Source organism: Mesorhizobium sp. DxT, assembly GCF_058448885.1.
The window spans coordinates 1-54,487 of sequence record NZ_JBZFLJ010000014.1; the positions used below are offsets into that span (position 1 = coordinate 1).

Consider the following 54,487-nt stretch of genomic DNA (forward strand, 5'->3'; position numbering starts at 1 on the left):
TCAACCGTAGACACAGAAACTGACACCTCCGCCAATCCCTGCCTTCATACAAGACGCCCAACCGAAACGTCAGGCGGCCCAGACTTCGCGCTTACGACCAACGCAATCAAATATGGCGCCCTCTCGGTTCCTGACGGGCGTGTCGCTGTGGAATGGCGGGTCGAACGCGACGAGACCGGGGATATTTTGATTTTTAGCTGGATAGAGAGGGATGGCCCCCCTGTCGTCGAGCCCTCGGGCCGTGGATTTGGGTCTCGGCTTATAAATATGGGTTTGATTGGAACCGGCGGTGTTGAGGCAAGTTACCGTCATTCAGGCCTGATGGTTCTCATGCAGGCAAAGCTGCAGCAGATGCAGCAGACATAGGCGGCATAGGTTTGTCCCAAATTTCAGGCGTCCGAACGATCGTCCTCGTTGTAGAGGACGAGCCGCTTCTTCGCATGGCCGCGGTGGACATGGTGGAAGACGCAGGCTTCGAGGCACTCGAGGCGTGCAACGCTGCCGAAGCAGTCGCGATTTTGGAAGGCCGCACCGACATACATATTGTTTTTACTGACATTGATATGCCGGGAGACATGGATGGCATGAGGCTGGCGGCGATTATCAGAGATCGTTGGCCGCCTATCCATCTTATCGTGACATCCGGACACGTAGCCTCTCGCGACCTTCGCCTGCCTCCCGACGCCGTCTTTTTCGGAAAGCCTTACGACGAACGGCAGGTGACGAAGGAGATGCTCAAAAGGTCCTTGAACAGCGGGGCCGGTCCCATCGGCGCCTGACAAGGGACAGCAAGCGTCGGGTTCCTGAGAGCTCGAATCCGATAGTCGGTCTTGGCCGGTTGCCTACGGGCGATTGCCGCTGCAACTCGATATGAAATCCCGTAATCCGGCAACTTTTAACTCACGTCCGGGTCGTCGCGGAGAGATGACCCACGCCAACTGAAAGGCAAGGCGCTCGTCTTCGTCAGAAGAACGCAGGCGGTCGGATCCAGTCAACACACGACTGTCCTGCGTCGAGCCAACTACGTTCGGTCAATCAACCCACCGCTCTCATCCTGAGGTGCGAGAGCAGCAAGCCTCGACGGACGCACCGCCCCGAAAATTCCTCAAAAACACGCCTTCGTGATGTAACATTTCATCTCGTTCGACCGAAACTATGTTCGTGTGCGCAACGTGACTGGTCATTGAAAAGCGGGCTCCGGCGCGCAGGCCGAAAGCAGGAGATCATGCCCATGGCTTCATATCGTTATCCGAAGGTGGTGGCGTCCGAGATAACGCCGCGGTCCGTCTGGCTCGACCGTCGCCGTTTCCTGGCTGGCGTCGGCACGGCGGCCGCATTGCCGCTCATCGGCGGCGGTGTTGCTCATGCGGCGGCATTGCAGACCACCCCTGGTCCCTTCACCATCGACGAGGAGCCGACCGCCAAGTCGGACGTGACCAGCTACAACAACTTCTACGAGTTCGGTACCGGCAAGGCCGACCCTTCGGCCAATTCCGGCGACTTCCGGCCGGAACCGTGGACGCTTGAGGTCGACGGCCTCGTCGGCAAGCCGCAAAAATTCGATCTCGACAGCCTGCACGCTTTTCCTCTGGAGGATCGCACCTATCGCATGCGCTGCGTAGAAGCCTGGTCGATGGTGATCCCGTGGGTCGGCTTTCCGCTTGCAGCGCTGCTTGACCGCGTCGAGCCGCTGGGCAGCGCGAAATACGTTGCATTTGAAACGGTCGTGCGGCCGGAGGAGATGCCCGGTCAGCGCGGGCTGTTCCAGCCGCTGGAATGGCCTTATGTGGAGGGCCTGCGCCTCGACGAGGCGCGCCATCCGCTCACCATTCTTTCCGTCGGCCTTTATGGCGAGACCCTGCCGAAACAGAACGGCGCGCCGGTCCGCCTCGTCGTGCCGTGGAAATACGGCTTCAAGGGCATCAAGTCGATCGTGCGCATGACGCTTGTGGAAGAGGAACCGGTGACGAGCTGGTCGCGTCTTGCGCCGCAGGAATACGGTTTCTACGCAAACGTAAACCCTGAGGTCGACCATCCCCGCTGGAGCCAGGCGAGCGAGACGCGCGTCGGCGAAGGCGGGTTCTTCAACGCCGCCCGCCGCCCGACGCTGCCCTTCAACGGCTATGCCGATGAGGTTGCCAGCCTCTACGCCGGCATGGATCTCAGGAAGAATTACTGACCATGGCGCAGGTAGAGGCCAGATCGGTGCAAGCCAAACCGGCCCAAGGCCGAACGGCGCAGGCGAAGCCCTGGAACTGGCGGCCCGCCAGCATATGGGCGCTCTACGCTGTGGGTTTCGTGCCTGCTGTCTGGTATTTCTACCTCGGCGCGACGGGGCAGATCGCGGGCAACGCGGTCAAGGAGTTCGAGCATCTGCTGGGCATCTGGGCGCTGCGCTTCCTCATTGCCGCGCTCACCGTCACGCCGCTGCGCGATCTCGCCGGCGTCAACCTGCTACGCTATAGGCGCGCGCTCGGCCTTCTCGCCTTCTGGTATGTGCTCATGCATTTCCTCACCTACATGGTGCTCGACCAGAACCTCAACCTTGGAACGATCCTGGCCGACATCGCCAAACGGCCGTTCATTACCATCGGCATGGCCTGCCTCGTGCTGCTCATACCGCTGGCGGCGACCTCGAATGCGTGGTCGATCCGCAGGCTCGGCCCCAACTGGCAGCGCCTGCACAAGCTCAGCTACCTGATAGTGCTGGGCGGCGCGACCCATTTCGCCATGTCGGTCAAGGTGGTCACGGCCGAGCCCTTCATCTACCTGCTGCTCGCTTTCGTACTAGTCGGCTACCGGGCGCTGCGGCCGCGCGTGATGCGCTGGAAGAAGGCCCAGCGACTCGCGGCGAGTACCCGTTAACCCATTCGGATAAGCGCAATTTAACCGAATTCCTTGGTCGTTGCTCAACATGCCGCTGCTATTGTGACGGTGGGACAAACGATCGGCGGGGGCCGAGATGGATACGGCGAGCTTCGGAGGAATCCGGGCAAGGGGTGGCCGCGACGCGCGGCATCGGGGCAGGGTGGTCAACCTCGTCATCGGCGTGGCGCTGGCTATCGCGTCCTTTGCCTTGCTGACGAGCGTGCCCTGGCGGCAGGCCGCCACCCATCTGGAGGCACGGGCATGGCCGTCGGCCGAGGCCGCCATCGTCTCCGTGACGCTCTTCGAGGATCGGCTGCCGCGCGGCGAAGGCTTCGTTACCGAGCTCGTCCTTTCGGCCGTCTATGAATTCGAAGCCGCTGGCGAACTGCGTGCCGGCCATGCGGCCAGCCTTTCCGATCGTGGCGAACCGGGCGATCGCCGCCTGCGCCGGCTTTATCACCGGCTTGTCTTCGCCAGCGTAACCGGGCGGACGGTGCCGGCCTATTACGATCCCGAAAATCCGGACCAGGCCTATCTGGAAACGTCGTTTGCCTGGCGGCCGACCCTGCTGAAGGGTCTCCTGGGACTGGTGGGCATGATTGCCGGGCTGCTTCTCATCGCTCCGCCCCTGCGATTGCTCGGCCGGCCTGCGCCTCTCTTGTGAATTGCGACCTCCGACCCGCGCAATGTGTTGCCGGGGATGATATGCCTGCCGCATTGCAACACGCGTCGAGGCATGAATGAAGGTCGGTATCGATCTGGGAACGGGCGCGGGCGGCGCGCCGGCATCCGTCGACCTCGAGGAACTGCTCGCCACGCGTCTGCTCGTCCAGGGCAATTCGGGTTCTGGCAAGTCGCACCTGCTGCGCCGGCTGCTGGAGCAGTCGGCTCCCTGGGTGCAGCAATGCGTGATCGACCCCGAGGGCGATTTCGTGACGCTGGCCGACAGGTTCGGCCATGTGGTGGTGGACGCCGCGCGCACCGAGACGGAACTCACGCGCATCGCTGGGCGCATCCGGCAACATCGCGTTTCCGTGGTGCTCAACCTTGAGGGGCTCGACGTCGAGCAGCAGATGCGCGCCGCAGCCGCCTTTCTAGGTGGCATGTTCGACGCGGAGCGCGACCACTGGTATCCGGTGCTTGTTGTGGTGGACGAGGCCCAGCTCTTCGCGCCCGCCGCAGCCGGGGAAGTCTCCGACGAGGCCCGCAAACTGTCTCTGGGCGCGATGACCAACCTGATGTGCCGCGGCCGCAAGCGCGGCCTCGCCGGCGTCATCGCTACCCAGCGCCTCGCCAAGCTTGCCAAGAATGTCGCTGCGGAAGCTTCCAACTTCCTCATGGGGCGTACCTTTCTCGACATCGACATGGCGCGCGCCGCCGACCTGCTCGGCATGGATCGCCGTCAGGCGGAGCAGTTCCGCGACCTCGATCGCGGTCGGTTCGTGGCGCTCGGCCCGGCGATCGCGCGCCGGCCTCTGCCGGTGGCGATCGGTGCGGTCGAGACGTCCGCGCGCTCCGTCAGCCCCAAGCTGATGCCGCTGCCGGAAACGGCGCCGGAGGATGCCGCCGAGCTGATCTTCAAGATGGACCCGATCGAGCTGCGCCAACCGGTTCGTCGACCACCACCACCGCCTCCGCCCACACCCACGGCGGAAATCCTGGCCCAGCTCGCCCGGTCCAAGCCGCAGCCGGCGGCAGCCGATGCGGGGTCGCTTTTCCCCGAGATCGACGAGGCCGAACGAGACGCCGCGCTCGATGCCGTGCTGCGCGAGATCGTGGCCGATGCCGACGCCGCGTTCCGCACGGTCGCTGTGCTCTACCAGGATTTTCTCGTGCGCTGCCGCATCCACAGGGTGCCGGGCCAGCCGCTCGACCTAGCCGCCTTCAAGCGCAGGCTGGCGATTGCACGGGCCGGCGTCGACGAGGCAATGGCCGCCGACGATGCCTGGCAGGAGGCGCTGCGCATGTCGGAAAGCCTGACAGACGACATTCAGGGCGTCTTCCTGATCGTCGCGCAGGCGGCCCTGGCCGGCGCGCCGTGCCCGTCCGACGCGACTCTGGCGCGGGCTTACGGTACGCATTCGCTGTCGCGCGCGCGTCGGCTGCTCACCTATTTCGAGGAGCGGGGCCTGTTGGTGGTTCGCACGGATTTCCATGGTCAGCGCATCGTCGTCTTTCCTGACCTCGGCGCCGAGAGCGCACCGGGCGATCCCAACGCACCGGACGATCTTGCGGAAAGCCGCGACGCGGCCGAGTAATCAGGGGGCGTGGCGGACCGCCTGTGCGGCCCGGCGTCGCCGGCCTTGATGAAGCTGCCATAGCGAATGGGCGAGCAGGGCGGTAATCAGGATTGTCCCGCCGATAAGCGTCTGCGGCGTTGGCGTCTCCAGGAAAATCAACCACACCCAGATCGGCGCCAGAACGGTTTCCAGCAGGTAGAACATCGCGACCTCCGGCCCGGAGATGTATTTCGGCCCGGTGGCGAGCAGGAAAAAGGCGATCGGCATCACCACCGCACCGTTAAGGACGATCCACCACGGCGCCTCGATCCTGTAGCCGACCTGCGCGACCATGACGATGGCGACCAGCAGCGGCAGACTGACCGCGACCAGCGAGGTGAATCCCATGTCTCGCCCGGTTGCCCTCGTGATCGTGATGGCCGAGGCGATGCACAGCGACGAGCACAGCGCCAGCACATTGCCGAAAAGGCTACCAGCGGAGATGCCGTCGCTGACGATGATGGCGACACCCACCAGCATGGCAGCCATGGCCGCCAGCGTCGCGGGACGCGGCCGCTCCTTGAGGAAGAGCCATGAAAGCACCGCCGCGAAGACCGTGTTGAAGGCCAGCAGGAATACGAGATTGGCCGTCGGGATATGGTAGACGGCGCTCAGAAAGCAGATCGAGCCGATGCCGTAGCATGCGGCAACCGCCAGGCCGGCCTTGCCGGGCAAAAGCGCGGGCGCGCGCGGCGAAAGCGCCCGCCAGACCGCCCACACTATGGCGGTGACCACCAGCGTGGTGGCGCAGCGCACCATCAGCACCGACCAGACGTCGCCGTTGGCGAGCTTGATGAGCGGAATGTCGATGGTCAGCGTCAGCCCGCCGATGGCGGTCAGCAGCAGACCCTTGGAATGGTCGGAAATGGGTGCGGACATGGAAACTGGCTCCGGCGGAACGCCGAGGAAGGCAACGGGCGAAAGGCGGAAGAACCGGATACCGTCAGACGGCTTCGTGGTCGTAGCGTTCCCAGCCCTTGGGACCGAGATGCTCCTGCGGTCCGAAGCGTACCTTATAAGCCATCTTGCGGGACCCGTTGACCCAGTAACCGAGATAGACGTGGGGCAGCCCCGCCGCGCGGGCGCGCGCGATGTGATCGAGGATCATGAAGGTGCCGAGCGAGCGATCATCGAACTCGGGATTGAAGAAGGAATAGACCATCGACAGCCCGTCGCCCATGCGATCGGTCAAAGCGACCGCGATGAGCTCGCCTTCGCCCCGGCCGGTGATGAAGGAGTCCGGGCCGCGCCTGCGATATTCGATGATCTTGGTATCGACATGTGTATCCTCGACCATCATCGCATAGTCGAGCACGGTCATGTCTGACATCCCGCCGCGGCGGTGACGCGCATCGAGATAGGTGCGGAAGAGGGAATACTGTTCGGTCGACGGCTCCGCGTCATGCTCCACGCCGATCAAGTCGGCATTGGTGGCCGCAACGCGCTTCATGCTGCGCGACGGCTTGAATTCGTCGACCAGGATGCGAACCGAAACACAGGCCCGGCAGGTTTCGCAGGCGGGGCGATAAGCGATGTTCTGCGAGCGGCGGAAGCCGCCCTGCGTCAGGAGGTCGTTGAGTTCGGCCGCGCGCTCGCCGACGAGATGCGTAAAAACCTTCCGCTCGAACTGTCCTTCGACATAAGGACAGGGCGAAGGCGCTGTCAGGAAGAACTGCGGCGATTGGGTCGGTTGGTGCTTCATGAGCCGTTGCTGCGATTCAGGTTTCTAGGCTTGTCACGCCCGCAGCAAACGTCAACTGTAAAATATTGAATATGACGTAACGCAAACCTTGGAGCACAAGGCGTTCAGCGGTCGTCGCGGGTCACCACCGTGCCGAGCAACAGATCGTGAACCGTGCGCTTGCGGTCCAGGAAGAGTGTCGCGAGCAGGATAAGGGGGGTCAGGATGACGTTGCCGGCCCAGAACAGCACGGTATGGACCACGGCGATCAGGCCGTCGACGGGACGACCGTCGAGACGGTCTAGGCGGATGCCCATCATCTTCATGCCGACGGTTGCCTGGTTGGCGCCGCCCAGCGTGTTCCAAACGTAAAGCAGGGCCACTGCGGGACCGAGTATGGAAAAGAGCATCCATCCCAGCCCCAGCGTGAGGACACCCAGGATCGCGACGAGGATGGCAAACGGGATCAGCAGCAGCGCGATGATGCAATAGTCGATGATGAAAGCGAATATGCGCCGTGTCCTCACACCCTCATAGACACGCGTGTCTTCGAGGCGTGACGAGATGATCTCACCGTCGATAACCCGTGTGTTCATGATGCGCGCTGCTCCTTGTGCTTCGCGGATGATCGTCCGTTGCAGATGGGAATTGTGCTACCGAATTCAAGATGGCAGTGCCCTTCCAGTCGGGTATCCGATGCTGTATATACGGATAGATACAAATGGCTAGACAGAGTGTGCGATGGCCTTTCATATAAGGAATGCTGAGACTGAGGCTTTGGCGCGGCGGCTCGCTGCCCTGAGGAAGGCGGGTTTGACAGAGGTGGTGCACGACGCGCTCCGCCACGAGCTCGATCGCGAACTGGGCAAGCCGTCCCTGGTCGAAAAGGGGCTTGCGTTTACCCGCGCTCTTCGCGCGAAGGGGCGACCCGAGCGCGGCCTTCCGGCCGACAAGGCGTTTATCGACAGCCTCTACGAGAACGACTGATGTTCATCGACGCTTCCGCATTGACCGCGCTCCTCACCGACGAGGACGATGCGCGCGAACTGCTGGCCCGCATGCAGGGGGCGACGACGCGCATCACTTCGCCGATGGCGGTGTGGGAGGCAGCCATCGCTGTCGCTCGCGTGCTCGACTTGAGTGTGAAGGAAGTCGCTTCTGCGCTGGAGGCGTATTTCGAAGAGATGGGAATCGAGGTCGTCGCCGTTCCGCCTTCGACCGCCAGGATTGCGATCGACGCCTATGACCGCTACGGCAAAGGTCGGCATCCAGCACGACTGAACTTCGGCGACTGCTTTGCCTATGCCTGTGCGAGGCATTTCGGCACGCCTTTGATGTTCAAGGGGGCGGATTTTCCGCTGACCGACATCGAGGCGGCCTAGGTACTAGCCCTTCAGCATCTCCGCCACGCGCGGCGCGAAATAGGTCAGGATGCCGTCGCAACCGGCCCGTTTGAAGGCCAGCAGGCTCTCCAGCATCGCCTTTTCGCCGTCGAGCCAACCATTGGCGCTTGCCGCCTCGATCATCGCGTATTCGCCGGACACCTGATAGGCGAAGGTCGGCACCCGGAACTCGTCCTTCAGCCGCCGCACGATGTCGAGATAGGGCAGGCCGGGCTTGACCATGATCATATCGGCGCCCTCGGCGATGTCCTGCTCGGTCTCGCGTACTGCTTCGTCGGAATTGGCGTGGTCCAGATAATAGGTCTTCTTGTCCCCCTTCAGCAGGCCCTGTGTGCCGATAGCCTCGCGATAGGGGCCGTAGAAGGCGGAGGCGAACTTCGTCGCATAGGACATGATCGCCACGTCCTGAAAGCCCGCCGCATCCAGCGCATCGCGGATCGCGCCGACGCGTCCGTCCATCATGTCCGAAGGCGCGATGATGTCCGAGCCGGCAGCCGCCTGAAGCATGGCGGCGGCAGCGACCTGGTCGACGGTCTCGTCGTTGACGATGATGCCGTTATCAAGAATGCCGTCATGGCCATGGCTGGTGAAGGGGTCGAGCGCGGCGTCGGTAATGATGCCGATTTCCGGCACTGCGGCCTTGATCGCCCGTGTGGCGCGGTTGATGAGATTGTCAGGGTTCAGAATCTCGGAGCCGGTGCGGTCGCGCAGCGCGAGATCCACATTGGGAAAGGTGGCGAGCGCCGGAATGCCAAGCTTCGCCGCCCGTTCGGCTTCCTTCACTGCCAGATCGACCGATAGGCGGAACACACCCGGCATGGCTGCGACTTCCTCGCGGCGGTTTTCGCCATCGACCAGGAAGATCGGCCATATCAGGTCGTTCACCGTCAGGTGGTTTTCCTGAACCAGCCTGCGCGACCAATCTGCCTTGCGCATGCGGCGCAGCCTGCGTGATCCGGTGATCTCGTCGACGCTGCGCGATGGCGTCAGGCGGGCAGGGGGCATCTTGTTCATCGCGTCCACTCCAAGTTCGGCCGCCTTCTAGCACGCTGCCTGGAGGCCACCAAGGCGGCAAGGTGCAGCAGGCCGGTTTGAGCGCAAGATCAGGCGCGCCCTCGTATCGCCCGCGCCAGTTCATCGGCGAGGATTTCGTAGACCAGGCGGATCCGACGGCTGGTGCGCAGCTCGCGGTGGGTGACGAGCCAGACCGGAAACCGCGGTGGCTCCATCTGGGGAAACAGATCGACCACGCCTTCGGTGCGCTCGCCAATATCGCGGCTCATGATGCAGATGCCCAATCCCCGCTTGACCATCTCCCAGACAACAACCGAGTTTTCCGACACCATGCGGAAATCGCCCGCCGATGCGCGCACGCCGACACCGCGCATGAATTCGGCGAAGCGTTCGATTTCCTCGTATGCAATCAGGTCCTGAGGCGCGATTTCAGCGATGGATGCCGGGCGTCCATTGCGCGCCAGCCAGGATCGCGAGGCATAGAAATGCGCCGTACTTTCGCAGACGAGCTTGCCGATCAGCCCATCCTCATCGGGCCTTACATGGCGGATCGCGATATCCGCCTCGCGCCGGCGCAGGTCGCTCAACGAATTTTGCGAGACGATCACAATGGTGATCTGGGGCGCTTCGCCGCGAATGCGCTCGACGATGTCGGGTAGGAGATATGCGGCGTAGGCATCGGTCGCCGAGATGTTGACGCGCCCTTCGGTTTCCTGTGCGCTGCCGGAGGCGGCGACGGTCATCGCGGCCGCGGCTTCGCCCATGGTGCGAACGTGACCAAGCAGGCTTTCGCCGGTTGGCGTCAGCACCAGCTTCTTGCCGACACGTTCGAAAAGCGTGACGCCGAGCTCTTCTTCCAGGGCGGCGACCTGGCGCGAAAGCGTCGGTTGCGTCAGCCCGAGCTCGCGGGCGGCGGCGGACAACGAGCCGCTGCCGGCTGTGGCGAGAAAGGCGCGGGCGCGGTTCCAGTCGATCCTGTTCATGCGAAAAAATGTATATCGCTTCTGCAATTCGCAGCAATTTGATAATTCGGCGCATATGCTAGACCGCCCGCACACGGGAGACAGGTCATGTTCAGCATCGTCAACGACGCGCGTTTCTGGGATCGCGCCGCGCGCAAATACGCAGCCGATCCGATCAGCGATATGGCAGGCTACGAACGGACGCTCGAGCGCACCTGCGCCTACCTCAAGAACGACGACGCGGTGCTTGAGGTCGGTTGCGGCACGGGGACGACGGCGCTCAGGCTCGCGTCATCGGTGGCGCGCATCGTCGGCACCGACATTTCGGGCGAGATGATCGCGATCGCGCGCGACAAGGCAGAGAAGGAAGGCATAACCAATGCGTCTTTCGAGGTCGGCACCCCCGACGCTGCGCCCTGGCCGGATGCGAGCTTCGATGTCGTTCTCGGCTTCAATCTACTGCATCTGGTTTCCGCTCGCGCCGCGGCAATCGCAGGTATCCATCGCCTCTTGAGGCCGGGCGGCCATTTCATAACCAAGACGCCGTGTCTCAAGGAGATGAATCCGGTTTTCCGGATCGTCCTGCCGGTCATGCAGATGATCGGCAAGGCGCCCTACGTTTCGTTTCTCTCGGGCGAGGACCTCGATCGCGAGATGCGCGAAGCGGGCTTCGAGATCGTCGAGCGAGGCCGCCATGCCTCGCGGGGCAAAGATGCGCGGCCGTTCCTGGTGGCAAGGCGCCGCTGAGCCGCGCGGCCTTTATGCCCCGATCACCATCGCGGATGTCTTTGCCCAACCGCGCGGCAAAAACTATGCTTAACGAATCGCAACGATCCGGAGCAGTCATCCGCAATGCAGCAGGTTTTTGAACGCGCGCCCCTGCACGCGACCACGCTGGAACTGATCTGGCAGTGGTTCCACAGGATCGTCGCCGTCTACTGCCTGCTGTTCGGGGTTCTCTACTGGGTGCGGCTGGTGGGCATATATGAAGGCGCCAACTGGCGCTTCGATCTGATGCCGGTTCACTGGCAGGTGGTTTCGGTGACGCTTGCGGTCCTGTTTCCGTTTGCCGCGAGCGGCCTCTGGATGCTCGCTTCCTGGGGTTTCGTCATCTGGTTCATCTGCGCGGTGATCGAGACGACGATGTATGCGGGCTTTCCCGATCTTTACGGCTGGCGCATCGAGGTGATCGTGTCCCATGCGCTCGTGGCCCTCATCTATGCCGCCTTCAGATTGGTCTTCTATATCCGCTCGCGCAAACAGGAGGATTAACCATTTTTTAGGCCTCTTTGCAGCTCGGCCCCTGGTAAGCCCTTGTTAAGCCTGCGGTTTAAGTCGAATTTTATAGGCATTCGATAAGGTCGGGCCAAGGTGAGAACAAAAAACAAAATCACCGGGCGTCAAAACGAGAGGCTAGACCATGATGACTTCGCGCCAGGCGGCGAAGCCCGCTGAAAACAACGATCGCTACGACTCGATCCGGTCACTTTATCTTGAATCGCTTCAGCTCGTCGAGCGGCTGCACCGCCGGTTGCTTGATGTGATCAAGGATGAGTTTGACCGTGCCGGTCGCAGCGACATCAATTCCATCCAGGCACTGCTGCTCTTCAATATCGGTTCGGCTGAGCTGACCGCCGGCGAGCTGCGTTCGCGGGGCTACTATCTCGGCTCGAACGTGTCCTACAACCTCAAGAAGCTGGTCGATCTGGGCTTTATCAACCACCAGCGTTCGCGTGTCGACCGCCGCTCGGTGCGGGTGAGCCTGACGCCGAAGGGGCAGGAGGTCGCCGAGGTCGTCGCACGCCTCTATGACCGTCACGTCGGTTCGATCGAGCAGGTCGGTGGCATCAATTCGGAAGAATTCCAGCAGATGAACCGCGCTCTGCAGCGCCTGGACCGCTTCTGGAACGACACAATCGCCTACCGCATGTAGGACCCACTCTCCGTATCGGGCCACCGGGGTCCGACTCTATCCGAACCGCAAGCGGCCAGCCGCTTGCGGTTCGCGGTTTTCGGGGTTCCGCGGCGCTGCGCCGCACCTTGGTCACGATCCTGCCATAAAGGAATGAAACCGAAACGGATAACTTCCGTTAAGGAGTGTGGCAGCCGGGCGGGTTTGGCGATTCTTAACGTTAACCGCTCACTATGCTGGATGAAGTCGCGACTTTTCGCGGCAGACGAGAACAGTGTCGGGAAAATCCATGAAGACATCTCGCCGTATCTTCCTTGCTGGTGCGGGTGCGACAGCAGCCAGCGCATTGTCTGGAAGCGCGTTCGCGCAAAGCGCCATCGATGACATCCTCGCGTCAACCCAGCGCGGCAACTGGGACGACCAGTTCGACGCGCGCGCCACGACGCAGCCGGGCACCGTGGTCTCGACGACGCCGGTGTTCAGCCCGTTCACCGTTGCCTATATCGAGCAGACGCTAGGCCAGTATCGCGACATCGTCTCGCGCGGCGGCTGGCCGATGGTGCCGGACACCAAGGCCCTCAAGGTCGGCGTTGTCGACCCCGACGTGCAGGTGCTGCGCCGCCGCCTTATGATCTCGGGCGACCTGTCCGAGCAGGCGGGCATCTCGTCTTCATTCGACACCTACGTTGACGCCGCGCTCAAGCGCTTCCAGATCCGCCACGGCATTCCCGCCGACGGCGCCACCGGCCGCTTCACTTATGGCGCGATGAACGTTTCCGCGCAGGTGCGGCTCGGCCAGCTCGAGACCAATCTCGTGCGTCTGCGCTCGATGTCCGGTTTCCTCGGCGATCGTTACGTGATGGTGAACATTCCCGCCATTCAGATCGAGGCAGTCGAAGGGGACCGCGTTGTCTCGCGTCATGCCGCCGTGGTCGGCAAGATCGACCGCCAGACGCCGATCCTGAATTCCAAGATCCACGAGATCATCATCAATCCGTACTGGAACGCGCCTGAGTCGATCGTGCGCCGCGACATCATTCCGCTGATGCGCAAGAATCCGCAGTATCTGACCGAAAACAACATCCGCATCCTCGGGCCAAACGGCGAGGTCGATCCGATGAGCATCGACTGGTCGACGGAAGAGGCTGCAAAGCTGCGCTTCCGACAGGATCCGGGCAAGATCAACGCCATGGCTTCGGTGAAGATCAACTTCCCCAACCCGCACGCCGTCTACATGCACGACACGCCGCAGCAGAGCCTGTTCAACCAGCTCGAACGGTTCCACTCGTCGGGCTGCGTGCGCGTCCAGAACGTGCGCGACCTCGTCACCTGGCTGCTTCGTGACACGCCCGGCTGGGACAGGCGCCATATCGAGCAGACGATCCAGAACGATTCGGACGTCCCGGTTGCTCTGACGAATCCGGTGCCAGTGTATTTCACCTATATTTCGGCCTGGGCAAGCGACGGCGGTGTGGCGCATTTCCGCGACGACATATACGGCCGCGACGGGGTGGAGGAGCTTCAGCTCTCCACGCTTTGATTGCCAGAAGCACTGCAAAATTGAAGGCCGCCTCCAGGGCGGCCTTTTCTTTTTTCGGAACGGCGCAAAGCGGCGATCAAAATTCGCGCGCCGAACATGGAAGGCCTGCGGGAAGTGTGTTAATGCGCCGCCATCTCCCGACGAGTAAAGGACTGAGCCATGGCCCTCGACCCCGCAGCAGCGACGGATGCGTCCGCATTCTTTACCGGGACGCTCGAATCGCGCGACCCGGAAATCTTTGGGGCCATCCGCAAGGAGCTCGGTCGCCAGCGTGACGAAATCGAGCTGATCGCCTCGGAGAACATCGTCTCCCGCGCCGTTCTCGAGGCGCAGGGCTCGATCATGACCAACAAATATGCGGAAGGGTATCCGGGCAAGCGCTATTATGGCGGCTGCCAGTTCGTGGACATTGCCGAGGAACTGGCCATTGAGCGCGCCAAGAAGCTGTTTTCCTGCAACTTCGCCAATGTGCAGCCGAATTCGGGTTCGCAGATGAACCAGGCGGTGTTCCTGGCGCTGCTGCAGCCGGGCGACACCTTCATGGGGCTGGACCTCAACTCGGGCGGCCACCTGACGCACGGATCGCCGGTCAACATGTCCGGCAAGTGGTTCAACGTCGTCTCTTACGGCGTGCGCGAGGACGACCACCTGCTCGATATGGACGCCATCGAAAAGCAGGCGCACGAGACGAAGCCGAAGCTGATCCTCGCCGGCGGCACCGCCTATTCGCGCATTTGGGACTGGAAACGCTTCCGCGAGATCGCAGACAGCGTCGGCGCCTGGCTGATGGTCGACATGGCCCATATTGCCGGCCTCGTTGCCGGCGGCGTGCACCCGTCGCCGATCCCGCACGCGCATGTCGTGACCACCACCACGCACAAGTCGCTGCGCGGCCCGCGCGGCGGCATGATCCTCACCAATGACGAGGATATCGCCAAGAAGATCAACTCGGCCGTCTTCCCCGGCCTCCAGGGAGGGCCGCTGATGCACGTCATCGCCGCCAAGGCGGTCGCCTTCCGCGAGGCTCTGCAGCCGGAATTCCGCGCCTATGCGCAGAATGTCGTGACCAACGCCAAGGCGCTTGCCGCAAGCCTGCAGGAAACCGGGCTCGACATCGTTTCGGGCGGCACCGACAACCATTTGATGCTGGTCGACCTGAGGCCGAAGAACGCGACCGGCAAACGCGCCGAGGCAGCACTCGGCCGTGCCCACGTCACCTGCAACAAGAACGGCATCCCGTTCGACCCCGAAAAGCCGTTCGTCACCTCGGGCGTGCGCCTCGGCACCCCGGCCGGCACCACACGCGGTTTCGGCGCGGCCGAGTTCCGCGAGATCGGCAAGCTGATCGCCGAGGTGCTGGATGGGCTCAAGGTCGCAAACTCGGACGAGGGCAACGCCTCGGTCGAGGCCGCGGTGCGCAAGAAGGTGGAAGCACTGTGCGAACGCTTCCCGCTCTACCCCTATCTGGGGTAAGCAGTCCGGCGAGACAGATTCGCCGGATCGATAAGCTATGCGCTGCCCCTACTGCCAGTCCGAAGATACGCAGGTGAAGGATTCCCGCCCCGCCGAAGACGGGGCGGCGATCCGCCGCCGCCGCGTCTGCCCGGATTGCGGCGGACGCTTCACCACCTTCGAGCGGGTGCAGTTGCGCGATCTCGTGGTGCTGAAGAAATCGGGCCGCAAGGTTCCGTTCGATCGCGACAAGCTGCTACGCTCCGTCGAGATCGCCGTGCGCAAGCGCAATGTCGACCCGGAGCGCATCGATCGGGCCGTTAGCGGCATCGTCCGCCAGCTCGAAAGTTCCGGCGAGAGCGAGATTGTGTCCGGCGAGATCGGCCGCCTTGTCATGGAGGCCTTAAAGTCGATAGACGACGTTGCCTATGTGCGCTTCGCATCGGTCTACCGCAATTTCCGCGAGGCCAAGGATTTTCACGACGTGCTCGGCGAATTGCGGGGCGACGAAGACGAGGAGTAGGCGGCGATGGCGGCACAGGACGCTGCCCGGCAGGCGGAGGCTGACCGCCGCTTCATGGCCGCCGCCATCCGGCTTTCGCGCAGGCATCTTGGCCTGACGGCCACAAATCCTTCCGTGGCAACTCTGATCGTGCGCGACGGCGTGATCGTCGGGCGCGGTGTGACGGCCATCGGCGGCCGGCCGCATGCCGAGACGCAGGCGCTGGCCGAAGCGGGCGAGCGTGCGCGGGGCGCCACCGCCTACGTCACCCTCGAACCCTGCGCCCATCATGGCCGCACGCCGCCTTGCGCCGACGCGCTGGTTACCGCCGGCGTGGCGCGGGTGGTGGGTGCGGCAAGTGACCCGGACGAACGCGTGTCGGGAAAGGGATATGCGATCCTGCGTGCCGGCGGAATCGAGGTTACGGAAGGCGTGCTTGCCGAAGCCGCCATCGATATGCTGGCCGGCTACCTGACTCGATCCCTGAAAAAACGGCCGGAAGTGATTCTCAAGCTTGCGGTTTCGGCCGACGGCATGATCGGTCGGCGCGGCGAAGGCCAGGTCGCAATTACCAGCGCGCAGGCGAGGCTTCAGGTGCATGTGATGCGCGCGGAATGCGACGCGATCCTGATCGGGGTCGGCACTGCCGTTGACGACGACCCAGAGCTGACATGCCGGCTTCCGGGGTTGGAAACGCGCTCCCCGACGCGCATCGTGCTCGACCGGAGCCTGCGGCTGTCGCCTTCTTCAAAGCTTGCCCAAAGCGCACGCGACGTGCCGGTGCTTCTGGCCGCAGGCGGCGACGCGGATGCGGGCCGCCGTGCCGCGCTGGCTGCGCAGGGTGTCGGCTTCCTCGCAGTCGAGATCGACGAGACCGGACGGATCGCGCTGCCCGAACTGCTTGAAGACCTTGCCGCGCAGGGCACGATGACGGTGATGGTCGAAGGCGGCGCGGAAACGGCCGCTCATTTCCTCGACGAGGGTCTCGTCGACCGCATAGCACTCTATGTCGGGCCGGGCACGGTGGGAGAGGGCGGCGTCGCGTCGCCGCTCGATCCGTCCGACCCGCCGGAAGGTTTCCGTCTCGTGCGGGAAGCCACCTTCGGAAACGACCTCTATCGCGAATATGTAAGGACACGCTGATGTTTACCGGGATTGTCACCGGTGTGGGCCGCGTCGCATCCGTCTCGCCGCTGCCGGAAGGGATTCGGCTGCGGATCGAGACGGCCTACGACCCCGAAACGATCGCGATCGGGGCCTCGATCGCCTGTGCCGGCGTCTGCCTGACGGTCGTCGCGCTTCCCGAGCAGGGCTCGAACCAGCGCTGGTTCGAGGTCGAGGCCTGGGAGGAGGCGCTGCGCCTGACGACGGCGGCGAGCTGGGGCGAGGGCACCGCGATCAACCTCGAACGCGCGCTTAAGATCGGCGACGAACTGGGTGGCCACATCGTGTCCGGCCATGTCGACGGCACGGCCGAGATCGTCGAGCGCAAGGAGGAGGGCGACGCAGTGCGCTTCACCATCGAGGCGCCGAAGGGACTGGCCCGCTTCATCGCGCCTAAGGGATCGGTGGCGCTGGACGGCACTTCGCTGACGGTCAATCGCGTCGAAGGCAGGCGTTTCGACGTGCTCCTGATCCACCACTCGCTTTCCGTGACGACATGGGGCGAACGCCAGCCCGGCGACCGCGTCAACCTCGAAGTCGACACCATGGCCCGTTATGCCGCGCGACTGAGCGAGGCTGCTGCGGAGGGGTTGTAGCTCCATTTTGCCAGCCTTGCGTCCCGCGCAGGGCCGCTACCCGCAACGAACCGCTTGCTAAGGTGTCGGCTTCGGCCTAAGTCACCGGCGACTTCGGAGACGACCATGGCAAGCAAAAAACAACTCAAACTTCTCATCGTCGAGGCGCGTTTCTACGACGACCTTTCCGATGCGCTGCTTGCTGGCGCCAAGGCCGCGCTGGATGCCGCCGGCGCGCGTTACGACGTGGTGACCGTGCCTGGCGCGCTTGAAGTGCCGGCCGCGATCTCGTTTGCGCTCGACGGCGGCGAGGCCGACGGGGCGGAGTATGACGGCTTCGTCGCGCTCGGCTGCGTGATCCGTGGCGAGACCTATCATTTCGACATCGTGGCCAACGAGTCCTGCCGTGCGCTGATGGACCTCGCCGTCGATGAATCGGCTGCGATCGGCAACGGCATCCTGACCGTGGAGAACGAGGCGCAGGCCTGGGCGCGCGCCAAGATCGACGAGGGCGACAAGGGCGGTTTCGCCGCGCGCGCCGCGCTCACCATGATCGAACTGCGCGACCGTCTGGGAGCGTGATCGTGTCGGAGAAATCCCCAGCGGGCAAAGCGGCAGGACCGCGCCAGGCCAACAAGCGTGGCGCTGCGCGCCTTGCCGCCGTGCAGGCACTCTACCAGATGGATGTCGCCGGCAGCGGCATTCTGGAGATCACCGCGGAATATGAGCAGTTCCGCCTCGGCAAGGAGGTGGACGGCGCGCAATATCGCGAGGCTGACGCGCAGTGGTTCCGCGCAATCCTTTCGGGCGTGGTTGAGAACCAGAAGAACGTCGACCCGATCATTCGTCAGGCACTGACGGACGACTGGCCTCTCTCGCGGCTCGATTCGACGCTACGCGCGATCCTGCGCGCCGGCGTCTACGAGCTGATGCAGCGCAGCGACGTGCCTGTCGCCGTGATCGTTTCCGAATATGTCGACATCGCCAAGGCGTTCTACGAGGACGACGAGCCCAAGTTGGTGAACGCCGTGCTCGATCGCGTATCGCGGCGTGTGCGCGGCGAAGGCAAGGGCAGGGATCCCGCATGAGCATGCCCGGCGAATCGCAGGCGCGGCGCACGGCGATCGTCCTCGCTGCCTCGCAGGCGATCGTCGGTTCCGCAGCGCCCATCTCCTTCTCCGTCGGCGGGCTCGCCGGCTACTATCTGCTCGATGCCGACAAGTCGCTGGCGACCATTCCCGTCACCGCGTTCACGGTTGGCGTGGCCGTGGGCGCGATTCCTGCAGCAGGCATCATCAAGAAGGTTGGCCAGCGCGCCGGCTTCATGACCGGCACCGGCATCACCGCCGCGGGCGGGGCCGTGGCGACGCTCGGGCTTTTTCAGGCCTCGTTCCTGCTGTTCAGCTTCGGCTTGCTTGTGCTCGGCTTCGGCGGCGCCTTCGTGCAGCAGTTCCGCTTTGCCGCTGCCGACAACGCACCGCCGGCCTTCAAGGCGAGGGCGATCTCGTTCGTGCTCGCAGGGGGCATCATCACGGCCATACTGGGACCGCAGGTGGTGATCTTCACGCGCGAAATGCTCGCTCCAGTGATGTTTGCAGGCTCGTTTGCCGCCATCATTGGCTTGGCGGCAGTCGGCGCGATGATCCTCGCTTTCCTGCCGGCGCGCCAGGCCGGCTCGTCGCACGTATCCGGCGCGGAAGAAACCGCCCGGCCGCTCGGCGAGATTCTCCGCCAGCCGCTCTTCGCCATCGGCCTGCTCTGTGCCGTCGGCTCCTACGCGCTCATGAGCTTCGTGATGACCGGCGCGCCGCTCGCCATGGTCGGCTGCGGTTTCTCGCCCGACGAAGCCGCGCTCGGCATCTCGTGGCACGTGATGGCGATGTTCGGACCGAGCTTCATCACCGGCAGGCTGATCTCACGCTTCGGCCGCGAGACCATGGTGGGCGTCGGCCTTCTGCTTCTGGTCGGCTGCGCGCTGGTCGGCTTGTCCGGCATCGATTTGTGGCAGTTCTGGACGGCGCTGATCCTGCTCGGCCTCGGCTGGAACTTCGCTTTTATCGGCGCGACCGCGATGGTGGCAGATGCCTATCGTCCCTCGGAGAAGGGTAAGGTACAGGGCTTCCACGATTTCGTGCTGTTCGGCTCGGTCGCGCTCGCCTCGTTCCTCTCCGGTGTGGTCTACAACGAATGGGGCTGGGACATGCTCAACTGGGTGATCTTCCCGGTTGTGGTGCTGTGCCTTGCAGGCCTGGGAGCGCTGGTCGTGCTTCGTCGCAACACGGCCGTCGTATCCTCCTGATCATCTGCGCCCGAAGGCGGGATGGTCGATCGTGAGCTCCAGCCGAAGCGTTTCGCCGTCGATCTTCCAGCGGCGCTGCGCCACGGCGAACTCGTGGACGCATCCTCCGGTCTTTAGCGACAGGATGTCGCCAACCGCCGCCATTGGTCCCGGATTGGCTGCTTCTAATACCTCCGTCAGCGCATGGTGCCTGGCATAACGTTCAGCCGACGCTGTCAGCCGGATACCCACATGCATGTCGCCGCCCGCGATACCGCTTCGCGGATTTGTGGGAGTATGTTTGCGGGAATCAGATGGAGGTTTCGTCATGACCATGCGCCTTTCCAAGATCGTCATGTGCCTGTGCCTTGCGGCGTTCTGCTTTCTCGTCGCTTTCGGCAACATAACCGACTACGGCTCGAACTACGCGTTCGTACAGCACGTATTGAGCATGGACACGACCTTTCCCGGCAATGCACTGATGTATCGGGCGATCACCAATCGTGCGCTCTGGACGGCCGGCTACTGGCTGATCATCGCCGGGGAGGCGATTACCTGCATCCTGTTTCTGGTGGCTGCATGGCGTCTGTGGAGCGCGCGCAGCGGTACCGCCGCGCAATTCAACGGCGCCAAGGGTGGCGTGGCCCTGGCCGCCACGATGGGGTTCCTGGTCTGGTTCCTGGGTTTCATGGTCATAGGCGGCGAATGGTTCGCCATGTGGCAGTCGAGCACCTGGAACGGGCAGGACGCGGCCTTCAAGTTCTACGTCACCATCCTCGCCGTGCTGATCTACGTCAACCAGCCCGACGGTGAGCTGGCTTAGGCCGCAAGGGCCGGAACCGCTGAAAGGCGGGACAAAACATCAACTGAACCTTGACGTTCGCCGGACCGTTTCGCAAGCTGCTGCGGAAGGGTGAAGGCCGCTCGGCTTCCACCCTGTTTCTAACTGGTCCGGGGAGGGGTCTTTCGGACCGCAATCGAGGAAATCCGTGAAATGACCATACTTTATGTCGTCATTCTCTGCGGCGTCCTGTCTGTCGTCTATGCATTCTGGGCGACACAGTCGGTCCTTGCGGCCGATCAGGGCAATGCACGCATGCAGGAAATTGCAGGCGCGATCCGGGAGGGAGCGCAGGCCTATCTGAACCGCCAGTACACAACCATCGCCATTGTCGGCGTCGTCGTCTTCGTGCTCGCCTGGCTTTTGCTTTCGGGTGCGGCGGCCGTCGGCTTCCTGATCGGCGCCGTGCTCTCGGGCGCCGCCGGGTATATCGGCATGCACGTGTCCGTACGCGCCAATGTGCGCACCGCGCAGGCAGCGTCGAACAGCCTCGCAGCCGGCCTCGACGTCGCCTTCAAGGCAGGCGCCATCACCGGCATGCTGGTGGCCGGCCTCGCGCTGCTGGGCGTCGCGGTCTACTACTGGGTCCTGATCGGTCCCATGGGCTATTCGCCGGCGGACCGTGCGGTGATCGATGCGCTGGTCGCGCTCGGCTTCGGTGCGTCGCTGATCTCGATCTTCGCGCGTCTCGGCGGCGGCATCTTCACCAAGGGTGCTGATGTCGGCGGCGATCTCGTCGGCAAGGTGGAGGCAGGCATTCCCGAGGATGACCCGCGCAACCCGGCTACGATCGCCGACAACGTGGGCGACAATGTCGGCGACTGCGCCGGCATGGCGGCCGACCTTTTCGAGACCTATGCGGTGACCGTCGTCGCCACCATGGTTCTCGGCGCGATCTTCTTCGCCGGCACGGACGTGCTCGGCTCGGTCATGATCTATCCGCTCGCCATCTGTGCGGCCTGCATCATTACGTCGATCATCGGCACTTTCTTCGTCAAGCTCGGCGCCAATGGCTCGATCATGGGCGCGCTGTACAAGGGCCTCATCGTCACCGGCCTGCTGACCATCGTCGGCGTGGGCGCCGCGACTTCGCTGACCATCGGCTGGGGTTCGATCGGCACGGTCGCCGGGATGGACATCACCGGTTCGGCACTGTTCGCCTGCGGCGTAATCGGCTTGGTGGTCACCGGCCTGATCGTCGTGATTACCGAATACTACACCGGCACAGACAAGCGTCCCGTCAATTCAATCGCTCAGGCATCCGTGACAGGTCACGGCACCAACGTGATCCAGGGTCTTGCCGTTTCGCTGGAATCGACGGCGCTGCCGGCGATCGTCATCGTCGGCGGTATTCTCGCGACCTTCCAGCTTGCCGGCCTGTTCGGCACGGCGATCGCCGTGACGACCATGCTCGGCCTCGCCGGCATGATCGTGGCGCTGGACGCATTCGGCCCGGTCACCGACAACGCAGGCGGCATTGCCGAAATGTCGGGTCTGCCGCCGGAAGTGCGCCAGTCCACCGACGCGCTCGACGCCGTCGGCAACACGACCAAGGCCGTCACCAAGGGCTACGCGATCGGTTCGGCCGGTCTCGGCGCGCTGGTGCTGTTTGCGGCCTATTCCTACGACCTGGAGTTCTTTATCGCCAACAGCGAGACATACCCCTACTTCCAGGGCATGGAGAACGTCTCGTTCTCGCTCTCCAACCCGTACGTTGTGGCGGGCCTGATCTTCGGCGGCCTCATTCCCTACCTGTTCGGCGGCATCGCCATGACGGCGGTGGGTCGTGCGGCGGGCTCGATCGTGGAGGAGGTGCGCCGTCAGTTCCGCGAGGACCCCGGCATCATGGCTGGCACTTCCAAGCCGAACTACGCCCGTGCGGTCGACCTGCTGACGCGGGCGGCGATCAGGGAGATGATCCTGCCCTCGCTGCTGCCGGTTCTGGCGCCGCTCGTCGTCTATTTCGGCGTGCTGCTGATCTCGGGCTCAAAAGCGTCCGCGTTTGCAGCGCTGGGTGCAATGCTCCTCGGCGTGATCGTCAACGGCCTGTTCGTCGCCATCTCGATGACTTCGGGCGGCGGCGCATGGGACAACGCCAAGAAGTCGTTCGAGGACGGCTTCACGGACAAGGACGGCGTCAAGCACCTAAAGGGTTCGGAGGCGCACAAGGCTTCCGTGACCGGTGATACGGTCGGCGATCCCTACAAGGACACTGCCGGTCCGGCGGTAAACCCCGCCATCAAGATCACCAACATCATGGCGCTTCTGCTTCTGGCCGTTCTCGCGCACTGACGCGCCAGCCAGGGATCAAAAAGAAGGCCGCGGGAGTGATCCCGCGGCCTTCTTCGTTTCCGGAATTCGAAAGCGGCGACTACCTGACAGGGAAGGAGCTAGGACGTCCCGCTACGCCGGTCAGCATCTGGGCGATGAAGCTCTGGTCGCGACCGCCGGTCGGCGTCGTGCGCGTGATGAAGTCGAAGACCTTGCCGTCCTGCAGGCCATAATTGGCGAGATTGCTGACACGGCCGTCCTCGCCGAGATAGACGGCAAGCACGCGCTGGTCGGTCACACGCGGGTTCATGAAGGCAACGGGGCGCACGCGCGTCTGTGATATGTAGTAAAGCACTTCGTTGTCGAAGGTGGCGGTGGTGGAAGGCGTGCCGAGCGCCAGCAGCACCTGCTCGCGGCTGGAGCCCACCGGCACCATTTCCAGCGTTTCCTGGTCCACCACGTAGCCATGCGTCAGCGTTTCACTGGCCGACAACGCCCCTTCGGTGCTGCAGCCCGCCAGCAGCACCGATGTGCCAAGAACAACGAGCGCGGCATATGCAGGCCGGGTTGCGACCGCCGTCGAGAGCCGCGTTTTCGTCTTCATTTGCATGATAATCCTGTCCCCTGTGCGGCTTGCGCCGAGCGGCAAAAGCGGTAAACCAGCTTGCGCGTCGATGCAACCGCATCGCCACCGAAACCGGTTTCGAAAGCCCTTGCCATGTTCAAGTCCATCCTGAGCCTCGGTCGGCGTCCCAATCAGGTGATTACCGATGCCCTCTACGGCCAAATCGTGGCATCCGCACGGCAGCCGACTTTCTATTCCGAATGGGGCGTGTCGGATACGCCACTCGGGCGATTCGAGATGCTTTGCGTACACATGTTTCTGTTTCTCGACAGGGCAAAGGGCAGCGCCACGGCGCTCGGCGATGTCGCGCAGGACATGACGGACGAGTTCTTCAAGGATGTCGAGCATTCGCTGCGCGAACTGGGGATAGGCGATCTCAGCGTACCCAAGCGCATGAAGAAGCTCGCCAAGATGTTCTATGGCCGCGCGGAAGCCTATCGCGAGGCGCTGGCTGCGGGCGACACGGTTGCCCTGACGGCAGCACTCGCCCGCAATATCGGGCCTGAGCGCGAGGCCTGGCCGGAAGCCGCGCATATCGCGACCTATGTCGAGCGGTCCTCCGCGCTGCTTGCGACGCAGCCGGACGACGAACTGCTCGCAGGCCGGGTCGTCTTTCCAGATGCGGGGGAGGGAGCAGGTAAGGCATGAACGGCCAGACGAAAAGCCCGGTTTCATTCCCCGTCAACGTTGCGCGCCTGCCCAAGAAGGGCATGGAGGTCGTGATCGAGGCCGACGCGGAGCAGCGCGCCGCGCTCTCGGCTGCACATGACCTTAGCGCCGTCGAGCGGTTCACGGCCAGGCTGGAGGTCAATAGCTGGAAAAGGGGTGGCGTGAAGGTTGCAGGCCATGTTCGCGCCGACATCGTGCAGGCGTGCATCGTCACGCTCGACCCGGTCGCCGAAACCGTGGACGAGGAGGTCTCGGCACTGTTCCTGCCGGAGAACTCGAAGCTGATGGTGCCCAGGCGCTCGGCGGAGGGCGAGATTCTGCTCGATGCAGAGGGTGACGATGCGCCCGAGCCGTTTACGGGCGACACGGTCGATGTCGGCCAGCTTGCCGAGGAATTTTTCGCGCTGGGCATCAATCCCTATCCGCGCAAGGCGGGGGTGGCTGTGGAGCCTGCCGCCGACGGGTCCGAAGATGAAAAGCGCGGACCGCTTTATGAAAAGCTGCAGGCTCTGAAAAAGAAGCCTTGAGGCTCGTCAGCCGGCCTCTGCGGCCAGCGGGCTGCCGGTCAGCAGCTCGATGATGCGCCGGTTGACGGCATCTTCCGTGAATTCGCCCTGTCGGAAATGCGCATAGGCGGCTGAGCCGTGGCTGCGCAAAAGCGCCGGATCATCGAGATAATGCCGGATCGCTGCTTCCAGCCGGTCGGCCATGCCCGCCGGCGGTGACACCGGAATGATGGTACCGCTGACGCCGTCCTCGACGATATGGGTGCAGCCGGGCACGTCGCTCGCTATACTCGGCAGGCCGCTTGCCGCTGCCTCGATGAGAATGCGGGGAATACCCTCGCCATAGCGCGTAGGCAGGCAGACAAGATCGACGTCGCGCAAGAGCGAGGGCATGTCGCCGCTTTCGCCCAGAAAGCTGATAGACGGCTCTGCGGCAAGCTGCGCGGGCGAATAGCCGTCGGGGTCGTGCGGTTCGACCATGCCCGCGACAAGGAACTCCACTTTTCCCGTGCCCGAAAGGCGCCGTGCCACGTCCACAAAGGCGTCGAGGCCCTTCGCGCGCAGCAGGCGTGAGGCGAACAGCACGCGGACGGCGTCGCGCTTCTGCCGCGCTTCGCCCGGATGGAAGCGGGAGGGATCGACGCCAGCGCCGGCGATGGCCATCGATGTTTCGGGCCTGATGTAGCCGAGAGACAGCCAATGATCGCGGTCGGTCGGCGTCTCGAAAGTGAAAAAGACGTTTCTGCGCCGAGACAAGAAACGGATCACCGCACCGACAACCTTGCGTGTTGCACCCGCACCCGCGCCGTTGTGCTCGCTTCCTGGCGACATCAGCCGCCCGAGTCCGGGGATTGTGACGACGATGCGTTCAGGCCCGAGCCCGATGAGCCGTGCCGCGACCGACGCGAGGCCGGAAAATACCGCCGGCTTCAAGGTGATGAGCTGAACATAGCGGGGCCGGTTGACGGCGATCTCACGCAGGCTGGCAAAGAACAGCCGGAGATCGGAGACCGGGTGGAAGGTGAAGCGGTCGACCGGTACGTTGACGTGCCGCCATTGGCCCAGACGCTCTGAGGAAAGCGGCGGCCCGCCGACGAGCACCGTTACGTCGTGGCCGGCAGCAGCAAGCACATCGGCTACCTGCCGCCGATGGCGGAGAAAATACTCTCCATCGTTGCAGATGAAGGTCGTGCGAATGGGTTTCACCTTGATGCCGAAGTTCAGGAGGGAGGGCCTATCGTTTCGTCGCTGCATCCCTTATGTCACGCGGCGGGGCTGCGACAAGGGCTTGCGGCCAGCGGAGCGAAGATGGCCGGCACGCCGCCTCTACCGATCTCGATCATAATTCCGGCCTATGGAAGGCAGGATGCGCTTTTGCGTGCGCTGAGAAGTGTCGTGACCCAGGACGCGCCGCCAGCCGAGATCATCGTCGTGGACGATGGGTCGGAACCGCCAATCGACGTAAGCGGATGCGACACCGGGGCGGTCCCGTTGACCGTGCTGCGCCACGAAACGAATCGCGGTGCGGCAGCCGCGCGCAATACGGGCATGCGGGCGGCGAAGTCGGAGTGGATTTCGTTCCTGGACAGTGACGACCATCTGATGCCGTCGTCGCTCGCAAAGCGATGGGAGCTCATATCCGCGCAGACAGGCGAGGGGTTGACCGTGTTCGCGTGCGGATGGGTCGTTCAGGACAAGTCGGGCAGGGCACTCGGCACTCGGCTGCCGCGCGCGGCGAGCCGGCCGGACGAGTTCGCCTCCGGATGCTGGTTCTCGCCGGGCTCCTGTATCGTCATGAACAGGAAGGCGGTGCTCGACACCGGCATATGGCAGGACGAGGAACTGAACCGTTTCGAGGACCTGGACTGGTTTCTATCGCTTTCGCTGCGGGGCGCCACACTGCGGACCCTGCCTTTGATCGCGGTGGCGATCGAGCGGCACCGCAGCCAGTCACCTGAAAAAGTGGAGCGGACCGCTAGGGCCATCATGGACAAGTGGCGCCGGACCAGCTCCGACAGGCGATTGCTAAGACGGCTGCGCGCCTATCTCGACATTGAGTGCGCCGCAGCCAATCACTTTGCCGGACGCCGCTTTCGTGGGATGCTCTTCTGGGCCCGTTCGCTGCTCGCCGTACCGCGCCTGTCTCTGCACCTGTCGCCGGCGTGGGAGACTGACACTGAAACCCCGCAACGCTTCGTATCGGGGCCCAAAACGTCGTAGGCTGGCGCGCCGAGGCGCTGTAATCAATTGTGAACGCGCCCGCTTCACGCCATCTCGCTAAGAACATCTTTCAATGCGATGATCTACATATCGTCAGCCATTGATAAGGGCGCTGACGACAGTCAGCGAATATCGTGCTTTCGCCCGACCTCCCCGAGAGGAAGCATACATATGGGCAGTCGCATGAAGTGTGGCGGTATCTTTACGCCCGAACAAATTGATGAGCTGCGTGAGGAATTGAAGCGCGGCAATCGTCCCGATGAGTCCATGGACGAGCGGGAAGAGCGCGCCATCGAAATTCTCAATCGCCGGAATGTAGAGCGCGTCAACAATGAGGTGCGAATCCGGACGATGAGAGTTCGGCATCAACCAAAGAACGGTGTTCTGAAAGGCACGCCGCTCGCAAGCGATAGCCATCGCTTTCAGTAAGTCTGGGCTTCGAAGCGCCGGACTTTTCGGTGCTCTTTGTCACTTCTCCGCTTCGGGCGTGAAATAAGGCTTGCACGCCCACCGTCCAGTCTATAGGGCTTTGCGCGGTTCGGAGCGTAGCGCAGCCCGGTAGCGCACTTGACTGGGGGTCAAGGGGTCGTAGGTTCGAATCCTATCGCTCCGACCATTATTCTCTCCGAGGTGAATGCCGCTGCTACCCGGTCGCCCTCGCAAGCAAAGCCATCAACATCTCAATCGGCTCTAGCGCAGGCCAGCGCCGCGTAGTTCCACCAGTTCCTCCAGTGTCGCCTGCAGTGCCGCCGCGCGTGCGTCGGGCAGGAAGTGCCGCTTGCGAATATCCATCTGGCGGCGCGCTTCCGCCACGATGTCGGGATCGTGGATCACTTCGCGGATGCGCTGGCAGCACTCTTCCTCGCTCTCGTAGTAGAGCGGGTAGTAGTCGCCAAGCTGCTCGGTGCGCGTCAGCGTCTTGTAGGCGATCACCGGGACGCCGCACGCCATCGAGTCGAGCACCTTGCCAGAGCCGAGGAAGGCCGCGTCGTTGCCTTCGTCGGTTGCCGTCGCCACGCAGGCTTTAACCATCGCGGGCATCTTTTCGTAGGCGATGCGGGTGGTCTTGACGATGGTCGGGTCCAGCGGAATGCGCACCGTGCCGCCGACCACGAATTTTACCTGCGGCAGTTCCTTGATGATCCGCTTGTAGGCGCGCACGAACATGTAGGGGAAGGTGTTCGAATCGATGCGGCCGAAGAAGCCGATGGCCTTGGCGCCGGTGGTCTTCGCACGGGCCTCGATGAGCCGGGCGCGCGACGGCTCCTCCAGAAAGTACGGATCGATGGTCTGCTTGATATTGATGACGCGCTTGGGCGCGACGACATCGTCGCCATACCAGTCGCGCATCGGGCGGGTGAACATGTTCTCGTCGGAATAGGGGGTGAGCCCGCGCTCCCAGGCTTCGGTCGTAACCACCACGGCGTCGGCGGCGCGGAAGACATCTTCCACGTAAGGATAGGCCATCACGATCTTGGGGCTCGGCAGCTGCACGAACAGCTCCGGATTGTTGCGTACATAATAGAGGTCGTAACCGCCTTGCGGTACGACGATTTCCCTGTCCTCCAGCCCGTAGCCGGGAACGCCGGGCTGGAAGAGCTGGCCGTTGTAGTAGACGTCGGCGAAGCGGGAGAGGGCGGTCAGGAAGCGCGCTTCGTTGATCATATCGCCACCGGTTGCCGGCAACGTCCTGCGCGTCGTGTGGAGCGCGAATATCTTCAGTCTCTTGCGCACGCGTCTTCTCTTTCGCTTGTTCCGTTCTTCGGCGTCGGCACTAGAAAGCCTTATCTGGACGCAACCTGCCGTATGAAGTCCTGGAATTTCGGGAACACCGCCTCAATGTCGAATCGCGCCATGGCGTATGCCGCGGCCTCGCGGGACGCCTTCGCGAACGTCTCGGGCTCGGCCGATGCCTTCACGATCGCAACGGCCTCGTCGACGGTATCGAAACACGGGATCCCGGGATAGCCGGATTCAGGTGCGCCGTACTGCTTCACCATGGGCCACCGCCGCAGCACGGGCACGCAGCCCGTCGCCATGCCTTCCAGGACGGCCTCGTGTGTTCCCTCGCGCCAACTGCACGAGACGATGAAGCCGACATCCTGGAGCGCCGTGGCGACATCCGTCGTGTAGGGCATCACCTCGATAGCGGTTTCGAGCTTTGCCTCCCGAACGAAGGCCCAGAAGCGGTCGTAATAGGCACGCTCGGTTTCGTTGAGCGTTTCCGGCGACCATGGGTGCCCGTAGAGCCGAAGCTTCCACTGCGGATCGTCCTTGCGCAGACCCGCCAATATCTCGGCCGCCATCAGCGGGTGCTTGTTCAGATTGGCATAGCCGACCATGGCGAGCGTACGCGCCGCCTGCGACCCCTTGGGTCGGGCGAAATTCTCGAGCGGAATGAAATTAGGCAGGACGGTAGTCGCCAGATCGTGGCCGCCGAGGCGATATTGAAGATCGGTGAAGCGGCGAATGTGGTCGGCCACGAAGATCATGCCGTCGATGCCGCCAAAGTCGATGAAGAACGGCCACTGCGAGAACGCCTCGAAGCTGTGCAGGCGCACCACCAGCCTCTTGTCCGCCGGCAGGAACCGCGACAGCCAGATCGCGTGAGTGCCCGCCCATTCGCAAAGGACCACGTCGCACCAGTCGACAAGTTCTCCTAGCGTGGTGTCGTCGGCGATCGCCCGCTTCCAGACCTTTTCCTGTTTCAGGCCCATGCTTATGGGCGCGAAGAGCTCGTGGAGATGCTCCTTGGACCAATGCTGTTCCAGAAAGGCAAAGTCGAAGGTTCGAACCTCAAAGCCGGTGTCGTGGGTATCGACACGGTCTAGCAGGTTAACGAGAAACTGCCAGTTGTCGGAGGTCAGCACCAGCATACGTAGAGGTCTGTCGGCCGGTATTGTCGATGCGGCTGGCTTGCGGGTCGCTCTGCGTGCTTGCGCATCCTCTTCAAGCTTCTGCGCAAACGGCATAGCGTGCCAACGCGCCGCGAAGCGTTCCGGATCGCTGTTGTATGCGTTCGCGACCTCCGGAAGCAGAAGGGGTTGAGGATGGCTGGTCGGGATGCCGGCGCGCTGGCATTCCTGAGCGTAGCCCCTGAGGACGACTGCGATCGTGCGTCGCAGGGAAGGGGTGACGGCGGTCAGCCCCTGAACTTCTCGCCACAGCATTTCGATCGCGCGGTCCGGTTGGCCATCGGCGGCGCAGAGAAGCGCGTCCTGGAGGCGCACCGCAAGCGAATCCGGCATCGATTGGCGGCCTTCCGCAACGATCTTGCGGGCGAGCTCGAACTTCCCTGCAACGCGCAGATGTGCCATCGCCTCGTAGGCGTAACGTTCGACTGCAGGCTCCAGACGATGCATGGCAAGCCGCAGCATCGCCGAAGCCTCCCGCTCTCCCGCCTTTTCCAGCCTGAGTGAATTGGTAGCCAAGTTGGAGACGAGTGGCCTCAGCCAAGCCGACGCGGTCAAGAACTCCGCGGACGAGCGATCTGCATGTTCAATGGTTTCCGCCGCGCGCACCCAGTCGCCGCCAAGAATCATGTCAGTCAGTTCCGGCATCGCCTTCCTTGCTGCCGGGAAAGCGGCATTGCGGCCCAACGCCAGCCACATATTTCGCGGGCCCTTGTCCACCGAGCCGGCGATGGGAGCCGCCGCAAGTAGTCGAAATGGCGTCAATGCCAGACCGTGCTGGAGATCGTTGAATCCCGGCCGGTCCGAGCCGAAGCGCTCGATGAAACGTTTCTCCCAAGCCTCGTTCTGTCCCGTCACCGTCAGAGGCATCGCGATGAGGAGCCTGCCGTCTTCGATCAGCAGGTCGTTCAGAGCTCCACTATTGAGGAGTGGCCAATCCCATTCGTCCTGATCCGGAGCTGCCGTGATCAAGGCGTAGTCGCCGATTGTGGGCAGGGCGGACGACGAGAGATTTTCGACCCGATCGATCCGACTGCTTCTTTTCCACAGTCGGCCCGCAGGCGGGAAAAGTTCGGCCAGCGTTGCAGCCTGGCTTTCGCTCCTTGGTGCACCGATCATCAGCGCTTTTGTCCCGTCCGGTGGTGGAACAGGAAACAGTTGCTCTACAGCCCAGCGAAAAGTTGATTCGTCGGGCAGGCTAGCCGGCTCGACGCCAAAGCGCGTCAGCGAGTACTGCGCGACCGTACCCGTCTTCCATAGTACAAGCTCGACTTCGACCGAATCGACCGGACCGTCGACCTTGATCTCGCGCTTGAAGGCACCACGCTGGATAAATTTGAGAGGATAGAAATACGGACCGGCTCTTTCGGACCAGTTGAGCCCCTCGGCTTCGCCCTTGAAGTCTTCACCGGAGGCGAGCTTCAGGCGGACTTTAAGGACGAGGTCGTTCGGCTCGCCCTCGCCCTGGATGTCGATATGACCCGTGATCGCGAGACGGCCATTGTCTGGAATACATCTGCACGCGTAAGTCCAGCTTGACGCGCGTGAAATTCCAACCGGGGGATCCAGGACAAAGGTGACCGCGCCTGCTTGTGTCGATGCTTTCATGCTTTCGGCCAACTCCTCGGGCACAAGGCTTTCCCCTTAGGCGATCATCTTGCCCGAGGCAACGTGCGACACCGCTACAGTTGACACCATGTCGGCCCATGCGCGAAGTCGCCACCCGTCAGTGGAGTTTCAGATGACCCCGGAAGAAGAAGAGCAATATCTGCGGACCCATCCGGCATTTGCGCCGGTCGAGGATGATGCCACTCTGCCGCGGGTGCTTCTGGTCGGTGATTCGATCTCTGTCGGATACACGATACCTGTACGCGCGTTGCTTGCGGGACGGGCAAACCTCCACAGGGTTCCTGCCAATGCCGAAGGTACGGCCAAGAGCATCGGTTTGCTGGAAGGTTGGCTCGGCACGGCCAAATGGGACCTCATCGTCTTCAATTTCGGCCTCCACGACGTGCTGATATTGCGCGGCGAACCACGTATCTCGATGGGGCTTTATCTAGCCAGGCTTGGCGCCATGATCGACATGATGCAGGCGCAGGCACGTCGGCTGATCTGGGTAAGTTCGACGCCCGTCACGTCTGAATGCGAAAAGCACACGGCAACGCGATGGCAGACCGATCGCACACAGCCCTATCGTCGCAACAAGGACATCGTTCGCTACAACGCGGCTGCGCAACGCCTCATGGACCAACGGGGGATTCCTGTCGTCGACCTTTATACCTTTTCGCTTGCACGGCTCCACGAAATCCAGCTTCCACGCAACGTGCATTTCACCAACGACGGCTATGACGTACTCGCGCGCCCGGTTGCCGAGGCGATTTCGGATACGCTGTCCGAGCTTAAGGAAGAAGGCTAACGACAGCCGGAATAGCGGTCAGCCTCAGCGTACCTTGCGCAGCGCTTCAATAAAGCGATCGTGGGCAATCGCGAAGTTGCCACTCACGCGCTGGCCCGGCGGCACGTCATGCGTAACGACGGATCCAAGCGAGACGTGGCAGCGATCCCCGAGTGTCAGACCATTCGTGATCGTTACCTGCGGCCCGATCACCACGTGGTTGCCGATGCGCACTCGCCCGCCTATCCATCCCTGGCCGCCGATCCGCGTGTTTTCGCCAACCTCCGTGTCGTGCGAGACGACTACGTTGTGATCGATCACCGTCGCTTCGCCTATCGAGGTGAAGCCACCGAACGCCGTACGGGAAATCGAAACGCCCGGCAGAAGTTCGACGCCGTCGCCAAGCGTGACGCCGCCTGCCTGCGGCCGCAGAACCTGCCGCCCGCCGATCCTGACGATCTCGTAGGCGGCGGAGCCGACCACACAGCGCTCGCGAACTCCGACATTGTCCCCGATGATCGAGCGAGGATGAATTACTACGCCATGTGCGATGACGCAGCCGGCACCGATGCGCACGTCGCGAGGCGGGATAATGGCCGTCTCGGCAATGCTGCAGCCCGGTCCGATCTCTGTTTCGAAGCTTTCCCACAACAGGCCGGGTATTGCGCAGATGCGGGCGTGGAGCGCGGCATGCGCCTCGCCGGGCGTGTCCGACAGGGCAAGGCCGAGATTCGGCGGCACCAGATCGGCGAAAGCCTTGCTCGTGATGACTGCGGCAAACCGGCCTGATCGCCCCAACTCCTCGACGAAGGCCGCATCCGTCAGCGGCACTACCATCGAGTCGAGGCGCGTGGCGATCTTCGCGACATGGCGAAAGGATGCGTCACGAACAATTTCGTACCCGATCTCCGAGGCGAAATCGCTCAGGCGAACCGTTTTGGCCGCACTCATGTCAGCGCCTGCGTCGGATCGCGACGTCGTTATACATCATCGTCTGGAAGGCGAGGTAGACGAGTTCCCAATCGTTATCGATGCAGAATTCGTTGACCGCCCGCGCGACGCCGCAATGGCTCATGGAACTCGGCGACCAGGTTGCGTAGTCGTTGAAGACCAGGAAGCCGCCGTCCCGAACCTTCGGAGCAGCAGCCAGAATGTCGCGTTTGACACCTTCGTAGAGGTGATCGCCGTCGATATAGATCCAATCGAAATAGCCGTCCGGCATACCGCCGATCAATGCGGAGGAATCGCCCTCGTGAACCGTCACGATCCCACTAGACATACCTTGTTCCAGGTTCTCGGGCTTGATGCGGGAGACGTCTATCTCGAATATGTGCATCTCTTTGGGCGTGCAGGTATCGAGAAGGTAGCGGGCAAAGTTGCCTTCATCGGTGCCGATTTCCGCCACGACGGCGTTGGCCGGGAGCAACTTCACCATTTCCAGGCGATTCTGGATCAGACGGCAGGAGTCGATCAGCTTCTGGGGCAGTTCGCGGGTGCGGTCGAGATACTGGATCTTTCCCTGCTTTAGCGAACGCACGCTTTCCCCAAAGGCACGACGCTTTTCTTCAGCGTCCCTGAGCATCTTTTGCCGCGTCGGGCCAACGACCTTCAAGCGTGTCTCTCCTGCAGTTGTCGCTGCCTGCCTTGCCGCGGCAAGGTCAGCAGAAGCGCTCTGTCGCAAACAATGTCGGCGAAATCAAGCATAGCAGCAACCAGCGCCAGGCTCTGCGGTTTACTGACCGTTAATCTTGTTGGGTTCTATTATTGCGGCTTCCGTTACGGAAGCCACTGCGATGAGACGGACCCCGGCGGCGCAGAGCCCCCCAACGCGCCCCGGGCGCCGGCTCCCAGGTGACGATGCCTAGCGCACTTGGTCCAGAAGCCTCTTACATTCCAGCAGGTCGAAAAGCGCCTCCTGAAGCAGCGCCCGGTTGTCGCGTGATAGACGCCCTTCCTCGCCTGACGCTGAACCCTCGTCTTCGCCCTTGCCGAGGCCGAAGAAGCGCCGGCCGGGTTTCGCTTTCGGCTGCCCGACGAGCATCTCGTCATCGTTGCGCGGCCGCGCCGCGGATTGTTGCTCTTCCGCTTCCAGGGCTGCCTGCTTGCGCTGGGCGATGACCTCGACGGCGGCAAGGTCACCATTGCCGATCGCAACGAGAAACTGGTTGCCATTGTCTCGCAGCAATTTCTGCACGCCCTTGATCGTGTAGCCCTGGTCGTAGAGCATGTGGCGGATGCCCTTGATCAGGTCGACGTCCTGGGGGCGGTAGTAGCGTCGTCCACCGCCGCGCTTCATCGGCTTGATCTGCGTGAAGCGCGTCTCCCAGAAGCGCAGGACGTGCTGCGGCAGGTCCAGCAGTTCTGCGACCTCGCTGATGGTGCGGAAGGCGTCGGGGCTCTTGTCCATGGCAGTACGGGCTCCCATGCTGCGATTCGAGCGCCATTGCAGCGGTTTGGCCACTGGTTTTCAAGCGGCGTGCATTCTCTATGCGCAAGTTTTGTCGTGCACGGATCCGGACAATGTGACCGGGCTACTTTTCCCGCTTTGCCTTGGCGGTCTGGTGCGAGCGCAGGATACGCTGCTTGAGCACGTTCGAAGCCTTGAAGGTCATCACGCGGCGCGGAAGAATGGGCACTTCCTCGCCGGTCTTCGGGTTGCGGCCGACACGTTCGTTCTTGCCGCGGACGTGGAAGGTGGCAAACGAGGAAAGCTTCACGGTTTCGCCGCGCACAATCGCTTCGCAGATTTCGTCCAGCACCATTTCGACAAGTTGAGCGGATTCCGTGCGCGACAGCCCCACCTTGCGGTAAACGGCCTCCGCCAGGTCAGCGCGCGTAAGTGTCTTTCCCCCCATTGGGCTGTCCAACCGTGTCGAAATAACTGAAAATCCGCAATATTTCGAGACGTTAAGGAATTGGTCCAGCGAGGTCAAGGACTCTACCCGCAAACCCCATCGACTTGCCGGTTTGGTTGACGCGCGGTTTACCAGCGCAGCAAAACCGCACCCCAGGTGAAGCCGCCGCCCATGGCTTCGAGCAAGACGAGATCGCCCTGCTTGATGCGGCCGTCAGCCACGGCTGCACCCAGCGCCAGCGGAACCGAGGCCGCCGACGTGTTGCCGTGCAGGTGAACGGTGATGACGACCTTGTCCTCTGCGATGCCGAGCTTTTTTGCGGAGGCGTCGATGATGCGCTTGTTGGCCTGGTGCGGCACGAACCAGTCGAGATCGTCGGCGCTGACGCCGCCACGGGAGAGCGCGTCTTCCACCACATCGGTAATCATGCCGACGGCATGCTTGAAGACTTCCCGCCCTTCCATGCGCAGGTGCCCGACCGTCTGCGTGGTGGACGGCCCGCCATCGACGTAGAGCTTTTCGCGGTGGCTGCCGTCCGAGCGCAGGCTCGATGCGATGATGCCTCGATCCGTGAGGGCGCCTGCGCTCTCGACCGTCTCCAGCACCATTGCACCGGCGCCATCGCCGAACAGGACGCAGGTCGTGCGATCGGTCCAGTCAAGGAGGCGGGAGAACGTCTCAGACCCGATCACAAGAACGCGCCGCGCCATGCCGGCGCGGATATGCGCATCCGCGGCAGTCACCGCATAGACAAAACCGCTACAGACCGCCTGCATGTCGAACGCGAAGCCGTGGCTCATGCCCAGCCGTTCCTGGATTTCGACGGAAGTGGCCGGAAACGTGTTGTTGGGCGTCGACGTCGCCAGAATGATCAGGTCGATGTCATCGGGCGTCAGGCCGGCATTGGCCAGCGCGGCGCGCGCGGCTGCTTCGCCCAGCGATGCAGTCGTTTCATCTTCGGCCGCGATATGGCGCTGGGTGATGCCGGTGCGCTGGACAATCCACTCGTCGGAGGTGTCGACGAGGGTTTCGAATTCCGCATTCTTCATGATGCGGCGCGGCAGGGCGGTCCCCACGCCGCGCACTACGGATCTGATCATTCCTGCTTGCCCTATTCTTCGCTGGCGGAATCGTCCTGCGCCGCGCCCCGTTTTTCCGGCATCCGGCCGTGGAAAGATTCCAACTCGCGGCGAATCCCGTCGATGAGGCGACTGCGCCCCATGTCATAGCCGAGTTCCACCGCCGCCGCGAAGCCTTCGTCGTCGGTCCCGCCGTGGCTTTTCACCACAATGCCGTTGAGGCCCAGGAAGACGCCGCCATTGATCTTGCGAACATCCATCTTCTCACGCAGTCGGTTGAACGCGTCGCGCGCGAACACGTAGCCGATCTTCGACATAAGCGTCCGACTCATCGCCGCGCGCAGATATTCGCCGATCTGTTTTGCCGTGCCTTCGGCTGTCTTCAGCGCAATATTGCCGGCGAACCCCTCGGTAACGACGACGTCGACCGAGCCGAGGCCGATATCGTCGCCTTCGACAAAGCCGTGGTAGTCCATGGTCTTGAGGTTGGATTCGCGCAGCAGGCGTCCGGCTTCCTTGACTTCTTCCTGTCCCTTGATCTCTTCGACGCCGACATTGAGCAGACCGACGGACGGTCGCTCGATGGCGAATATGGCGCGCGCCATGGCAGAGCCGAGGATCGCAAAGTCGATGAGCTGATGGGCATCGGCGCCGATCGTCGCGCCGACATCGAGCACCACGCTTTCACCGCGCACGGTTGGCCAGATCGCCGCAATGGCAGGGCGTTCGATCGACACCATGGTGCGCAGGCAGAATTTGGACATTGCCATCAACGCGCCTGTATTGCCCGCGGAAACGCAGACATCGGCATCGTCGTTCTTGACCGCCTCGATTGCCTTCCACATGGACGACTTCCAGCGGCCCTGGCGTAGGGCCTGGCTTGGCTTGTCGTCCATGCGCACGGCGATCTCGCAATGCGTGAACTCGCTGACACCGGCAACGCGGGGGAATTTTGCGAGCAATGGCCGGACGAGGTCGTCGCGCCCGAAGATCAGGAAGCGCACGTCGGGGCGGCGTTCGGCCACCTTGTCCAGGCCGGGGATGACGACCTCTGGCCCGTGGTCTCCACCCATTGCGTCAATGGCGATGCGTATCAATCGGCAATCGTTTCTTCTGGTCCCGGAAAGGGAGGCTGGAAAGTTTCGGCGAAAATAGCGTTTTTGCGCAGCCGCACAACCGGATTCAAGCGGGCAGGCCTGTGGACAGGCCACATGCGGACCATGTCAGGCGCTTGGGAAAGGCTGCTCTCCGGCCTGCAAGGCTCGCTGATAGCGGGTTTCGAGTGCCATTGCGCCCCATATCAGTCCGATGAGCAGGTAAAAGTGCCGCCAGTGGTCCATGTCGATCACCGTCCCGAGCGCGATGTGACCGAGAAACGTCACATAGGCGCATAGCAGATAGGGTTGCCATGGCCTGTCGCGGAAGAGAATGCGGAAGCCGCCTGCCACGGTCGCTAGAACCAATGTGAAGAAGGAGGCAAACCCCAGCCAGCCATAGTTCATCAGCGAGGACAGCCACACATTGTGCGTGTCTTCTCCAAGGGTGCGGCCGAAGTTCAGCGGGCCGATGCCAAGCGGGTTCTCCGTCGCCATGCCGAACCCGATGGGGAAACGCGCGAAGCGGCCGAGCTGGCCACCATCGTAGTCCTGTACCAGCTTGGCTCTGGTAGAAAAAAGGTCCGACACGCCGGGCAACTGCATGGCGACGAGGATGGCGCCTGCGAGAATGATGACGGCAAGCCCCGCCATCAGCGCCACACGCAGCCTGAACAGTCCGCTGTTGCTTTGCAGGAAGAGGGCTGCCGTCAGCATCATCGATGCGGCCGCGAACAGGCCCCACGCGCCGCGCGAGAACGACAGGAATATCGCGGTGACGATTATGACGAAACTGATGGCATAGAGCGGTAGCCGCAGCGGATTTCCCGTCAGCAGCCGGTAGAGCACATAGATGCCCGGCAGAACCAGGAACGGACCGAAGACGTTGGGATCCTGGAACGCTCCGGTCGCGCGGTTGAACTTCGTGAAGACCTCCGCTCCGGGAAACAGGCCGAAATAGCCTGCGATGCCGAGCATTCCGGTTGCCAGCGCCGCGGCCACCCACGCGATGAAGATCAGCTTGTAGCGCCGGTGGTCCGCTTCAAGAATCGCCGTGAAGAATACAGCCGTGAAGGCGAGAAACAGCGAAACGGCCAGAAAGAGTGGCGTCGTGTAGAGATCGCCCATGGTCGTCATCGACAGAAGGCCGCCGATGTTGAAAGCGGCTAGCAGTGCAAGCAGCGCGACTGCATGGCGGGACAGCCGCAGTCCGAACAGGAACCACACGCCGATGAGGCCCGCCATGAAGAGCTCGTAGGGTGCGGGCTCGCGGATGACGAAGCCGAGCAGGAAAACCGCAAGCGCGACCGCCGACGATGCGACAAGCGAGAGCGCCTTGGCATGAACGAGCGTGCGCGGCAGGCCGTTGGCGGTGACCGTGCTCAATAGGCGTTCTCGGTGTTAAGCAGGCGAATCGGGGTCAACAGCAGTATCTTGAGGTCGAACCAGAGAGACCAGTTCTCGATGTAGTAGAGATCGTACTCGGTACGCATCTTGATCTTGTCGTCGTGATCGATCTCCCCGCGCCAGCCGTTGATCTGCGCCCAGCCGGTGACGCCGGGCTTGACCCGATGGCGCGCGAAATAGCCGTCGACCACCTCATGATAGAGGCGATTGTGCGACTGTGCGGATACGGCGTGCGGGCGCGGACCGACCAGGGAAAGGTTGCCGATCAGCGAATTGAAGAACTGAGGCAGTTCGTCGATGGAGGTCTTGCGGATGATGCGGCCGACGCGGGTCACGCGCGGATCGTTCTTGGTGACGGCGTTGCGTGCGGTCGGGTCGCATTGATCGACATACATCGAGCGGAACTTGTAGACGTCGATGACCTCGTTGTTGAAGCCGTGCCGCTTCTGCTTGAAGAACACCGGCCCCTTGCTCTCCAGCTTGATGGCGATGGCCGTCGCGATCATGATCGGTGAGAAAACGATGATACCGATGAGACTGAAGACGATGTCGAAAGCCCGCTTGGCTACCGAATCCCAGTCGTTGATCGGCCTGTCGAGCACATCGAGCATCGGCACGGAGCCGATGAACGAATAGGAGCGCGGCCGGAAGCGAAGCTGGTTGGAATGCGCGGACAGGCGAATGTCGACAGGGAGCACCCACAGCTTCTTCAGCAGCGACAGCACGCGTGCTTCAGCGGTGAGGGGAAGGGCGACGATAAGCATGTCGATCCGGGCGATGCGCGCGAATTCTATCAGCGCGCCGATATTGCCGAGCTTGGGGTAGCCGGCCACGATCGGCGGCGATCGGCGGTCGTCGCGGTCGTCGAAAATGCCGCAGATACGGATGTCGTTGTGAGGCTGCTGTTCGATGGAGCGGATGAGGGTCTCTGCGGTCTGGCCGCCGCCCACGATGACGGCGCGGCGCTCCATCGCCCCGTTTCTCGCCCAGCGGCGGACCATCCGCGCCATAACGAACCGCAGGATAAGCAAGAGCCCGAGCCCCGTGAAGAACCAGGACGCAAGCCAGAAGCGCGAGAAATCGGCCGAAACCTTGAGGAAGAAGCCGACCACGGTGGTCAATGCCAGCGTGCCGCCCCACACGAGGATGATGGTGCCGAGATTGTTCATCGGCTGGCGTAGGCGCGCTATCTGGTAGTTGTCGGTGATCTCGAGCAGGATCACGGCGACAGCCGATGTGCCCAGAATCAGCAGCGGATATTGCCACAGGAACGCATGGTGGACGTCGACATAGACCGCGTAGATCGCAAGCCCCGAAAGGGCGAGCAGGATAAACTCGACGAAGCGCAGGACACCGCTGACCATCACCGGCGACATGCTGTCTCGTCGATACTGGGTCGCGATCTGGCGCGCCGTCGGGTTCAGTTCGGCTGCGGCCGTGGGCGCTTCGCCCTCCTTGAAGGTGCGTATCGCCTGGCTGCTAAAGCGCATGGCGGGATCGTTCTCGGCCATCTTGTCTGCTCCCGGATCGCCGTTTCCCTATCAGAAAGCCGCTAAGGAAACATTGACGCGGGAGAGCGAGCCGCCGCGGACAGTTTTTAAGAGAGGCTGGCGCGATAGGCGTCTTCGACCTGTTGCGCCATCACGGCGGCCCCGAAGCGCGACCTCAGTTCCGTCTGGCTGGGCATTGCCGCTGCGAAGCAATGCTCGTCGCCGATTGCGCCGGCCATGCCCGCCGTCACACCCTCGACCGTGGGTGAAACCAGGGCGGGGGAGGCGGGATCGAATATTTCCGGAATGCCGCCGACGGTCGTGGCGATCATCGTCTTGCCGGCCGCCAGCGCTTCGAGCACGATATAGGGCATGGCCTCGGCGCGGGACGGGACCACGATGATCCGCCCGAGCGCAAACGCCTTGCGCGCCGGCATTGGCGGCAGAAACTGGACATGCTCTGCAAGACCGCGCTCGACCACCTGTGTCTTGTAGGATGGGAGGTCTGCGCCGTCGCCGACCATAACCGCCGAAAGCGGGCGGCCGACCTTGCCGGAAGCCGCGGCAAGCGCATCGATGAATATGTCGGGGCCCTTCAGGTCGCGCATCATGCCGATGTAGAGGAAATCGGCAGCCCCCGGATTGGCGGGTACCGGCTCGAATTCTTTGTCGTTGAGACCGTTGTAGACCAGGCTGGCCGCGCACGTCGGTTCGCCGATCTTCTCGACGAAGGTGCGCCGCTCATAGTCCGATACGAACAGCACATGGTCCGTGAAGCGGCCCAGCAGCCGCTCGATCGCAAACAGTATGCGCCCCTTCGGCGTTCCCGCGTCGTAATGGAGAACGCCGCCATGCGGGGAATAGAGGCGGGCTACGCGAAACCTGGAAACCCGCAGAAGTGAGCCGAAAACCCGCGCGAGCGCGCCGCCCTTGGCGCCATGCCCGTGCAGCACGTCCGGCCGCAATTCCTTGATAAGCTTGTAGGTGCGCCAACCGGCGGCGATGTCGCCCGGTCCGATGTGGCGGTGGATGGTGATGCGGGAGACGCCAAGCGCCAGCATTCCGCGAATCTCGTCGAAATAGTGCTCTTCCAGTTCCCCGCCGGTGGAGGAATCGCAGATGATACCGACCTGATGCCCCGCCGCCGCCTGGGCCGCGACCAGATCGCGCACATGGCGGAATATGCCGCCGACTGGCGAGCGAAAGCAGTGAATGATGCGCAGGCCGCTGGCCACGTTCTGGTCTTCCCGGCCTAGAAGAAGCGTTCGCGGACGTAGATCGTGTCGCCCGGCATCAGCGGGTCGGAGGTCGTCACCCGTCCTGTCATGACCTTGCCGTTGATGTCACGGGTTATGTCGACATTGTTCTGGTTGGCGCGCGGCGTGTAGCCGCCGGCAGCCGCCACCGCCTTGTGAACCGTCATACCGGGCACGTAGGAATACTGGCCGGCCGCACCCACTTCACCCATCACGAAGACAGGGCGGTAGCGATCGACTTCGACGGACACGTCGGGATCGCGCAGATATCCGTTGCGCAGCTTCTGCGCGATCTGGCCCTCGATCTGCTGGACGGTGTAGCCGCGGGCAGCGATCGCGCCGACAAGCGGAAAGGCGATGTAGCCCGACTGGTCGACGGCATAGGTGTTGGTCAGCGTTTCCTGCTCGAAGACCGTCACGCGGATCCGGTCGCCCGCATCGACGATATAGGGCTCATTGATCGCTTCGTGGAACGCTGCGGGGGCAGGGCGGTAGCCGGAACATCCCGCTAGAAATATCGAAATGGCTATCGCGGCTGCGAGATGACTTTTCATGACCTGCTGACGACCTTCCTGATGCCGCGATGAGCCGCGGCCGTGGATCGAACGAGGCATTTATCGTCTCGTTAAGGTTAATGGCCGGTAAAGCGGATGAGCTTTTCGGTGAATGTGGGGGGTTGAATTAACGGTCCATTAGCAAAGAAGAATGGACCGTTACCGCACGCTTAACTCGCCGGTTACCATGCGTCTTTACCATGCTGCCAAACGCGTAACCGGGGTTGAGGTAAATGTCTGAAGTACGACCGGCCGTCAGCGACGTCGATGTGGATCTGGCCCAGCTGTTCGGCAGCCTGCTGCGCAACTGGTTGCGCATTCTCGTGGTCGCCGTTGTGGTCGCGGCCGGCGCTTTCCTGCTGATGTCCATGGCAACCCCGCTCTATCGCGCCGAGACGCGAATACTCATCGAGAGCAGGGAATCCGTTTACACGCGACCCAGCACCGGCAATGCCGACGCTGACCGTCCGCTTCTCGACGAGGAGGGGATTGCCAGCCAGGTCGAGGTGATTTCGTCCGCGGACATCCTGCGCGACGTGGCGCGCAAGCTCGACCTTGCAAGTCTCGAAGAATTCGGCGGCACGGGGCAACGTTCGACGCTCGGTAATCTCCTGGTGCTTGTTGGTCTGCGCAGCGACGCCTCGCAGGCACCGACCGAGGAGCGCGTGCTGCAGGCCATGAACGAGAAGCTCGTCGTCTATCGCGTTGAGCGCTCGCGCGTCATCGTCGTTCAGTTCTCCTCGGAAGACCCCAAGCTGGCCGCGGCCGTCCCCAATGCGATCGCCGACGCCTATATTGCTGTCCAGGAGGCTGCCAAGCGGGCATCCAACTCGGAAGCGACCGACTGGCTGGAGCCGGAGATTGCCGATCTGCGGCAGCGCGTGAGAGAAGCTGAAGCGCGCGTGGCCGATTATCGTGCAAAGGCCGATCTGATGGTCGTGGGCCAGGGGAATTCGCTGCTCGCCACGCAGCAGCTTTCGGAGCTGTCGACGGAACTGAGCCGCGTTCGTGCGAACCGGTCTGCGGCTGAGGGCCGCGCCAGCGCCATTCGCGCCGCGCTCGATTCCGGGGAACGCGTCGATACCGTTGCCGACGTGCTCAACGCGCCGCTGGTGCAGCGGCTTCGCGAGCGCCAGGTGCAGATCGAGGCAGACCTCGCCAACCTTTCCGCCTCCCTGCTGAACAATCATCCGCGTATCCGCGCGCTCAATGCGCAGCTTGCCGAGACCGATCAGCAGCTTCGCCAGGAAGTGCAGAAGGTTCTGGCAAGTCTCGAAACGGAGGTTTCGACCGCGCAGGCCCGCGAGCAGCAGCTTATTGCGGATCTGAACACGCTGAAGGCGGAGTCGGCCCGAGCTGGCGAGGACGAAGTGGAACTGCGCGCGCTGGAGCGCGAGGCGACGGCGCAGCGGGCCTTGCTCGAATCGTACCTGACCCGTTATCGGGAAGCGGCATCGCGCGCCGACCGCAACTATTTGCCCGCCGATGCGCGTATTTTCTCGCGCGCCACGCCGCCCTTCAAGGCCTACTTCCCGAAGCCGCTGCCGATCATGATCGCGGCATTCGTGGCGACGATCCTGGTCGTGGCGGTGGTGCTGATGCTGCGTGAGCTGTTCAGCGGCCGTGCGATGCGTCCAGCGACGGGTTCGTTCGAGCCCGTCGAGCAGGTGGTCATGCCGGTTGTCGAACCGGAACTTTCGGACGAGGCGGAAGCCGAAACGGCCGAGGAAGTGACTGACGAAGACGAGCCCGAGGAAGTGAGGGCCGAGCGCCCGGATGATGAACTGTCGATCGACGCGGCCGCGGACCGCCTCGTTGCCAGCGGCGCCGTGCGCGCGATCTTCGTCTCGCCCGAGGGGGACGAGGCGGCGGCAACGTCGGTGATGGTCGCGCGCGCAGTCTGTGATGCTGGCCTACGTGTCCTGTTCCTCGATCTGACCGTGTCGGGTGCTGCATCGTCCTCGATGCTTGAGAGTAGCCGTTATCCGGGTATCACCAATCTGCTGGCTTCGGAGGCGCAGTTCGCCGACGTCATCCGCGGCGATCTCTATTCGGATTGCCATGTCATTCCAGTCGGCACCGCCGATGCGGAAAAGGCGATGCGCGCCTCCGACCGGCTGCCGATCATCATGGCTTCGCTGACGACGGCCTATGACATGGTTGTGGTCGAATGTGGCCCGACAAACGCGCACGGCATCAGCCGCGTCGTGGACGACGGTGCCGAGGTGCTGGTCAGCGTCATAGAGCCCGAGGATGAGGCGGTAGCCGATGTTGCGGCGGACCTGGCCGCCAATGGCTACGAGCATGTTCACATGGTCACGCCGGTCGGGCATATTCTGCCGCCGGCGCCGGAAGGCCGCTCCGCCGCGTAAGGGTCAGTCGTCGGACGCGGCCGGCTTCGCGCCGCCCGCCACGCCGGCACGCAGACGCTTCGTCAGCGCCCAGAGGGTCGCATTGGACTTGACCGCGCGCACTGCCCGGCTGCGCGCAATCTTCCAGCCGCGCAGCATACGCCCCTTCGTCGTCAGCGGCATCAGGGTGTCGAACTGGCGGGTTTCGAGATCGCACCAGCTTCTTTTGTAATCCTCGTCGCCGACGCTGAAATCGAAGAACTTCATGCCCTTGGCGCAGGCTTCTTCCATCGCGGTGTAGTCGAGGAAGAAGCCGGGGCTGATCTGCAGTTCGTCTTCCAGCATGGCGCTGAACTCGCAAACGACACCGTCTGCAACCACGCTCATGCCGTGGATGCCGCGGAGCACGCCGGCGACCTCGATGCCCGTCAGGATGAAGGGCGGGGCCGGTTGGCGAACCGCATCGGTAAACAGCTTGCGGAAGAATGCCTGTACGTCGGCGGGCTCGAAGACATTGGTTATGCCCTGCTTGCCGAAGCGCGCGGCCTTCAACTCGAAAAATGCGGTCATCAGGTGATCGACATCCTCGACGGTACGCGCCTCGATAAGCCGATGGCCGCCCGCTTCTTCGAAGCGCCGGAGCTGAAGCCGGAACTTCTTGCGTTTGCGCTTGCCGTTGTGGCGCGAAAGCATTTCGTCGAAGCCGCCCGATAGATCGACGGCCAGCGAGACGTTGGGGCTTTCGACCGTGGCAAGGCGTTGCAGCGGGTTCTCCCGGCCTTCCCATCGCGGGTTCTGCCGCTCGAGCAGGACGAGGTCGATGTCGGGCCGGGCTGCGTGCAGGGCATCAGACAGCGCTTGCGCCTCCGAGTCCGTCAGGGGGTGCGTGGCCGTGGGCGCCGTGGCGGCGAAATTGCCATTGGCATGACTACCGCCGATGAAGCGCGCGATGCCGAAGCCGCCCGAGCGAACAACCTCCAGCGCCAGCGATACCGCAGGCCTGCCGTCGCGGCTCACCGTTGTAATCAGTGCATCGGCCCCGGTGGCATCGATCCAGGATCGAACCCAGAGTGGGTGCTGGGCCTGTGCATGAACAGCGCTGGCGCAGAAGGCTTCGTAGTCGGAAAGCGCGGCTTCGTTTGCCGAGCGCACGTCGAGGCTGAAAGCAGCGCGCGTTGGGGCCGCCTTCCCATCGTTACGGGATGTTTCCGCTGCTCTTGTCGTCGCGCCGATGTCAACCATACCGCAATCCTTCGGCCCTAGAGTGGCCTCAACATCGAATGTCGCGGCCGAAATGTGCCATGCGGGCGGGAAGACTAGGCTGAAAAGGTGAATCAATGATCGACGCGCGCGAGAAAGCCCGAAAGCTGGTGCTCGGTGCGGGCTGGTGGTCGGGCCTCGCGGCGCTTTCGACGCCGTTGCTGGCTGGTGCCGGCGCGATACTGATGCTTCATCGGGTCCATAGGCATGCAACCTCGCCACTGGGGCTCAACAGCCATCTGTCGATCGAACCCGACTTTCTGGACCGTTTGCTCGCCGATCTGAAACGGCGCGGGCTGGCGCTGGTGTCGCTCGACGAGTTGCTCGAGCGGCTGCCGGCGGGTGGCCGGCGAGCCGTCGCGATCACGCTGGACGACGGCTGGCTCGACAATCTGACCGATGCGCTGCCCGTATTCGAAACGCACGATGCGCCGTTTACCGTCTACGTGGCCCCCGGGCTCACCAGCGGCGCGGTGGCACCATGGTGGGAGGTCGTGGAGGAGAAGGTGGCCCGCTCCGACGCGATCTATCTGCCTGAGGGCGAGGGTGGGGCAGCGCTCGCTTGCGCGGACCCCGCAGACAAACTTTCCGTTGCCCGCTCGTTGATGGAGCGGCTGACCAACGATGTGCCGGAGGCGGGACAGCAGGACTTTCTCCGGCAGATCGGCGCGCTGCCGGAAAGCACCGCGGATGGCCGGCGTTTTATGGATTGGGATGAAATCCGGGGACTTTCGGCGCATCCGCTTGCAACGATCGGTGCGCACACGATGCACCACTACAATCTGCGGCGGCTCGAGGAGCAGGTGGCGCTACGGGAAATGTCCGCCTCGGCCGCCGGCATAGAGGCCGAGACCGGCATGCGGCCTTCGCATTTCGCCTATCCCTACGGCTACGAACGAGCCGTGGGCGCACGTGAGGTGGCGCTTGCGCGGGAAGCAGGCTTTGCCTCTGCGGTGACGACGCGGCACGGCGTTTTGCATAAGGGACACGCGCATCACCTGCACGCGCTGCCGCGCATCTCGATCAATGGCAATTTCCAGCGTCTGAGCTATGTGCGTACGCTGCTGTCCGGTCTGACGACCCCGCTCAGCAACCGTGGGCGCCGGGTGGTAACGGTCTAGGTCAAAGCTGCGGGCCGGCTTTTGCGCGCGGCGGCTTCACCATCCACTTGATGATGACCATGGCCGGCAGCACCCACAAAAGCCCGGTGAAGAAGAAATAGGCGAGGTGGACCAGCGGGCCGGATTCGGCGAGTTGCGCGACGGCGATGATCGTGGCGAGGATCGCATAGACGGCGACTAGCAGCACCAGCAGTACAGTTCCGATCAGTTTCTTCAGGCGCACGGGCATTGGCATTTCCTTTGCGCGATCACATAGTCCGATCGGCCGGGCGGCGCAAATGCTTTGGTCGCGTGGGCTTTGCAGGCGCGACGGCGTGTCGCGTACGCGTTCCTTGCCTTGCAGACGGCGATGAGCCACGACACAACCGCCAAATTCCCTTGAGGACCAGCCGCATGGCAGACCACGCGCTTTCCGCAGATGAACCGCTCCGGACCAAGGACCGCGAGCAGCGCAACCGCCTCTATGTGCGCGTATGGCTCTACATCGTTCTGGTCGTGCTGCTGGCGCTGTTCCTCGTCGGCGGGGCGACGCGGCTCACGGGCTCTGGCCTCTCGATCACCGAGTGGAAGCCGATCCACGGCGTCATCCCGCCGCTCAACGAAGCCGAGTGGCAGGAAGAGTTCGAAAAATACCGGCAGATCCCGCAATACGAGCAGATCAACAAGGGCATGAGCCTTGGCGAATTCCAGACCATCTTCTGGTGGGAATGGGCGCACAGGCTGCTCGCGCGGGGTGTCGGCTTCCTGGTCGCGATCCCGCTCGCCTTCTTCTGGTTGACCGGGCGGCTCGAGAGCCGTCTGAAGCCCAGGCTGCTCGGACTGCTGGCGCTCGGCGGCCTGCAAGGCTTCATCGGCTGGTGGATGGTGGCCTCGGGCCTTTCGGAGCGCGTCTCCGTCAGCCAGTACCGGTTGGCCACGCACCTGATGCTGGCCTGCCTGATCTTTGCCGCGACGACGCTGATCGCGCGCGGGCTCGCGCCGCATTCGGCAGGGCCGGCGCGCCGGGAAACGCAGCGCTTTGCCGGCTGGATGCTGGTGCTGGTGTTCCTGCAGATCTATTTCGGAGCGCTGGTTGCCGGGCTGCATGCCGGCATGACGTTCAACACGTGGCCGCTGATGGACGGCAGGCTTTGGCCGGACCAGCTTCTGACGATGCAGCCGCTCTGGGCGAACTTCTTCGAGAACCCGAAGACGGTGCAGTTCATGCATCGGCTGGGCGCCTATATCGTTTTTGCGGCGGCAGCCTGGCACGCGGTCGCCACATGGCGGACCGAGCCCGGCTCGATGCATGCGCGGCGCGCCATCGTGCTTTTCCTGATTGTGTCGTTGCAGGCCGTGATCGGTATCGTCACGCTGCTTTCGGTCGTCAACCTGCACGCCGCGCTGACGCATCACGGCCTTGCGATCGTCGTGCTGGGTTTCGCAGCCGCGCATTGGCGCGGGACCAAGGGTGCCTATCCTCCCCAGACGGAGATTGCCGTCAGGACCTGACCTGCCGTCGCGCGGCCCCGACAGCGCGACCAACGGCGAGGCTGCGGTCGGCTTCCTCGTCATTCCCGTCTTCCAGATGCCACGAGGCGGAAAGCGCCGGGAATGCAAAGGCGTAGTCGAGCACTTTGCCGATGTCGCAGCGCAGGCTGTCGGCGAGGATCGTCGCCATCGACACGGCCCGTGTCTCGCTCGTCCGGAGTTCGGATTCCACGGGATTGTAGAAGAGATTGGCGATGTCGAAGGCCGGATCGCCGAGCACGCCTTTCGGATCGATGGCGAGCCGGCCGCGTGCCCCGTACAGAATGTTCTCGTGATGGATGTCGCCATGCAGCGGGCGTACGTCACGCTGGTTGGCCAGCAGCCGGGCGGCCACTTCCGCCGCCTCGACGAACTGGCTGCGCCGGCCTTCGCGGCGGTCTTCCTCGGCCTTCGCGAACAGGCTGGCGAAGTTGTCGGTCAGCGTCGTCAGCGAGGGCGGGGCAGGCAAGTCTCGCGTCGCATGAAGCCGCGCGACCACATCGGCCGCGATTGCCGTGGCCGCGTCGTCGCCATGGTCTTCCAGATGCGCGAGCAGTGTCCGCTCGCCGGCCCATTCCATTAGCGACAGGTCGCCGTGCTCATTAAGGAGGCGCACCGCCCCGTCGCCGTCGAGCCAGCGCAGGTAGTCATTGCCGCCGGGCACTTCCTTCTGCGCGAGGATGCTCGCCTGCTTGAGCGCAGCCGGCTGCCCGTCGGGCAGCGTGACACGCCAGACGCGGCCGCCGATCCCGTTGGAGAGCAGCCTCGGATCAGCGATGTCCCAACCGGCGGGAAGGGCAGGCGGCACTCAGGCCGCCTTGCCGAGCATGAGGTCCATGTTCTGGACGGCCGCACCAGACGCGCCCTTGCCAAGATTGTCGAGCACGGCGACGAGATTGGCCTGTCCACCGCCCTCGGTGCCGAAGACGAAGAGCTTCATGCGATCCGTATCGTTGAGCTCGGTCGGGTCGATGCGCGCCAGCTTGGCGCTCGTTTCGAGCGGCACGACCTCTACGATGTCCTGCCCGGCATAGTGCGCCGCAAGCGCCCCGTGCAGGTCGGCAAGCGTGGGCTGGCCGGCCATGTCCGCAAGGTGCAGCGGCACCTGGACGATCATGCCCTGCGCGAAGCGGCCGACGCTCGGCGAAAACAGCGGCCGGCGGTCGAGCAGGCCGTGCATCTGCAGTTCGGGCACGTGCTTGTGGCCGAGCGTGAGCCCGTACAGGAAGTGCGGCGCGGCTATGTGGTCGGCCGCGTCCTCGTTCTCCATCTGCGCGATCATCTGCTTGCCGCCGCCCGTGTAGCCGGAAACGGCGTTGACGGTGACGGGATAGTCGGCCGGAAGCAGCCTAGCCTGCCGCAGCGGCCGGATCAGCCCGATCGCACCGGTCGGATAGCATCCCGGATTGGCCACGAAGCGTGCTTCGGCGATCTTCGTTTTCTGCCCGGCATCCATCTCGGCAAAGCCGTAGGCCCAGTCGGGATTAACGCGGTTGGCGGTGGAGGTGTCGATCACGCGGGTGGAATTGTTGCCGTCGAGCATCGACACGGATTCGCGCGCCGCATCGTCCGGCAGGCACAGGATCGCGATGTCCGCCGTCTGCAGCATCTCCTGCCGCAGAGCCGGGTTGCGCCGCTCGGCCTCGGGAATCGAAAGCATGTCGAGGTCGCCGCGGTCGGCGAGCCGCTGCCGTATCTGCAGCCCGGTGGTGCCGTGTTCGCCGTCGATGAAGATTTTGGGTTTCATGGCTCGGTGTTCCGAAGTTCAGGAAAAACAGATGGTTGTGTTGGCGTCCGGAATCAATCCGGCAAGCGCTTGAATCGGTTTCTCATCGTCGGGCGCGCCGCTCTGCCAGAAGGCCGAGATAGTGCATGGCCACGGTAGCGCCGGCAATCGCCGTTACGTCCGCATGGTCATAGGCAGGCGCGACCTCGACGACGTCGGCGCCGACGATGTCGATGCCGCCCATCTGGCGCAGGATGGAAAGCGCCTTGGCGGTGGACGGGCCGCCGGCGACCGGCGTGCCCGTTCCCGGCGCGTAGGCGGGGTCGAGACAGTCGATGTCGAAGGTGACGTAGGTCTTCTTGCCGCCCGTGCGCTCGTGGATCGCGTAGGCGACGTCGGCCGCCTTCATGTCCTCCAGCTCGTAGCCGTGGATGATCTTGATGCCGCAATCCTCGGGCGCGTGGGTCCGGATGCCGATCTGGATCGACCGCGCAGGATCGATGATGCCCGCCCGTACGGCGCGCGCGACGAAGGAGCCGTGGTCGATGCGCTTGTCGTCGTCGAACCATGTGTCCTGGTGCGCATCGAACTGCACCAGCGCCAGCGGCCCGTGCTTGGCGGCATGCGCCTTGAGCAGCGGCCAGGTGACGAAATGGTCGCCACCCAGCGACAGCAGGAAATCCGTGTGCTTGAGGATCTTCGCCGCTTCCCGCTCGATGGTCGCCGGCGTCTTCTGGTGATTGCCGTAGTCGAGCAGGCAGTCGCCATAGTCGACCACCGCCATCGCCTCGAACAGGTCGATGCCGAACGGATATTGCGGGTCGACGTCGAAGATCGACGATGCGCGCCGGATCGCCTGCGGCCCGAAACGCGCGCCCGGTCTGTTGGATACCGCTGCGTCGAAGGGGATGCCCCACACCACGGCGTCGGCGCCCTTTACATCCTTGGTGAAGCGGCGGCGCATGAACGACAGCGCGCCGGCATAGGTCGGCTCAGGCTCGCTCCCCACGGATTTGCGTGCGGTGAAGGCGCGGTCGATGGCATTCGAGGGCATTGATCCGTCTCCAGTCTCTCCGGCGCGGCAAGGTATTGGCCGAATGCGACGTTCTGGCAACAAAAAAGCGGGCCCGAAGGCCCGCTTTCCGTCTGTCCGATAATCGAGCGGCTTAGCGCTTCGAGAACTGGAACGAGCGGCGGGCCTTCGCCTTGCCGTACTTCTTTCGCTCGACCGTGCGGCTGTCGCGGGTCAGGAAGCCGCCCTTCTTGAGCACGCCGCGCAGCGTCGGCTCGTAGTAGGTGAGCGCCTTGGAAATGCCGTGACGAACGGCACCGGCCTGGCCGGACAGCCCGCCGCCGACAACCGTGGCGATGACATCGTACTGGCCATTGCGGTTGGTCGCGACGATCGGCTGCTGCAGGATCATCTGCAGGACCGGACGGGCGAAGTACTTGTCGTACTCCTTGTCGTTGACGACGATCTTGCCGGTGCCCGGCTTCACCCAGACGCGCGCGATGGCGTCCTTGCGCTTGCCGGTCGCGTAGGCGCGGCCGTGGGCGTCGAGCTTCTGGACGTGTACGGGCGCTGCCGTCTCGGCCGTCTCGGTCGCCTGGCCGAGCTGCTCGGCGAGAGTGGAAAGGTCAGCCATTATGCGGCCCTCTTGTTCTTGGGATTGAGCGCTGCGACGTCGAGCGTCTCGGGCTGCTGGGCCTCGTGCGGATGCTCGGCGCCGGCATAGACGCGCAGGTTCTTCATCTGGCGACGGCCGAGCGGACCGCGCGGGATCATGCGTTCAATCGCCTTCTCGACCACGCGCTCGGGGAAGCGGCCTTCGAGCAGGTCGCGCGCGGTGCGCTCCTTGATGCCGCCCGGATGGCCGGTGTGCCAGTAATACATCTTGTCGGTGTACTTCTTGCCGGTCAGCACCACCTTGTCGGCGTTGATGATGATGACGTTGTCGCCATCGTCGACGTGGGGCGTGAAGGTCGGCTTGTGCTTGCCGCGGAGACGGTTGGCGACGATGGAGGCGAGACGGCCGACGACGAGACCCTCGGCGTCGATCAGCACCCACTTCTTCACCACGTCCGCAGGCTTCTGCGAAAAGGTTGTCATGGTCTTTGCTTTCGGTTCGGACCTTCCGTCCGGGGACGGAAAGGCGTTTCTTGTTGCTTGTGTTGGGTTGGACAAAGGCGTCCGGCCAACATGAAAGAAGCGGCCCGTAGACGGACCGCGACCTTCGCGGTGGCTTATAGGCGCAGCCGAAAGACCCGTCAAGCGCATGTTTTTGTAGGCGGGGTCAGAAAATCAAACAAAAACAAACGGTTATAAATAAGGTGTTATAATACCGTACCCAAAATCGTACAGTTGATGGCGTCAGCGCTTCGGCGGGATCGAATAGGTGCCCGTAGCATGGGCGACGACCAGCTTTTCCGGGCCCGTCGTCATGGCGATGTCGAAGACCATCAGGCTGCGGCCGAGCTTGAGAATGCGGCAGTGCCCGTCGATTGGTCCGGCTTCCGCCTTGCGCATGAAATTGATGTTGAGGTTGGTCGTGACCGACAGCGCATCCGGACCTGCATGGGAGAGAACGCAGACATAGCCGCCGATGTCGGCCAGCGTGAAGAGGGAAGGGCCCGAAACCGTGTTGCCGGGGCGCAGGTGGCGTTCCCCGGCATTGAGCCGCACCGTGCAGCCGCCAGGAAAGACGTCGGTTGCGAGATAATCGGAAAAGTCGTCGTTGAGCTGCGGGTAGACCTGTTTGAGGAAGGTGTTGACCTCATCCGCCGTCATCACCGGGTTCATGGCGTTCATCGTCGGGCTCCTCCCCGTGGCTTCCGTTTGCGTAAACGTCAAACCGGACTTTCCTCATTTCTCCGCTTTCCTTCAACCCGCCCCGTGCTAGTTTCCCGGGCAAAGTGCGGGCTCGGCCCCGCGACGGATGATGGAGGATGAAATGGCGGAAGTCGTTGCGATGCGCAGGGACGAGCAGCAGGACGGGCCGGTACGGGCGGCATTCGCCGACGGCATCCTGAGGCTGACGCTCTCCAACCCTCCGGCGAACGCCCTTTCGCTGGCGACGATCGCCGCAATGCGCAGCGAACTTGACGCCGCCCGCGAGGACAAGGCGGTGCGCGTGGTCATCATCGCCGCCGCCGGCAAGGTGTTCTGCGCCGGGCACGACTTGAAGGAACTGACCGCGCATCGCGCCGACGCCGACAGGGGACGCGAGTTCTACCAGCGCACGATGGAAGACTGTGCGCAGCTCATGCAGGCGATCGTGCGGCTGCCCAAGCCGGTGATCGCCGAGGTGGATGGCACGGCGACGGCCGCCGGCTGCCAGCTCGTCGCAAGCTGTGACCTCGCGATCGCGTCCGACCACGCGACCTTCGCCACGCCGGGTGTCAATATCGGCCTTTTCTGCTCGACGCCGATGGTGGCGCTGTCGCGGAACGTGTCGCGCAAGCATGCGATGGAGATGCTGCTGACAGGCGAGACGATCGACGCCTCGTCGGCCCGCGAGTTCGGGCTCATCAACCGGGTGGTGCCGCGCGAGTACCTGAATCAGGTCGTGACGAAATACGCCCAAACCATTGCTTCCAAATCGCCTTTGACACTGAAGATCGGCAAGGAAGCGTTCTACGAGCAGGCTGAAATGGGCCTCGCAGACGCCTATGACTACGCCGCCAAGGTGATGGTCGAGAACATGCTGGCCCGTGACGCCGAAGAAGGCATCGGCGCCTTCGTGGAGAAGCGCAAGCCGCAGTGGACTGGCGAATAGGATGGCAAGGATCAGTCGTTTCGAAGAAGCCGACCGAGAGAGGATGGCGCTTCATGATCCTGTTGAAGCAACACTATATCGGTACGAATTGGATGGGCGTCGATTAATCCAGATCGATACGTTTGGGCGTAGGGAGCGGGAACTGCCTGGAAAGTTAAGCCAGTCTATTCAGCTTGACGAAGATTCCGCGCGTCAACTGTTCGAGATATTGAAGGACCATTTCGCTTTCCGATGAAGATGGAGCCGCGCATATCGATCGTGACGCTCGGCGTCACCGATCTTGACCGGGCCGTCGCCTTCTATGAGGCGATGGGGCTGGAGCGGCACGAGAAATTCACCGAAGGGGTGGCCTTCTTCCAGATGGGCGGCGTGATCATGGCGCTATGGCCGCGCGAGGAACTGGCGCGGGATGCCGGTGTGCCGTACCGCAGCGCGCCGGGCGTCGCTGTTCAGGAAGGAAAAGCAGCGCCGTTCCAGCCGCCGGAGCAGCCGTTCGCGGGCGTTGCCCTGGCCTACAACACCCGCACGCCCGAAGATGTGCTGGACGTGCTGACGCGGGCCGAGAAGGCCGGCGGCCGCGTTCTCAAACAGGCAGGGCGTGCTTTCTGGGGCGGCGTGCAAGGCTATTTCGAGGATACCGAGGGCAATCTCTGGGAGGTTGCCTTCAATCCGGATTTTTCCATCGACGAGGAAGGGCGAATTTCGCTGCCTGCATGAACCACGATTCCTACGACAACGCCTACATCGCCGACATCCTCAACACAACAAAGACGATCGCCGTGGTGGGCGCCTCCGCCAATGAGGTGCGCCCGTCCTTCTTCGTCACCAAGTACCTGATCGACAAGGGCTACACGGTCTTCCCGATCAATCCCGGCCATGCGGGCAAGGAAATCCTCGGTCGGATGACCTATGCGCGTCTCGCCGATGTGCCGGAGCCGAT

General features: G+C 63.2%; 59 protein-coding genes, 1 tRNA gene and 1 pseudogene (1 of these 61 cut by a window edge). 33 read left to right on the forward strand and 28 right to left on the reverse strand.

Annotated elements, in window-relative coordinates:
• The 6 genes and pseudogenes from ACVJNE_RS21605 to ACVJNE_RS21630 form a co-directional block, all read left to right on the forward strand.
• Positions 1-366, forward strand: a pseudogene (locus ACVJNE_RS21605) (hypothetical protein); the annotation flags it as partial.
• A gap of 5 nt (positions 367-371) precedes the next feature.
• Positions 372-779, forward strand: coding sequence for a response regulator (locus ACVJNE_RS21610; protein WP_499568945.1), 408 nt, complete (start codon positions 372-374; stop codon positions 777-779).
• 452 nt (positions 780-1,231) lie between these two features.
• Positions 1,232-2,179, forward strand: coding sequence for a protein-methionine-sulfoxide reductase catalytic subunit MsrP (gene msrP / locus ACVJNE_RS21615; RefSeq protein WP_499568855.1), 948 nt, complete (start codon positions 1,232-1,234; stop codon positions 2,177-2,179).
• 2 nt (positions 2,180-2,181) lie between these two features.
• Entirely contained in the window at positions 2,182-2,865 is a 684-nt protein-coding gene (gene msrQ / locus ACVJNE_RS21620; protein ID WP_499568856.1) for a protein-methionine-sulfoxide reductase heme-binding subunit MsrQ, read from the forward strand.
• Between the two features lie 97 nt (positions 2,866-2,962).
• Entirely contained in the window at positions 2,963-3,532 is a 570-nt protein-coding gene (locus ACVJNE_RS21625) for a DUF3592 domain-containing protein (protein WP_499568857.1), read from the forward strand.
• Positions 3,533-3,608: 76 nt separating this feature from the next.
• Positions 3,609-5,126 carry a helicase HerA domain-containing protein gene (locus ACVJNE_RS21630; protein ID WP_499568858.1) on the forward strand — a complete coding sequence of 506 codons (1,518 nt, stop codon included), beginning with the start codon at positions 3,609-3,611 and terminating at the stop codon, positions 5,124-5,126.
• Here the strand turns inward: ACVJNE_RS21630 and ACVJNE_RS21635 are convergent, their stop codons facing one another.
• The 3 genes from ACVJNE_RS21635 to ACVJNE_RS21645 form a co-directional block, all read right to left on the reverse strand.
• Positions 5,127-6,026 (reverse strand): DMT family transporter, encoded by a 900-nt coding sequence (locus ACVJNE_RS21635; protein ID WP_499568859.1) that lies wholly within the window; start codon positions 6,024-6,026, stop codon positions 5,127-5,129.
• A 64-nt stretch (positions 6,027-6,090) separates the two neighbouring features.
• Positions 6,091-6,849 carry an arginyltransferase gene (locus tag ACVJNE_RS21640; protein WP_499568860.1) on the reverse strand — a complete coding sequence of 253 codons (759 nt, stop codon included), beginning with the start codon at positions 6,847-6,849 and terminating at the stop codon, positions 6,091-6,093.
• A gap of 104 nt (positions 6,850-6,953) precedes the next feature.
• Positions 6,954-7,424 carry an RDD family protein gene (locus tag ACVJNE_RS21645; RefSeq protein ID WP_499568861.1) on the reverse strand — a complete coding sequence of 157 codons (471 nt, stop codon included), beginning with the start codon at positions 7,422-7,424 and terminating at the stop codon, positions 6,954-6,956.
• A 145-nt stretch (positions 7,425-7,569) separates the two neighbouring features.
• Here ACVJNE_RS21645 and ACVJNE_RS21650 point away from each other — a divergent pair, with 145 nt between their 5' ends.
• Together ACVJNE_RS21650 and ACVJNE_RS21655 are read left to right on the forward strand one after the other, a co-directional pair.
• Positions 7,570-7,815 (forward strand): type II toxin-antitoxin system VapB family antitoxin, encoded by a 246-nt coding sequence (locus ACVJNE_RS21650; RefSeq protein WP_421929683.1) that lies wholly within the window; start codon positions 7,570-7,572, stop codon positions 7,813-7,815.
• Complete coding sequence (locus ACVJNE_RS21655) at positions 7,815-8,210, forward strand: type II toxin-antitoxin system VapC family toxin (RefSeq protein ID WP_499568862.1); 396 nt, start codon at positions 7,815-7,817, stop codon at positions 8,208-8,210. Before ACVJNE_RS21650 ends, ACVJNE_RS21655 begins: the two co-directional genes overlap by 1 nt.
• Positions 8,211-8,213: 3 nt before the next feature.
• Here ACVJNE_RS21655 and hemB read toward each other — a convergent pair whose 3' ends face one another.
• Together hemB and ACVJNE_RS21665 are read right to left on the reverse strand one after the other, a co-directional pair.
• Positions 8,214-9,245, reverse strand: coding sequence for a porphobilinogen synthase (gene hemB / locus ACVJNE_RS21660; RefSeq protein WP_499568863.1), 1,032 nt, complete (start codon positions 9,243-9,245; stop codon positions 8,214-8,216).
• An 89-nt stretch (positions 9,246-9,334) separates the two neighbouring features.
• Entirely contained in the window at positions 9,335-10,228 is an 894-nt protein-coding gene (locus ACVJNE_RS21665; RefSeq protein ID WP_499568864.1) for a LysR family transcriptional regulator, read from the reverse strand.
• An 87-nt stretch (positions 10,229-10,315) separates the two neighbouring features.
• Between ACVJNE_RS21665 and ACVJNE_RS21670 the strand changes: the two genes are divergently transcribed.
• The 11 genes from ACVJNE_RS21670 (at position 10,316) to ACVJNE_RS21720 (ending at position 19,651) form a co-directional block, all read left to right on the forward strand.
• On the forward strand, positions 10,316-10,954 hold the full coding sequence (locus tag ACVJNE_RS21670) for a class I SAM-dependent methyltransferase (protein WP_499568865.1): 639 nt from the start codon (positions 10,316-10,318) through the stop codon (positions 10,952-10,954).
• 105 nt (positions 10,955-11,059) lie between these two features.
• Positions 11,060-11,479 carry a DUF6163 family protein gene (locus tag ACVJNE_RS21675; RefSeq protein ID WP_173190758.1) on the forward strand — a complete coding sequence of 140 codons (420 nt, stop codon included), beginning with the start codon at positions 11,060-11,062 and terminating at the stop codon, positions 11,477-11,479.
• A gap of 148 nt (positions 11,480-11,627) precedes the next feature.
• Positions 11,628-12,140 (forward strand): transcriptional regulator LdtR, encoded by a 513-nt coding sequence (ldtR, locus tag ACVJNE_RS21680; protein WP_173190760.1) that lies wholly within the window; start codon positions 11,628-11,630, stop codon positions 12,138-12,140.
• A 268-nt stretch (positions 12,141-12,408) separates the two neighbouring features.
• Positions 12,409-13,659 carry a L,D-transpeptidase family protein gene (locus ACVJNE_RS21685; RefSeq protein ID WP_173190762.1) on the forward strand — a complete coding sequence of 417 codons (1,251 nt, stop codon included), beginning with the start codon at positions 12,409-12,411 and terminating at the stop codon, positions 13,657-13,659.
• Positions 13,660-13,818: 159 nt separating this feature from the next.
• Positions 13,819-15,132 carry a serine hydroxymethyltransferase gene (gene glyA / locus ACVJNE_RS21690; protein ID WP_499568866.1) on the forward strand — a complete coding sequence of 438 codons (1,314 nt, stop codon included), beginning with the start codon at positions 13,819-13,821 and terminating at the stop codon, positions 15,130-15,132.
• Positions 15,133-15,169: 37 nt separating this feature from the next.
• On the forward strand, positions 15,170-15,634 hold the full coding sequence (gene nrdR, locus ACVJNE_RS21695) for a transcriptional regulator NrdR (RefSeq protein WP_499568867.1): 465 nt from the start codon (positions 15,170-15,172) through the stop codon (positions 15,632-15,634).
• 6 nt (positions 15,635-15,640) lie between these two features.
• Positions 15,641-16,756, forward strand: a complete 1,116-nt coding sequence (ribD, locus tag ACVJNE_RS21700) for a bifunctional diaminohydroxyphosphoribosylaminopyrimidine deaminase/5-amino-6-(5-phosphoribosylamino)uracil reductase RibD (protein ID WP_499568868.1) — start codon at positions 15,641-15,643, stop codon at positions 16,754-16,756.
• Positions 16,756-17,373, forward strand: coding sequence for a riboflavin synthase (locus ACVJNE_RS21705; RefSeq protein ID WP_499568869.1), 618 nt, complete (start codon positions 16,756-16,758; stop codon positions 17,371-17,373). Before ribD ends, ACVJNE_RS21705 begins: the two co-directional genes overlap by 1 nt.
• Positions 17,374-17,478: 105 nt before the next feature.
• The gene (locus ACVJNE_RS21710; protein ID WP_499568870.1) at positions 17,479-17,934 is read left to right on the forward strand and encodes a 6,7-dimethyl-8-ribityllumazine synthase; all 456 of its coding nucleotides are present in this window, start codon (positions 17,479-17,481) and stop codon (positions 17,932-17,934) included.
• Between the two features lie 2 nt (positions 17,935-17,936).
• A complete protein-coding gene (gene nusB / locus ACVJNE_RS21715; RefSeq protein ID WP_444725415.1) occupies positions 17,937-18,440 on the forward strand; it encodes a transcription antitermination factor NusB in 504 nt (167 codons plus the stop codon).
• Positions 18,437-19,651 (forward strand): MFS transporter, encoded by a 1,215-nt coding sequence (locus tag ACVJNE_RS21720; protein ID WP_499568871.1) that lies wholly within the window; start codon positions 18,437-18,439, stop codon positions 19,649-19,651. The genes nusB and ACVJNE_RS21720 overlap by 4 nt, the downstream gene beginning before the upstream one ends.
• On the opposite strand, the gene ACVJNE_RS21725 is transcribed toward ACVJNE_RS21720, so the two are convergent.
• The gene (locus ACVJNE_RS21725) at positions 19,652-19,888 is read right to left on the reverse strand and encodes a hypothetical protein (protein ID WP_499568872.1); all 237 of its coding nucleotides are present in this window, start codon (positions 19,886-19,888) and stop codon (positions 19,652-19,654) included.
• 70 nt (positions 19,889-19,958) lie between these two features.
• Here ACVJNE_RS21725 and ACVJNE_RS21730 point away from each other — a divergent pair, with 70 nt between their 5' ends.
• Together ACVJNE_RS21730 and ACVJNE_RS21735 are read left to right on the forward strand one after the other, a co-directional pair.
• Complete coding sequence (locus ACVJNE_RS21730; protein WP_499568873.1) at positions 19,959-20,453, forward strand: DUF2165 family protein; 495 nt, start codon at positions 19,959-19,961, stop codon at positions 20,451-20,453.
• A 171-nt stretch (positions 20,454-20,624) separates the two neighbouring features.
• Positions 20,625-22,763 carry a sodium-translocating pyrophosphatase gene (locus tag ACVJNE_RS21735; RefSeq protein ID WP_499568874.1) on the forward strand — a complete coding sequence of 713 codons (2,139 nt, stop codon included), beginning with the start codon at positions 20,625-20,627 and terminating at the stop codon, positions 22,761-22,763.
• A 79-nt stretch (positions 22,764-22,842) separates the two neighbouring features.
• On the opposite strand, the gene ACVJNE_RS21740 is transcribed toward ACVJNE_RS21735, so the two are convergent.
• Positions 22,843-23,352: an outer membrane protein assembly factor BamE gene (locus ACVJNE_RS21740; RefSeq protein WP_499568875.1), complete on the reverse strand. Its 510-nt coding sequence runs from the start codon at positions 23,350-23,352 to the stop codon at positions 22,843-22,845.
• A gap of 108 nt (positions 23,353-23,460) precedes the next feature.
• Here ACVJNE_RS21740 and ACVJNE_RS21745 point away from each other — a divergent pair, with 108 nt between their 5' ends.
• Positions 23,461-24,015, forward strand: coding sequence for a ubiquinol-cytochrome C chaperone family protein (locus ACVJNE_RS21745; RefSeq protein ID WP_499568876.1), 555 nt, complete (start codon positions 23,461-23,463; stop codon positions 24,013-24,015).
• A complete protein-coding gene (locus ACVJNE_RS21750) occupies positions 24,012-24,563 on the forward strand; it encodes a YceD family protein (protein ID WP_499568877.1) in 552 nt (183 codons plus the stop codon). The genes ACVJNE_RS21745 and ACVJNE_RS21750 overlap by 4 nt, the downstream gene beginning before the upstream one ends.
• A 6-nt stretch (positions 24,564-24,569) precedes the next feature.
• Here ACVJNE_RS21750 and ACVJNE_RS21755 read toward each other — a convergent pair whose 3' ends face one another.
• Positions 24,570-25,796, reverse strand: coding sequence for a glycosyltransferase (locus ACVJNE_RS21755; protein ID WP_499568878.1), 1,227 nt, complete (start codon positions 25,794-25,796; stop codon positions 24,570-24,572).
• A gap of 54 nt (positions 25,797-25,850) precedes the next feature.
• Between ACVJNE_RS21755 and ACVJNE_RS21760 the strand changes: the two genes are divergently transcribed.
• The 3 genes from ACVJNE_RS21760 to ACVJNE_RS21770 all read left to right on the forward strand — a co-directional run bounded on the left by ACVJNE_RS21760 (position 25,851) and on the right by ACVJNE_RS21770 (position 27,378).
• Positions 25,851-26,762, forward strand: coding sequence for a glycosyltransferase family 2 protein (locus ACVJNE_RS21760; RefSeq protein WP_499568879.1), 912 nt, complete (start codon positions 25,851-25,853; stop codon positions 26,760-26,762).
• 171 nt (positions 26,763-26,933) lie between these two features.
• Positions 26,934-27,191 (forward strand): hypothetical protein, encoded by a 258-nt coding sequence (locus ACVJNE_RS21765; RefSeq protein ID WP_444725423.1) that lies wholly within the window; start codon positions 26,934-26,936, stop codon positions 27,189-27,191.
• Positions 27,192-27,301: 110 nt separating this feature from the next.
• A tRNA-Pro gene (locus ACVJNE_RS21770) sits at positions 27,302-27,378 on the forward strand.
• Between the two features lie 74 nt (positions 27,379-27,452).
• Here ACVJNE_RS21770 and ACVJNE_RS21775 read toward each other — a convergent pair.
• A complete protein-coding gene (locus tag ACVJNE_RS21775) occupies positions 27,453-28,496 on the reverse strand; it encodes a glycosyltransferase family protein (RefSeq protein WP_499568880.1) in 1,044 nt (347 codons plus the stop codon).
• Positions 28,497-28,546: 50 nt separating this feature from the next.
• Complete coding sequence (locus tag ACVJNE_RS21780) at positions 28,547-31,282, reverse strand: glycosyltransferase family protein (protein WP_499568881.1); 2,736 nt, start codon at positions 31,280-31,282, stop codon at positions 28,547-28,549.
• A 133-nt stretch (positions 31,283-31,415) separates the two neighbouring features.
• Between ACVJNE_RS21780 and ACVJNE_RS21785 the strand changes: the two genes are divergently transcribed.
• Positions 31,416-32,090: an SGNH/GDSL hydrolase family protein gene (locus ACVJNE_RS21785; protein ID WP_499568882.1), complete on the forward strand. Its 675-nt coding sequence runs from the start codon at positions 31,416-31,418 to the stop codon at positions 32,088-32,090.
• A 24-nt stretch (positions 32,091-32,114) separates the two neighbouring features.
• Here ACVJNE_RS21785 and ACVJNE_RS21790 read toward each other — a convergent pair whose 3' ends face one another.
• The 10 genes from ACVJNE_RS21790 to ACVJNE_RS21835 all read right to left on the reverse strand — a co-directional run bounded on the left by ACVJNE_RS21790 (position 32,115) and on the right by ACVJNE_RS21835 (position 41,804).
• Positions 32,115-33,020, reverse strand: coding sequence for an LbetaH domain-containing protein (locus tag ACVJNE_RS21790; protein ID WP_499568883.1), 906 nt, complete (start codon positions 33,018-33,020; stop codon positions 32,115-32,117).
• A 1-nt stretch (position 33,021) separates the two neighbouring features.
• Entirely contained in the window at positions 33,022-33,681 is a 660-nt protein-coding gene (locus tag ACVJNE_RS21795; RefSeq protein WP_499568884.1) for a class I SAM-dependent methyltransferase, read from the reverse strand.
• Positions 33,682-33,930: 249 nt separating this feature from the next.
• Entirely contained in the window at positions 33,931-34,476 is a 546-nt protein-coding gene (locus tag ACVJNE_RS21800) for a MerR family transcriptional regulator (RefSeq protein ID WP_173190800.1), read from the reverse strand.
• 124 nt (positions 34,477-34,600) lie between these two features.
• Positions 34,601-34,924, reverse strand: a complete 324-nt coding sequence (locus ACVJNE_RS21805) for an integration host factor subunit alpha (RefSeq protein WP_421929708.1) — start codon at positions 34,922-34,924, stop codon at positions 34,601-34,603.
• Between the two features lie 128 nt (positions 34,925-35,052).
• Complete coding sequence (locus ACVJNE_RS21810) at positions 35,053-36,024, reverse strand: beta-ketoacyl-ACP synthase III (protein ID WP_499568885.1); 972 nt, start codon at positions 36,022-36,024, stop codon at positions 35,053-35,055.
• Between the two features lie 11 nt (positions 36,025-36,035).
• Positions 36,036-37,100 carry a phosphate acyltransferase PlsX gene (gene plsX / locus ACVJNE_RS21815; RefSeq protein ID WP_173190804.1) on the reverse strand — a complete coding sequence of 355 codons (1,065 nt, stop codon included), beginning with the start codon at positions 37,098-37,100 and terminating at the stop codon, positions 36,036-36,038.
• 126 nt (positions 37,101-37,226) lie between these two features.
• Positions 37,227-38,483 (reverse strand): O-antigen ligase family protein, encoded by a 1,257-nt coding sequence (locus ACVJNE_RS21820; protein ID WP_499568886.1) that lies wholly within the window; start codon positions 38,481-38,483, stop codon positions 37,227-37,229.
• Entirely contained in the window at positions 38,480-40,015 is a 1,536-nt protein-coding gene (locus ACVJNE_RS21825) for an undecaprenyl-phosphate glucose phosphotransferase (RefSeq protein ID WP_499568887.1), read from the reverse strand. Before ACVJNE_RS21825 ends, ACVJNE_RS21820 begins: the two co-directional genes overlap by 4 nt.
• 86 nt (positions 40,016-40,101) lie before the next feature.
• The gene (locus ACVJNE_RS21830; protein ID WP_499568888.1) at positions 40,102-41,229 is read right to left on the reverse strand and encodes a glycosyltransferase family 4 protein; all 1,128 of its coding nucleotides are present in this window, start codon (positions 41,227-41,229) and stop codon (positions 40,102-40,104) included.
• Positions 41,230-41,246: 17 nt separating this feature from the next.
• The gene (locus ACVJNE_RS21835; RefSeq protein ID WP_368804956.1) at positions 41,247-41,804 is read right to left on the reverse strand and encodes a polysaccharide biosynthesis/export family protein; all 558 of its coding nucleotides are present in this window, start codon (positions 41,802-41,804) and stop codon (positions 41,247-41,249) included.
• Between the two features lie 233 nt (positions 41,805-42,037).
• Here ACVJNE_RS21835 and ACVJNE_RS21840 point away from each other — a divergent pair, with 233 nt between their 5' ends.
• Positions 42,038-44,176 (forward strand): GumC family protein, encoded by a 2,139-nt coding sequence (locus ACVJNE_RS21840; RefSeq protein WP_499568889.1) that lies wholly within the window; start codon positions 42,038-42,040, stop codon positions 44,174-44,176.
• A 3-nt stretch (positions 44,177-44,179) separates the two neighbouring features.
• Here the strand turns inward: ACVJNE_RS21840 and ACVJNE_RS21845 are convergent, their stop codons facing one another.
• Entirely contained in the window at positions 44,180-45,397 is a 1,218-nt protein-coding gene (locus tag ACVJNE_RS21845) for a GNAT family N-acetyltransferase (RefSeq protein WP_499568890.1), read from the reverse strand.
• Between the two features lie 95 nt (positions 45,398-45,492).
• Here ACVJNE_RS21845 and ACVJNE_RS21850 point away from each other — a divergent pair, with 95 nt between their 5' ends.
• Positions 45,493-46,536 (forward strand): polysaccharide deacetylase family protein, encoded by a 1,044-nt coding sequence (locus ACVJNE_RS21850; protein WP_499568891.1) that lies wholly within the window; start codon positions 45,493-45,495, stop codon positions 46,534-46,536.
• 1 nt (position 46,537) lies between these two features.
• Here the strand turns inward: ACVJNE_RS21850 and ACVJNE_RS21855 are convergent, their stop codons facing one another.
• The gene (locus tag ACVJNE_RS21855) at positions 46,538-46,765 is read right to left on the reverse strand and encodes a DUF2842 domain-containing protein (RefSeq protein WP_421929716.1); all 228 of its coding nucleotides are present in this window, start codon (positions 46,763-46,765) and stop codon (positions 46,538-46,540) included.
• A 164-nt stretch (positions 46,766-46,929) separates the two neighbouring features.
• On the opposite strand from ACVJNE_RS21855, the gene ACVJNE_RS21860 reads away from it, so the two are divergent.
• Positions 46,930-48,027, forward strand: a complete 1,098-nt coding sequence (locus ACVJNE_RS21860) for a COX15/CtaA family protein (protein WP_499568892.1) — start codon at positions 46,930-46,932, stop codon at positions 48,025-48,027.
• Here the strand turns inward: ACVJNE_RS21860 and ACVJNE_RS21865 are convergent.
• The 6 genes from ACVJNE_RS21865 to ACVJNE_RS21890 form a co-directional block, all read right to left on the reverse strand.
• On the reverse strand, positions 48,017-48,853 hold the full coding sequence (locus ACVJNE_RS21865) for an aminoglycoside phosphotransferase family protein (RefSeq protein ID WP_499568893.1): 837 nt from the start codon (positions 48,851-48,853) through the stop codon (positions 48,017-48,019). The two genes, ACVJNE_RS21860 and ACVJNE_RS21865, sit on opposite strands and share 11 nt — an antisense overlap.
• Positions 48,854-49,792, reverse strand: a complete 939-nt coding sequence (gene argC, locus ACVJNE_RS21870; RefSeq protein ID WP_499568894.1) for an N-acetyl-gamma-glutamyl-phosphate reductase — start codon at positions 49,790-49,792, stop codon at positions 48,854-48,856.
• A gap of 82 nt (positions 49,793-49,874) precedes the next feature.
• Entirely contained in the window at positions 49,875-50,825 is a 951-nt protein-coding gene (gene speB, locus ACVJNE_RS21875) for an agmatinase (protein ID WP_499568895.1), read from the reverse strand.
• A 112-nt stretch (positions 50,826-50,937) separates the two neighbouring features.
• Positions 50,938-51,417 carry a 30S ribosomal protein S9 gene (gene rpsI / locus ACVJNE_RS21880; RefSeq protein ID WP_368804900.1) on the reverse strand — a complete coding sequence of 160 codons (480 nt, stop codon included), beginning with the start codon at positions 51,415-51,417 and terminating at the stop codon, positions 50,938-50,940.
• A complete protein-coding gene (gene rplM / locus ACVJNE_RS21885) occupies positions 51,417-51,881 on the reverse strand; it encodes a 50S ribosomal protein L13 (RefSeq protein WP_173190836.1) in 465 nt (154 codons plus the stop codon). The genes rpsI and rplM overlap by 1 nt, the downstream gene beginning before the upstream one ends.
• 261 nt (positions 51,882-52,142) lie before the next feature.
• Positions 52,143-52,580, reverse strand: coding sequence for a PaaI family thioesterase (locus tag ACVJNE_RS21890; RefSeq protein ID WP_039710419.1), 438 nt, complete (start codon positions 52,578-52,580; stop codon positions 52,143-52,145).
• Between the two features lie 142 nt (positions 52,581-52,722).
• Between ACVJNE_RS21890 and ACVJNE_RS21895 the strand changes: the two genes are divergently transcribed.
• From ACVJNE_RS21895 to ACVJNE_RS21905, 3 genes are all read left to right on the forward strand, one after another.
• Positions 52,723-53,547, forward strand: a complete 825-nt coding sequence (locus ACVJNE_RS21895) for an enoyl-CoA hydratase (protein ID WP_173190838.1) — start codon at positions 52,723-52,725, stop codon at positions 53,545-53,547.
• Between the two features lie 237 nt (positions 53,548-53,784).
• Entirely contained in the window at positions 53,785-54,264 is a 480-nt protein-coding gene (locus ACVJNE_RS21900) for a VOC family protein (protein ID WP_499568946.1), read from the forward strand.
• A protein-coding gene (locus ACVJNE_RS21905; protein ID WP_499568896.1) for a CoA-binding protein crosses the window boundary here: on the forward strand, positions 54,261-54,487 show its 5' end (the start). 295 nt of this gene lie beyond the right edge of the window; 227 of the gene's 522 nt are visible here — the first part of the coding sequence; the start codon lies at positions 54,261-54,263; its stop codon lies off the right edge, out of view. The genes ACVJNE_RS21900 and ACVJNE_RS21905 overlap by 4 nt, the downstream gene beginning before the upstream one ends.

Bases quoted from the DNA above. Each gene is read 5' to 3' on its own strand.
- msrP (WP_499568855.1), top strand. From the start codon at position 1,232: ATGGCTTCATATCGTTATCCGAAGGTGGTGGCGTCCGAGATAACGCCG.
- msrQ (WP_499568856.1), top strand. From the start codon at position 2,182: ATGGCGCAGGTAGAGGCCAGATCGGTGCAAGCCAAACCGGCCCAAGGC.
- ACVJNE_RS21625 (WP_499568857.1), top strand. From the start codon at position 2,963: ATGGATACGGCGAGCTTCGGAGGAATCCGGGCAAGGGGTGGCCGCGAC.
- ACVJNE_RS21630 (WP_499568858.1), top strand. From the start codon at position 3,609: ATGAAGGTCGGTATCGATCTGGGAACGGGCGCGGGCGGCGCGCCGGCA.
- ACVJNE_RS21635 (WP_499568859.1), bottom strand. From the start codon at position 6,026: ATGTCCGCACCCATTTCCGACCATTCCAAGGGTCTGCTGCTGACCGCC.
- ACVJNE_RS21640 (WP_499568860.1), bottom strand. From the start codon at position 6,849: ATGAAGCACCAACCGACCCAATCGCCGCAGTTCTTCCTGACAGCGCCT.
- ACVJNE_RS21645 (WP_499568861.1), bottom strand. From the start codon at position 7,424: ATGAACACACGGGTTATCGACGGTGAGATCATCTCGTCACGCCTCGAA.
- ACVJNE_RS21650 (WP_421929683.1), top strand. From the start codon at position 7,570: ATGGCCTTTCATATAAGGAATGCTGAGACTGAGGCTTTGGCGCGGCGG.
- ACVJNE_RS21655 (WP_499568862.1), top strand. From the start codon at position 7,815: ATGTTCATCGACGCTTCCGCATTGACCGCGCTCCTCACCGACGAGGAC.
- hemB (WP_499568863.1), bottom strand. From the start codon at position 9,245: ATGAACAAGATGCCCCCTGCCCGCCTGACGCCATCGCGCAGCGTCGAC.
- ACVJNE_RS21665 (WP_499568864.1), bottom strand. From the start codon at position 10,228: ATGAACAGGATCGACTGGAACCGCGCCCGCGCCTTTCTCGCCACAGCC.
- ACVJNE_RS21670 (WP_499568865.1), top strand. From the start codon at position 10,316: ATGTTCAGCATCGTCAACGACGCGCGTTTCTGGGATCGCGCCGCGCGC.
- ACVJNE_RS21675 (WP_173190758.1), top strand. From the start codon at position 11,060: ATGCAGCAGGTTTTTGAACGCGCGCCCCTGCACGCGACCACGCTGGAA.
- ldtR (WP_173190760.1), top strand. From the start codon at position 11,628: ATGATGACTTCGCGCCAGGCGGCGAAGCCCGCTGAAAACAACGATCGC.
- ACVJNE_RS21685 (WP_173190762.1), top strand. From the start codon at position 12,409: ATGAAGACATCTCGCCGTATCTTCCTTGCTGGTGCGGGTGCGACAGCA.
- glyA (WP_499568866.1), top strand. From the start codon at position 13,819: ATGGCCCTCGACCCCGCAGCAGCGACGGATGCGTCCGCATTCTTTACC.
- nrdR (WP_499568867.1), top strand. From the start codon at position 15,170: ATGCGCTGCCCCTACTGCCAGTCCGAAGATACGCAGGTGAAGGATTCC.
- ribD (WP_499568868.1), top strand. From the start codon at position 15,641: ATGGCGGCACAGGACGCTGCCCGGCAGGCGGAGGCTGACCGCCGCTTC.
- ACVJNE_RS21705 (WP_499568869.1), top strand. From the start codon at position 16,756: ATGTTTACCGGGATTGTCACCGGTGTGGGCCGCGTCGCATCCGTCTCG.
- ACVJNE_RS21710 (WP_499568870.1), top strand. From the start codon at position 17,479: ATGGCAAGCAAAAAACAACTCAAACTTCTCATCGTCGAGGCGCGTTTC.
- ACVJNE_RS21720 (WP_499568871.1), top strand. From the start codon at position 18,437: ATGAGCATGCCCGGCGAATCGCAGGCGCGGCGCACGGCGATCGTCCTC.
- ACVJNE_RS21725 (WP_499568872.1), bottom strand. From the start codon at position 19,888: ATGCATGTGGGTATCCGGCTGACAGCGTCGGCTGAACGTTATGCCAGG.
- ACVJNE_RS21730 (WP_499568873.1), top strand. From the start codon at position 19,959: ATGACCATGCGCCTTTCCAAGATCGTCATGTGCCTGTGCCTTGCGGCG.
- ACVJNE_RS21735 (WP_499568874.1), top strand. From the start codon at position 20,625: ATGACCATACTTTATGTCGTCATTCTCTGCGGCGTCCTGTCTGTCGTC.
- ACVJNE_RS21740 (WP_499568875.1), bottom strand. From the start codon at position 23,352: ATGCAAATGAAGACGAAAACGCGGCTCTCGACGGCGGTCGCAACCCGG.
- ACVJNE_RS21745 (WP_499568876.1), top strand. From the start codon at position 23,461: ATGTTCAAGTCCATCCTGAGCCTCGGTCGGCGTCCCAATCAGGTGATT.
- ACVJNE_RS21750 (WP_499568877.1), top strand. From the start codon at position 24,012: ATGAACGGCCAGACGAAAAGCCCGGTTTCATTCCCCGTCAACGTTGCG.
- ACVJNE_RS21755 (WP_499568878.1), bottom strand. From the start codon at position 25,796: ATGCAGCGACGAAACGATAGGCCCTCCCTCCTGAACTTCGGCATCAAG.
- ACVJNE_RS21760 (WP_499568879.1), top strand. From the start codon at position 25,851: ATGGCCGGCACGCCGCCTCTACCGATCTCGATCATAATTCCGGCCTAT.
- ACVJNE_RS21765 (WP_444725423.1), top strand. From the start codon at position 26,934: ATGGGCAGTCGCATGAAGTGTGGCGGTATCTTTACGCCCGAACAAATT.
- ACVJNE_RS21780 (WP_499568881.1), bottom strand. From the start codon at position 31,282: ATGAAAGCATCGACACAAGCAGGCGCGGTCACCTTTGTCCTGGATCCC.
- ACVJNE_RS21785 (WP_499568882.1), top strand. From the start codon at position 31,416: ATGACCCCGGAAGAAGAAGAGCAATATCTGCGGACCCATCCGGCATTT.
- ACVJNE_RS21790 (WP_499568883.1), bottom strand. From the start codon at position 33,020: ATGAGTGCGGCCAAAACGGTTCGCCTGAGCGATTTCGCCTCGGAGATC.
- ACVJNE_RS21800 (WP_173190800.1), bottom strand. From the start codon at position 34,476: ATGGACAAGAGCCCCGACGCCTTCCGCACCATCAGCGAGGTCGCAGAA.
- ACVJNE_RS21805 (WP_421929708.1), bottom strand. From the start codon at position 34,924: ATGGGGGGAAAGACACTTACGCGCGCTGACCTGGCGGAGGCCGTTTAC.
- ACVJNE_RS21810 (WP_499568885.1), bottom strand. From the start codon at position 36,024: ATGATCAGATCCGTAGTGCGCGGCGTGGGGACCGCCCTGCCGCGCCGC.
- ACVJNE_RS21825 (WP_499568887.1), bottom strand. From the start codon at position 40,015: ATGGCCGAGAACGATCCCGCCATGCGCTTTAGCAGCCAGGCGATACGC.
- ACVJNE_RS21835 (WP_368804956.1), bottom strand. From the start codon at position 41,804: ATGAAAAGTCATCTCGCAGCCGCGATAGCCATTTCGATATTTCTAGCG.
- ACVJNE_RS21840 (WP_499568889.1), top strand. From the start codon at position 42,038: ATGTCTGAAGTACGACCGGCCGTCAGCGACGTCGATGTGGATCTGGCC.
- ACVJNE_RS21845 (WP_499568890.1), bottom strand. From the start codon at position 45,397: ATGGTTGACATCGGCGCGACGACAAGAGCAGCGGAAACATCCCGTAAC.
- ACVJNE_RS21850 (WP_499568891.1), top strand. From the start codon at position 45,493: ATGATCGACGCGCGCGAGAAAGCCCGAAAGCTGGTGCTCGGTGCGGGC.
- ACVJNE_RS21855 (WP_421929716.1), bottom strand. From the start codon at position 46,765: ATGCCCGTGCGCCTGAAGAAACTGATCGGAACTGTACTGCTGGTGCTG.
- ACVJNE_RS21860 (WP_499568892.1), top strand. From the start codon at position 46,930: ATGGCAGACCACGCGCTTTCCGCAGATGAACCGCTCCGGACCAAGGAC.
- argC (WP_499568894.1), bottom strand. From the start codon at position 49,792: ATGAAACCCAAAATCTTCATCGACGGCGAACACGGCACCACCGGGCTG.
- speB (WP_499568895.1), bottom strand. From the start codon at position 50,825: ATGCCCTCGAATGCCATCGACCGCGCCTTCACCGCACGCAAATCCGTG.
- rpsI (WP_368804900.1), bottom strand. From the start codon at position 51,417: ATGGCTGACCTTTCCACTCTCGCCGAGCAGCTCGGCCAGGCGACCGAG.
- rplM (WP_173190836.1), bottom strand. From the start codon at position 51,881: ATGACAACCTTTTCGCAGAAGCCTGCGGACGTGGTGAAGAAGTGGGTG.
- ACVJNE_RS21890 (WP_039710419.1), bottom strand. From the start codon at position 52,580: ATGAACGCCATGAACCCGGTGATGACGGCGGATGAGGTCAACACCTTC.
- ACVJNE_RS21895 (WP_173190838.1), top strand. From the start codon at position 52,723: ATGGCGGAAGTCGTTGCGATGCGCAGGGACGAGCAGCAGGACGGGCCG.
- ACVJNE_RS21900 (WP_499568946.1), top strand. From the start codon at position 53,785: ATGGAGCCGCGCATATCGATCGTGACGCTCGGCGTCACCGATCTTGAC.